The organism is Arachnia sp., from assembly GCF_057238465.1.
On record NZ_DBHHFZ010000015.1, the window covers coordinates 1 to 57671 of the forward strand.

Sequence of the window (57671 nt, forward strand, 5' to 3'; positions counted from 1 at the left end):
CGACTTTTCCCCACTCCGTGACGGCCCCGCCCTGAAACTGAGTCACGGGCCCAGGATATCGCCCTTCAAGTCGGAGAGCAGATCCTCGAGGAGTTCTTCCTCGCGGGCGGTGCAGCCCTCCGGCATCCGCCAGGTGAGCGCACCGGGCGGGGACCCACCCTACCCAGCCGACAGGTCGGGAAAAGGGCGTGGCCCCCGGGATCTCCCGGGGGCCACGGCGTGTTGGGGCGGGATCGGTCAGAGACCTTCACCCGTCCTGGGAAGACCGGGCCTGACCGGCGTCTTGCTGGTGGGCCGGCCCGGCGTGCCCGGATCCGTGCTCGTCGGTGTCGCGGTTCCGGTCGGGGACGCGGTTCCGGTCGGTGTCACGGTGCTGGTCGGTGCGGTGGTTGGGGAGGCCGTGGGCTCGGCGCCCTTGTTCAGCTCCCCCGTGATGGCCTCCGTGACGCCCTGGGCGTTGTCGAAGGCCACCGCCATGTATCCGAGCGTCTTCTGGTCGGTGTAGGCGGCGTCGTTGCGTTCGAGGTTGAAGGTCTTCGACTCGCCCTGGTTGACCTTGAAGAACTGGCCGTCGTTGAAGGGCTTGTTCGTCGGGTCGTACTGCGCCCACTGTCCGATGGTGTCGACGGCCGCCTCGTTCCTGAGATCGGTGGCGTAGGCGGTGTAGCTGAACTTGCCCTTGATGCCGACCTGACTGGCGACCACCTGCAGCACCACGGTGCTGGAGTCCGTCGGGGCGAGGGTCATCGAACCGGATGCGTAGACCTTTCCATCGGAGAGATCCGCCACGAACACCTCGGCGATGCCGTTGATGTCCTTCGCACGCACCAGCCCGGAGTCCATGCTGATGATCCGGTAGTCGGCCTTGCCGTCGTTGTCGTTGTCGATGTCGACGTTGTACATGAGCTGGGCCGGGTTGGAGAACCGCGAGCTGGAGTTCAACGCGAAGTTCACGGTCCTGAGCATCTCGTCGCCGTAGCTCGCCACTCCGACGCTGGCCAGGTCCTGGCCGCTGTCGACCCCGTCCGGGATGTCGGCCGGATCGCTCAAACCCCACGTGTAGATCGCGGTGTAGGCAGCGACCGCGCCGCCCTCATTGGTGAAGGTGACATCGGTTCCCTTGGGCGTGGGCGTGTTTGCCGCCTTCACGTTGGACAGGGAACGCGGAACCAGCAGGTAGGGCATGGTCAGGGTCTTGCCGTCGGACCCGGTGAACTTCAGGTTGCCGGAGGCCTCGTAGAACCACGGCGATTTCGGGCTGTTGACTCCGCTGGGCACGTCGGAGGCCGACACGGTGATCTTGACGTCGACATCCACGCTGCCGCCCGCTGGAACCGTGATCTTCTCCTGGCTGAAGGAGATGGTGGCCTTCTTCGACTTCTCGGCCGGTTGCGAGCTGACGGTGAACTGAGCCGCCTCGGTTCCCTTGTTGACGAGAGTGACCTTGCGGGTGGCCTCGAAGGTGGTGGACGACTCCGCGTACCCGAAGCTGAGCCCAGCCTCACGCACCACGGTGCCGTTGACCTCCGTGGAGTCACCGTAGGCGACGACGGAGGCGCCGACCGCATCAACGGGGTCGATCAGACCTCCCCCGAGAGTGGGGTCGTATCCGCCGACCTTCTCGGGATCGGCGGTGTTGACCAGAGAGGCCGCGATCTCCTGGGCGTTCCAGTCCGGGTGGGCCTGGACTGCGAGAGCGGCCACGCCGGTGACGTTCGGGGTGGCCATGGAGGTACCCGAGTCGGCGCGACCGAGGTTTCCGGTACCGACTGCCGCCGACAGGATCGAGACGCCGGGGGCGGTCACGTTCGGGCGCACGGCCGAGTCACCGCTGCGCGGACCCGCGGAGCTGAAATCCGCGAGTTTGCCGTAGTCCCTGTTGGGGATTTCGTTGGCGGTCAGGGTGACCTCCTTGTCGTGGGCGGCGACGATGGCCTCGGTGTCGGAGGACTTCACCCCGAGCAGCGGAACGTTGACCCGCCACTGCTCACCGGTCTCGGGGTTGCCGGTGATCAGGCCCTCGTAGGGAGGAAACTCATCGTTGTCGTTGATCATGATGGCTCCCGCCAGACCCCAGCGCTGGGCGTTCATGGCGCGCAGCACACGGGCGCAGTCGCCGCGCCTGGTGACCACGATGGCCCCGCGCGGAACACTGGCGTACTCGTCACGATCGCAGCCGGCCGAGATCTTGTTGTCCTCGGTTCTGAGGACGTGGAGCTTCGCGCTCTGGGGGAGTTTGGCGCCGTTGACGTTGATGGTCTGGATCGTCTTGCCGTCGATGGTGAGCTGCGCGGCCGGGTAGTTCTCCATGGGATCGTTGGCGGCGACGGAGATCACCCCTGCGCCGGTGCCCGGCGAGGACGTCAGGTAGGGCTGCGAACCGGCGTTGCCCGCGGCGGAGACCACCACGACACCTGCTGCCACCGCATTGGAGACGGCGACGGCATCGGGGTCGGTGGCCCTGCCGAACGGCGAGCCGAGCGACAGGTTGATCACGTCCATGTGGTTCTTGACGGCCCAGTCGACGGCATCTGCGGTGAGGCTGCTCTGCCCCTCGCAACCAAAGATCTTCAACGCGTACAGATCGGCCTCGGGAGCCACGCCGGGACCAACCCGGAACTCGTTGTTGTGGGTGGTGGAGTCGTAGGGACCCTTGTAGGTCTCGCCGTCAGTGGTCACCCCTGACCCGGCGGCGGTGGCCGCCACGTGGGTTCCGTGCCCGAACTTCTCGCAGTCGATGGGGTTGGCGTCCGGCTGCGGGGTGTTCTGCCCGGTGTAGGAGTCGCCCGCGAAGTCGTGTCCACCCTTGACGCGGGAGCCGTAGTGGGAACTCGGATCAGAGGCCGCGGTGGCCGCGACGAACGCGTCCGGGGTGCCTTCCCCACCGAAGGTGGCGTGGGTGTAGTCGACTCCACTGTCGATGATGGCGATCTTGACGCCCTTGCCGGTGTAGCCGGTGCCGCCCGCACCCTGCCAGACCTTCGGGGCGCCGATGTAGGGCACGCCATTGGTGTTGCTTCGCTCGTGCTCGGGAATGGCCTGCACGCTCTTGACCCCGTCGATTGCCTCGACCTTGGACAGCTGGCCACTGTCGATCGTCACCCGCAGGCCGTTGTAGGCGGACTGCAGGCGGTTCTCGACGGTTCCTCCCAGGACGACCACCTGCGCGGCCACCTTCTTCTGGGCCTCGTCGAGATCGTCCTGTATCTGCTTTTCCTCGCTCTCGCTCAGGGAACCCCCTTTGCGCGCCTTGACGACCGCAACGGGATCCTCCTTGAGCTCCACCATCACCGTGACCGGACCCTGCTCCTTGAGGATCTCCTTGGCGGTTTCAGCGGGAATCTCGGCCTTCGGGGCCGGCTTGATCAGATCGGATATGTTCTGCGGATCAGCTGTCTCGTCGGCCGAGGCCATTGCCACCGGGGTGATGAGAGCCAACACCCCGATCATGGCCAATAGTCTGCTACGTCGCACAGTTCTGCCTTTCATAGTCCGGAGTGCGACCCCGGACGGCACCACAAAGTGGCGACACATCGTCCAGGTACTTGAGGCAAACCTTAGTTAGCGAGGGGTGTTTTGTGAACCCCGGCGGTCGAAATTGGTCACGCCGCGACCCGTTCGGAAACTCCTGCTAACCTTCCAGAACGCCGGGGTGCCCCACCGCAAGGGGCTGAGATCAAACTCGTCGAACCTGATGCAGTTCGCACTGACGAAGGGAGCGCCATGAACATCGCGTCCGTCCTCACCCACCTCCGTGCCACGACCCCGCTGGTCCACTGCCTGACCAACACCGTGGTGCCGCAGATCACCGCCAACGTCCTGCTGGCCGCCGGAGCCGCGCCCGCGATGATCGACCTCCCGGAGGAGGCGGGGATCTTCGCCGGGATCGCCTCGGCGGTGCTGATCAACGTCGGCAACGGCTCCTCGGAGCAGCACACGGCCCAGCGGACCGCCGCCAGGTCAGCCCACGAGGCGGGCACCCCGTGGGTGCTCGACCCGGTCGCGGTCGGTGCGCTGCCGGCGCGGACCGCCCTGGCCCGCGAGCTGCTGGACCTCTCCCCCGCCGCGATCCGGGGCAACGCGTCCGAGATCCTGGGTCTGGCGGGCGCCAGCGCCGGGGGTCGGGGAGTGGACTCCACCGACCCCGTCGAGGCCGCGGTGGGGGTGGCGCGGGAACTGGCCGACGGGCACGGGACCGTCGTGGCGATCTCCGGGGAGGTCGACGTGGTGGTCAGTACATCGCGGACCACGCGCGTCCACGGCGGTGACCCGTTGATGCCGCTGGTGATCGGCACGGGCTGTTCGCTCGGCGCGTTGGTCGCGGCGGCGCTCGGCGCCACCCGGGAGCATCCCTGCCCGCACGACGCGGTCGTCGCCGCCCACGCCCTGTTCGCGGCCGCGGGCACCGTGGCGGGCCGCGAAGCGAAGGGCCCGGCCAGTTTCGAGATCGCCTGGCGCGACGCCCTGTACGCGCTGACCCCCGATGAGGTCGCCTCCCTGGTCACCGTCGAGGAGGCCTGATGCGGGTCGACTGGCGGCTCTACTACGTCACCGACCCCGACCTGTCCGGTGGTCGCGACCGCGTGGCCCACACCGTGGAGCAGGCCGTGCTGGGCGGGGCGACGGTGGTCCAGTTCCGTGACAAGCAGGCCGACGACGACACCTTCCGAAAGGGCGTGTTCGCCTGCCGGGAAGCCATCGAATCCGCCGTGGCCAAGGGTGCGGCCGGGGCGGAGCTGTTCGTCAACGACCGTCTTAGGATCGCGGTCGAGCTGGGAACCCACCTGCACATCGGGCAGTCCGACGGCGACCCCGCGGTGGTCCGCGAGGCGCTCGGACCAGACCGGCTGCTGGGGATCTCCGTCAGTTCCCGGGCCGAGCTGGATGCCGTGGCAGCGGGCGGATGTGCCGACGTGATCGGCCTGTCCCCGGTCTGGAACACCAGCACCAAGACCGACACCGCCCCGGCGCTGGGGCTCGAAGGGGTCCGGGAGTTGCTCGCCGCCCGACCCGCGGGCCTGCCCGCGGTGGCCATCGGGGGGATCAACACCACCAACGCCGCCGAGGTCATCGCAACCGGGGTGGACGGCATCTGCGTGGTGTCCGCGATCGCGGCGGCCGCCCGTCCCCGCGAGGCCGCGGCCCGGCTGAGAGAAATCTGGGAGAAACCATGACACCGAGAACCGCACTTTCCGTGGCGGGCTCCGACCCGAGTGGCGGCGCCGGAATCCAGGCCGACCTGAAAACCTTCGCCGCCCTCGGGGTGCACGGCATGGCCGCGCTGGCCGGCCTGACGGTTCAAAACACCCAGGGGGTGCGGGCCGCTTCCCCCGTCGACCCGGGATTCGTCGTCGCGCAGGTGGAGGCGGTCCTCGACGACATCGAGGTGCACGCCACCAAGCTCGGGATGCTCACGAACGCGGGGATCGCGGAGGCGGTGGCGGACCTGATTACCGCACGCCGGGCGGACTTCGGTTTCCTGGTCCTCGATCCCGTGATGGTGGCGACCTCGGGAGACAGACTCCTGGCGGACGAAGCGGTGGAGGTGGTTCGCACCCGGCTGCTGCCGCTGGCCGACCTGGTCACCCCGAACGTCCCGGAGACGGCGGTGCTGGCGGGTTCCTCACCCGCGGGCGACATCACGGAACTCCAGGCGCAGGCGGAGGACCTCGTCGCGGCGGGCGCCCACGCGGTCCTGGCCAAGGGCGGTCACCTGGCCGGTGAGGAGCTGACCGATCTCCTGGTCACGTTGAACGGGACCGCCCGGTTCACCAGTGCCCGCGTGGACACCCGTAACACCCACGGTACCGGCTGCACCCTCAGTTCCGCGATTGCCGCCGGCGCGGCGCGCGCCGGAATCGCGCCGGGCGACATCGTCCCGGAGCGGGTGGTGGAGGAGGCCCGCGATTTCCTGCACCGCGCCATCCTCGCGGGGGCCGGTTGGCGGCTCAGCCGCTCCCCCGGGACCGGGCACGGTCCGGTCAACCACCTGATCAACCTCGAAGGAGTGCAGGCATGACCTGGCAGACACGGGAGTTCAGCGCCCTGGCCTGGGAACGCATCACCGAGATCCGCGGTCGCATCGACCGGCTGCCGCTGCTCACCCAGCTGGCTGACGGCACCCTGGAGCCGCGTCGTTTCGTCGAGTACATCGTGCAGGACGACTTCTACCTGCGCGGCTACTCCCGGGCCCTGGCGCTGCTGGCCGCCCGGGCCCCACACGCGAGGGCCCGGTCCTTCTGGGCGCGGAGCGCCGGGGAGGCCGTCGCGGCCGAGACGCTGATGCACGACGCCCTGTTGAACGACCCGCTGCTGCGCTCCGCCCCGCACGCGACGGCCCCCTCCCCCACCACCCGCGGCTATGTGAATTTCATCCAGACCGCGGTCGCCTACGACCCCTACCCGGTCGGGGTGGCGGCGGTGCTGCCCTGCTACTGGGTCTACGCGCAGGTGGGCCTGGACCTGGCCAGGCGGGCCGAGGCGGTGGAGAACCATCCCTACGGAACCTGGGTGGCGACCTACGCCGACCCGGCCTTCCAGGAAACCACCGCGGTGGCCATCGAGTTGCTCGACGAGGCGGCCGAGGCCACCGACGACGCGACGAGAACGGTCATGCTCGACACCTTCGCAGACGCCACCCGCTACGAGGAGCTGTTCTGGGAACGCAGCCACTCCCTGGAGGCCTGGACCCTGTAGCCGCTCCTACACGGAACCCACGGCAGGTGCGGGGCATGACCCCGACGATCATGCTGGTGCTTTCCGGGGTGGTGGTCAGCTCGATCTTCAACGCCGGGGTCTCGACCATGAAATACCTGGCGGATCCCGAGAGCGACCTGCCGGCCATCACCTTCTGGCTGACGGGTTCCCTGTCCGGGATGCGCTGGGACAACCTGGCCTTCGCGGCCCCCGTCATCCTGGCGGGGCTGGTGGTGGTCATGATCGTCTCGTGGCGGCTGAACCTGCTGACCATGGGCGACGCACCGAGGTGGTGATGATGGACGAACCGACCAGCCACCTCGACTACCGAAACGCCACCACCGTGATCTCAACCGCCCACACCCTTGCCCACGAGCAGGGCAAGGCGGTGGTGATGATCACCCACATGCCCGATCAGGCGTTCCACTACCCGTCACGCACCGCATTGATGAAGGACGGCCGTTTCTTCGCCTCCGGTCCGAGCGAGGCCGTGCTGACGAGGGAGAACCTCAGCGAGGTCTACGACATGGACCTGCTGGTGCTGACCGCCTCGGATGACGACGGCCACGAATATCTCACCTGCCGTCTCACCCTCGAAGAAAGAGAGTCCCGCGGGTAGGGATCCCTCGAACCGGTTGAAACCGAGCCGCGTCGGAGAGACCCGGGGAACCTCTTCAGATTCCGCACCTCGTGAAAACGATGTGTCCCGGCCCTTTCCGGAACCGGGACACACCTTCCGAGGAGGTCAGCCCTCGCGCTGTTTCAGCACCGCCTTGGCGGCCTGGATGATGGCTCGGGTCTGCATAGCCGGGATCTCCGGGTAGAGCATCGCCAAACAGCAGCCGCGGGCGCCGAGCATCGGGTTGAGCTCGTGGAGGCGCTTGACCTGGGCGAGGGTGGCGCGGGCGACCTCCAGCTCGGAGGCGTCGCCGCCGGTCAGTTCGAGGCGCTGCACCAGCAGCGACCGTCATCAGCACTTCCTGCCACATGCCACGCAGACCACTGGCACCAATCCACACGACCCGATCCTGTGATCCACCGAAACAAGTATCTTTTCTTCCAGCTCCTTTGCAATAACCGCTCGGTCCCGCAATCGTGCGACATACGCCACACCAACAACCCCCTCCCTGATAAACACTATTGCTACGCCCCTATGACGCCGTCTTCACTCTTCACCAAGAATCAGCATTGCTGCTCGCGAGCGCGCCCTGCTCAAACGCTTCCGGAAGGCAGCAGACGAAAGCCCCATCAGCTTCGCGGCAGTTGCGCTGTCCAAGTTTTTCCAGTATGTGATTTGCAGAATCTCGCGATCCACTGAGCTTAATTTCCGCAAAGCCTCAGCAACCACACGCCTTCTCACCACCAACTTCTGGAAATCTGCACAAGACACTCCATGAACAGACTCATCAAATGCAACGCTAGAGCAACTACGGCGAATTCTATCACCTATCTTGTTTCTGAGAACAACATATACCCAAGAAAGCCTTGGCGAGAATCCTTCTTCCTTAACCTCCATCCGCTCCCACAGAACGATAAAAACCTCAGCAACAACATCTTCCACTTCCGAGCGAGGAACCCACCGTGAAGCCCATCTACAAACGCACGGTTTCCAGCGTTCGTATAAGATATTAAACGACTCCTCGACACATGTCTCCTGGCAAATCTCGGCTTCCATTGCCCCTCCTAGAAGTCCCAAGTTTATTGCGCCACGTCTGCCCTTACCCCAAACGGATCACCTGGTCGCAGGTTTCCCAGACGGCCCGGTCGTGGGTGGCGACGAGGACCGTCGCCCCGCCCTTCGCCAGTCGTCGCAGATGCCCGACCACCGCCTCCGAGTTCTCGGAGTCGAGGGCCCCGGTTGGTTCATCCGCTAGGATCAACTTCGCTGTTTTCCCGATCACCCGCGCCAACGCGACTCGCTGCTGCTCACCGCCCGACAAAGTGGAGACCCGGCTGTTCTCGCGGCCTTCCAATCCCACTTGGCCCATCAGGTCACTCAATGATTCGCGCGCTCTACGTCGTCCTAGCGCCATCTCAAGGTTCTCTAGCACCGTCGAATCCTCCACCAAAGCGTAGTTCTGGAACAAATATCCCAAAATCTCCCTACGGAATCGCCGAACCTCCCCACCGGACAAACGAAGAATATCCCGCCCTTCGAACAGGATGGAACCCAAGTCCGGGGTTTCCAAGAGCCCAATGCAGTTGAGGAGAGTACTCTTACCTGCCCCGCTGATCCCGGTAAGCGCGGTCATCGTCCCGGAACCCACGGCCACGTCCAAATCGCTCCACAACACACGAGCTCCGAAAGACTTGCTCAGCCCGCTGATATTCAACATCACGCCTCACTGATTCCCATCTTGATGATCCGCCGGTGAACCCAGCACAGGGTTCCACACATCCCACCCGAGACGACCAGAACCACGAGCAGCCCCGGCAGCAGGTCGACCGCCCGCAGCCCGGGCGCCGCCCCGAGCCCGCCGCCCATGGCCAGCATGGCGTCGTGTTCGGACCGCAGCTGCAGGATCTGCCACGGGATCCACACGAGCACCCCCAGGGCGAGAACCACCTCCAGGGCCAGCAGCAGCCGGTAGGAGGCGAGGGGGTTTCCGCCGTGCAGGTGGCGCACGAAAATGCGTTGCCCGCGCAGCTTGCCGTGGGACACCACGAGGGACAGCCCCGCCACCAGCGCGATCACGAATGCCACGGCCGCCTCGAACACCGCGATCCGCAGCTGGGTCAGTGCATCCGCTGCATGGTGCGCGGCCCGCGTCTCAACCGGGGTGATGCTCGTGACGTAACCTGCGAGCCGGGGATCCGCCTCGACCTGTTGGACGAGCGCATCGGCGTCGAAGAGCAGGGCCCTGCCCCGGGATGCGGCGGACACGTGGTCGGTGAACAGCTCGGGAGGTGTCACCAGCACGATGGCGTCCTGTATTCGCGTGGTCTCCGGTTCACCGGAGCCACCTCCGGCAACCTCACTCGGAATACCGAACAGGGGGAGTTCCACACCGCTCGGCATCATGAAGGAGCCCATCGGGAACCCGCGTTGGTCTCCCGCTTTGAACTCCGCCTGTTCGCGGGCCTCCGGCAGGATGGTCTCCCGCTCCTCCCATCGATTTTCGGGAATGAGCACCGTCACTCCTTGGGGGTCCACCACGTCGCGCGCATCGCGGCCGTCGCTCAGGCGGATGGGGTTCGCATCCAGGTAGCGCTGGTTGATGAACAGGAAACTCCCGGAGTCACCATCCACGGGGTCGGCCAGCAGCAATCGCCCGGCCCGCGCCTGCTGTTGCAGCCATGGACCCATCACCTTTCCCATGGCGTTCTGTGCCTCATTTGAATAGGCCCCACCCATGAGGAGCAGGTGCGCCCCGGGAACGGCCCGCATGGTTTCCAAGGACTGGTTTCTGTTGGCCGATGCGGTGGCCAGCGACAGGCACTGGTTCAAGGCACCGAGAGCCAACACCACCGCCCCGGCTCGCATCAGCCAGGATGCGACGATGATGCCCCGCGCCGGCAACTCGCCCTTGAGGGCCCGGACCAGCTCGACGCTCCACACGGCTCCCAGCGTCAGCAGAGCCCCAGACGCGGTGAACCCCAGGAAAATCATTCCCAGGGCCCCGGCGTGGGCCAGCCACTCCCACAGCCCCACCCCCTCCTGGGTGAGGACCGCCCAGAGCCCGCCGGCAGCCAGGGTGAGCACACCCGATGCGAACCAGACAGCCCCCAGGGGAACGACTTCCTTGAGCGCGGCACCGAGGACCGAGCCGCCGTGGAGCCGGGAGATGGCGTGGCGTCTGGTCCGCGAGATCACGAGAGCGGCCGCAACCGAGGCCAGCATGAGCCCCGTGACCATCTCGGATGGCTCCGGTCTCCTGGGTGAGGGCCAGCGGGGCAGCGTTTCCGATTCCACCTCGGCCCCCATCGAACGCAACACGTCCGCCAAGGCGGGCGCGGCCTCCTGCCGCCCCAGGACGAGCCAGTCCCCGACGGGACTGTGATGCTCGATACCGTTCATGGCCGCGAAACCGGTGCGCATCGAATCCCCGAAATCCACCCTGGGCTGGCGGGCGATGATCTCGTCCGCCCCCGGCCCGGTGATGTGGATGACCCGCGCCCCGCGATTGTCCTGCACCGCCGGCTCGATCTGCCCTACCACGACGTTGCGCGTGACGGCGAAGGCGCTGATGTCGCGCCGCAGATCGACGGTGCTCCGATCCCCCGGCCACTCCCTGACGGCAATCGTCTCGTCACTGGTGAGGGGCAACGCACTGCTGCGCGACTCCACCGTGAGAGCGGTGAGAACCAAGGCCACGATCCACGACGCGACCAGCAGACACCTCGCCAAGAAGTTCAGCAAGGCGTGAGCCCTTCACCCGCGGTCATCAATAGCACCGTTCATTCTTCGACCAGTAGGCGTGATCAGCCTTCTCCGGATGCGCACGCTGCGCAGTCCTCGCCCATCCCCCTTTACCAGCAGTGCGACAACTGTATTCCTGATAGCCGTTGATCGTGCTAGCCCGATGGAAAACCGATCCGTGATAGTAATGAGAATAGACAGTAGCCTGCTTCCCATTGTAGTAGGTGATCCCGTAGCTCCACGTGCCTCCGCCCGCCGAGATGGTGATGGCAGCAGCCGCGGGTGCCACAAGACCCACTGCCATGAGACTGCTCGCAAAAGCCGAGACCAGCTTGTACTTCGTCTTCATCGACGCCTCCTTGGAGATTTCCTGCCTCCGCCGCCCCAGTTTCGAAACGGTTTCATCAGGTAGTGATGCCTCATGTATTGCAGGATAGAACCGAAGTGTGACACCCTTTCCCGTCATTTGCGCCCAGTTTTGGAAACGACGGGAGGGCCGGGCCCGGTGCGGGCCCGGCCCTCCTTTGGTCCGGTTCAGTCCTCGCGCTGTTTCAGCACCGCCTTGGCGGCTGCGAAACGGGCGATGGGCACCCGGTACGGGGAGCAGGAGACGTAGTCCAGGCCGACGGACTGGAAGAACTCCACCGAATCCGGATCACCGCCGTGCTCGCCGCAGACGCCGGTCTTCAGGTTCGGTTTGACGGAGTGTCCCTTCGCGACACCGATCTCGACCAGCTGACCAACGCCGGCCACGTCGATGGATTCGAACGGGTTGCGTTCCAGCACCTGGCTCGTGACGTACTGGGTGAGGAAACCGTTCTCGGCGTCGTCGCGGCTGATGCCGATGCCGGTCTGGGTGAGGTCGTTGGTGCCGAAGCTGAAGAAGTCGGCGTGCTCGGCGATCTGGTCCGCCACCAGGGCGGCGCGCGGCAGCTCGATCATGGTGCCGATCGCCACCTCCAGTTCCTTGCCGGCGGCCTTCAACTCCTCGGCGACCGTCCTCTCCACGATCTCGCGCTGGATCTCCAGCTCCTTCGACAGGGCCACCAGGGGAACCATGATCTCCACACCGACCGTCTCGCCCTCACGTTCCAGCACCGCCAGGGCGGCACGGATGATGGCGCGGGTCTGCATGGCCGGGATCTCCGGGTAGAGCATCGCCAGACGGCAGCCCCGGGTGCCGAGCATCGGGTTGAGCTCATGGAGGCGCTTGACCTGGGCGAGGGTGGCACGCGCGGCCTCCAGCTCGGAGGCGTCGCCGCCGGTCAGTTCGAGGCGCTGCACCAGCAGCGACTGCTCCACCAGGTTCGGCAGGAACTCGTGCAGCGGCGGGTCGAGGAGCCGGACGGTGACGGGAAGCCCCTTCATCGCGGTGAAGATGCCCTCGAAGTCGGCCTGCTGCATCGGCAGGATCTCGTCGAGCGCATCCGCGCGGGCCTCGTGGGTTTCCGCCAGGATCATGCGACGCACCGCGGGCAGCCGGTCGGCGGCCATGAACATGTGTTCGGTGCGGCACAGCCCGATGCCCTCGGCGCCCAGTTCGCGGGCCTTGGATGCGTCCTCGAAGTTGTCGGCGTTCGCGCGCACCCCGAGTTCACGGACCTCATCGGCCCACGAGACCACGCGCTGGAAGTCCTCGTTGATGCGCGGCGGGATCAGTTTGATCTCCTGCCCGAACACGTCGCCCGTGGAACCATCGAGGGTGATGACCTCACCCTCCTTGATGACCCGGTCGCCGACGGTGAGGGTGCGGCCCTTCACGTCGATGTGGATGCCGGAGGCACCCGCGACGCAGGGTTTACCCATGCCACGCGCCACCACGGCCGCGTGGGAGGTCATGCCGCCGTGGGCCGTGAGCACGCCCTGGGCGACGATCACGCCGTGAATGTCGTCGGGGGTGGTTTCGTAGCGAACCAGCACCACCGCTTCGCCACGTTCGCCGCGCTCGGCGGCGGTGTCGGCGTCGAAGACCACCTCGCCGACCGCGGCCCCCGGGGATGCGGGAAGGCCCTTGGCGATGGGTTGCTCACCGTGTGACGGGTCAATGGCGGGGTGCAGCAGCTGATCCAGCTGGTCCGGTGCGATGCGCAGCAGCGCTTCCTCCTTGGTGATGACGCCCTCGTCCACCAGGTCGGAGGCCATCTTCAGCGCGGCAGCCGCGGTGCGTTTGCCGTTGCGGGTCTGCAGCAGGAACAGCTTGCCGTTCTCGATGGTGAATTCCATGTCCTGCATGTCGCGGTAGTGGTCCTCCATACGGCGCATCGTTTCGATGAGCTCGTCGTAGGCCTCGGGCAGCACCTCGCGCATCTCCTCGAGCGGCCGCGGGGTGCGGATTCCGGCCACCACGTCCTCGCCCTGGGCGTTGACGAGGAACTCACCGTAGAGTTCTTTGGCGCCCGTCGAGGGGTTGCGGGTGAAACACACGCCGGTGGCGGAGTCGTCGCCGCGGTTGCCGAAGACCATCTGCATGATGTTGACGGCGGTGCCGAGGTCGGAGGGAATGTTGTTGGCGCGGCGGTACACCTCGGCGCGGGGATTCTGCCAGGAACGGAACACTGCGTTCACGGCCCGGTGCAGCTGTTCGACGGGGTCGGAGGTCCATTCGCCGCCCAGGTGCTCGTTGCTGATCTCCTTGAAGGTGGCGACCAGTTCCTTCAGGTCCGCGGGCCCCAGGTCGGTGTCGAGTTCAACACCGCGCTTGCGTTTCAGTTCGGTCAGTGCGTCCTCGTAGGCGTAGGCCGGGACACCCTCGACCACTTCGCCATACATCTGGATGAAGCGGCGGTAGCAGTCCCACGCGAAACGTTCGTTGCCGGATTCCTCGGCGATGGCCACCACGGACTCATCCGAGATACCGAGGTTGAGGATGGTGTCCATCATGCCGGGCATCGAGAACACCGCACCGGAACGCACCGAGATCAGCAGCGGATTCTCGGAGCCGCCGAGTTTGCGTCCCGTGCGTTCCTCCAACCGGGCCAGACCCGCGTTGATCTCGTCCGCCAGGCCGTCGGGCCACTCGCCGCCCCGGTCCATGGTTTCCACGCAGGCCGTCGTGGTGACGGTGAAGGCGTCGGGGACAGGGACCCCGACCCGGGCCATCTCAGCGACGCCCGCCCCCTTTCCCCCGAGCAGGTTACGCATGGTCGCGTCACCCTCCGAGAGGTCGTAGATGTAGCGTTTCTCGCTCATTCGCGTTTATCTCCCTTGATCGTTGCGACGGGTCTACCTCGTCCGCACCCAACCTTAGCGGTTTCCCGTGAGGACCCACCAAAGTTTGCGCAGGATTTGAGCTCTCAGGCCCGCACACCGGGCATTCGATGCCATCACGTCCCCGGGTAAACTTGCTACATGTTGAAGCCATTGGTCGGAATCGCCGGCATACTACTCACCGTGTCCTTGGCCGCTTGCGCCGCGGACACTCCTGCCGAGCCCGGGGATCCGGGAACTGAAAAGTCTCCCACCGGTTTCCCCATAGCCACCGCCCCCACTGAGATGCCCAGCACCACGGACACGGTGGCTCCGCCCGAAACCCACATGGAGGCCATCCGGGCCGACCTGGACGGGCGTGGCGTGGGCGGTTCCGATGCGACGCTGGTGGAGGCCCACCGGAAGACCTGGAACACCGGCGCGCTGGGCTGCCCGCTTCCCGGTGCCAACTACACCCAGGCCCAGGTGGAGGGCTGGCAGGTTGTGGTCAAGGTCGGGGACAAAACCTACGATTACCGCTTCGGGACGGATTCCTCCCCGACGCTGTGCGAGAACAGCATGAACTTCACTGGTGATCCCACTGCGTCTCCCACGGACATCTGAGACCGGCGATCCCACCGATCGGGTTGTTTGGAAAAACAAAAAGGGATGGCCCCCGCATCGGCGGGGGCCATCCCTTTTGTTTCAGGTCCGGTTCAGATCAGAACCGTCACACCAGGTCGCCCGTCCTGGGCAGGCCCGGCTTGAGCGGAGTCCTAGGCGTGCTGCTGGTCGGGATGGGTGAAACCGGAGCGCTCGGGTCACCCGGGGAGGCCGAGCCCGTGGGGGCCGGATTCGTGGGGGTCACCGTCGGGGCCGGATTCGTGGGAGGCACAGTCGGGGTGGTTCCACCACCGGTCAACGCACCCGTGACCGCCTCAGGGGTTCCCTGATCGTTGTCGAGGACCACTGCCATCCAGCCCAGCGACTTCTGGTCATCGGCCGCGGCCTTGTTGTACGAGACGGCAACTTCCTTCGCCCCGCTGGCCGGCACCTGGAAGGCCTGGCCGTCGTTGAAGGGACGGTTTTCCGGATCGTAGGTGAGCTTGCCCTCGATGCTGTCCTTCAGGTTGTCATCCCTGATGCTGAGGGAGGTGAGCTCGTAGTGGAACTTGCCGGTCACGCCGACACCGGACGCCTTGACCGCGAGGAGCACGGTGCTGGAGTCGCTGGGCGCCACGGCGTAGGTCCCTGCCCCAACGGTGTTCTTCGAGACCGTGTCGTAGATGAACACTTCGGAAACGCCGTCGTAGTAGTCCGAACGCGTCTTCCCGGAGTCCGCGCTGAACACGATGTAATCCGGCTTGCCGTCGTTGTTGTTGTCGATCGGGATCTGGTAGCTGTTGGCGGCCGCGTTCGAGTGGCGCGTGTGGCTGTTGACCGCGAAGACCAGCGCCTTCTCGCCGTTGATCGTGGTGGTCGCGACACCGACGTTGGCGATGTCAACGCCGTCGCTCGCTTCGGGATCGACTCCGGCCGGGAGGTCGCCCTTCGGGTCGGTGGCGCTCCAGTCGAACAGGAAACCGTTGGCCGCGTAGGCGCCATCCTGGTTCTGGAAGGTGATCTTGGAGGAATCGGAGCTGATCTCGCCGGTCACCTTGGTGGTGGCACGGGGAACCATCAGGTAAGGAACGTTCAGCGTCTTGTCACCCGAGGTGAACTGCACGTTGCCCGAGGCTTCGTAGAAGTTCTGGGAGTCCTTGGTCTTGATGCTGCTCGGAACATCCGAGGCCTTCAGGCTGAGGGTCACCTTGACATCGGCCGTGCCGCCCGCGGGGACGGTGACCTTGGTGTTGCTGAGTTTCACCTGGGCGGGCAGGCTCTGGCTCGAGGCTTTGATCTCCCCGTTGAAGGTGACCTCCGAGTTCCCTTTGTTCACGAGGGTGATCGTCTTGGTCCCCTCGAAGGAGCTGTTGGATTCCTGGTAGCCGAAGCTGAGCAGGGAGTCACGGACGCTCTTGTCCTTCAGTTCGGTGGAGTCACCGTAAGCGAAGACCTGGGTGGAGGTGGAGTCCACCGGATCCACCAGGCTGCCGCCACGAGTGGGTCCATAGTCACCCACCTTGGAGGCATCGGCCGTCGAGACGATCGCCGCCGAGATTTCCTGGGAGTCCCAGGAGGGGTGGGCCTGTTTGGTGAGGGCCGCGACACCCGCCGCGTGCGGAGTGGCCATGGAGGTGCCGGACAGGACGCTGGCTTCGGTCCCGGAACCCACATGGGCCGAGGAAATGGACACACCGGGGGCCACCAGGCTGGGGCGCAGGGCGGAATCGCCGCTGAGAGGACCGGCGGAAGTGAAGTCACCGTACTTGGTGAAATTCGCGTTGGGGATCGTGTTCGGGGCGAAGGTCACCTGCTTGCCCTCGGCAGCCACCAGGGTTGCGCCGTCAGATTGTTTTACGCTGAGGAATGGGATCGTCACATCCAGCTGCTCCCCGGTGGTCGGGTTGCTGGTGATCTTCCCCTCGAAACCGGAGTAGTCATCGGTGGAGTTGATCATGACCACGGCCGCCGCCTTGTGTTTCTGCCCAAGAACGGCGCGGGCCACGCGGGCACACTGACCCCGCGCGGTGATCACGATGGAGCCCTCCGGCACATTGGCGTAGTCGGAGTCGACGCAGCCGAGGGAAACCTTGCCCGTGGCGTCCTTCAGCACGTGCACGGGAACGCCGGCGGGAAGTTTCGCGTCATTGGTGTTCATGGCCTGAATGGTCTTGCCATCAACGGTGAGCTGGGCACCCGGGTAGTTCTCCGTGGGGTCGCTGGCGGCGACGGAGATGACCCCGGCACCGGAGGCGGGCGAACCCGTCATGTAGGGCTGCGAACCGTAGTTGCCGGCCGCGGCCAGCACGACGACACCCGCAGCGACGGCGTTGGAGGCGGCGACCGCATCGGCGTTGGTGCGCTTGCCGTAGGGCGAACCAAGCGACATGTTGATCACGTCCATCTTGTTCTTCACGGCCCAGTCAATGGCTTCCGTGGTGAGGTTCGTGGCCCCCTTGCAACCGAAGACGCGAACCGCGTAGAGCTCGGCCTTGGGTGCGACGCCGGGCCCCACCTTGAACTCGTTCTCGTGGGTCTTCTGGTCGTAGGCACCGGTGTAGGTCTTGCCGTCGGCGAGAACCCCGGCGCCGCCGACGGTGCCGGCGACATGGGTGCCGTGCCCGGCCTGGGCGCAGTCGATGGGGTTGTCGTCCTTCACGGGGGTGTTGGTGCCGTCGTAGTCGTCACCGACGAGGTCCACCCCGCCCTTGACGCTCGGGGCGTTGGGGCCGAACCAAGCCGGGTTGGGGGTTTTGGCGGCGGACTGTTCGTTGAACGCCTCGGTGGTTCCCGGGCCACCGAAAGTTGCGTGGGTGTAGTCGATACCGGTGTCGATGACGGCAACCTTGACGCCCTCACCGGTGTATCCGGTGGCGCCACCGGCCCCCTCCCACACCTTCGGCGCTCCGATCACCGGGACCCCGTGAACGTTGCTGCGCTCGTAGGTGGGGACGGAATGAATGGCCTTGACCTCAGGGAGGGATTCGAGGTTCTTCAGTTCGCTGCTGTCGATGGTCACGCGCATACCGTTGATGGCGGACTGCATCTTGCTCTCGACAACACCCCCCTTGGCCTCGATGGTTGTGGCGACCTTGTCCTGGACACCCGACAGCTCGCTCTCGATCTTCTCCTCCTGGGAGGAGCTGAGCTCGCCCTTCTCCGCCTTGACCACGGCAACGGGATCGTCCTTGAGTTCCACCATGACGGTGACTTTGCCGCCGACACCGAGGAGTTCCTCGACCGCACCGGACTGGATCTCCCCACCCTGGGCCTTGGCGATCAGGTTTGCCAGGCCACCCTCGTTGCTCGTTTCATCCGCGGTGGCCGTGGACACCGGGAGAACGAGCGCCAGGGCACCCACAGCGGCTAGTAGCTTTCTACTTCGCAAGGTTCTGCCTTTCCTTGTACGAAGGACCCACCCGGGTCCACAAAAGCCTTCGTTTCCCTTCCCCTCCTCAGATCTTCACTCCGAGTGGAAACGATGACCGAAAGGCAGACTAGCCTGCCGAGGGATCACCGCCAAACCCCCGCCGGTATCGCCAGGACGCCCGGGGAACCGATCCCCGGAACAGCACGAGGCCCCCGGGGCTTTCCGGGGGCCTCGCAGGAAGGAGGAGTCAGCTCACGGCGGCAGCCACCCGCCGGCGCATTCCCTCCGCGTACTGGGCCGCTTCCAGGCCGGCCACGAGGTGCCAGACCCCGTCGCCGACCTTGACCGCGGCGGCCAGCCCGGCCCGTTTCAGGGCGTCGACATCGACCTTGGAGTCATCGGCGATCTCGACCCGCACCCGGGTCTCGGCGATGGCCTCGACGGAACGCACGTTGTCCTCCCCGCCAAGTGCGGCGACCCACTGCTTGGCCTGGTTGGTCTCGACATCACCGACGACGATCACGCGCGGTTCGACCGCGGCCTCCGCGGGCTCGGCGGCGCGACGCGCTGCGGCCTTCTCCTCGGGGGTGCGGTAGTCGGAGATCAGGACCGCGAGCATGGCAACGGTGAAGGAAACCACCACGGAGATGGCGTAGATCCACATCGGGTTGAACACCGGGATGGTCAGCAGCGATGTGAACGCGAAGGCGCCGGTGGTGACACCCCTGATGTCTCCCTCCGTGAAGAAGGTGCTCAGCAGACCGATCGTGACGCCACCCACGAAACAACCGATCAGCATGCGCGGATAGATGCGCTTGAAGCGCAGGTGGATGCCGTAGAGGCTGGGTTCGGAGATACCGCCGAACAGGCCCGCGATGAGAGCACCGGATGCGGTCTGCTTCATCGTGGCGTCCTTGTCGCGGAAGGCAAGCACCAGCACGGCGGCGGTCGCGCCGAAGCAGGCGAAGTTCCACACACCCATGGGGCCCTGGATGAAGTCGTAGCCAAGACCGCCTCGATCGGGGGGCGTGAGGTTGAGCAGCATCAGGGCGTTCAGCGGCCAGTGGAGCCCGAGCGGCACGAGGAACGGGTAGATCATCGGGATCAGGATGGCGAAGACGATGGGAGCGTTTCCGTTCAGCCAGGACAGGCCGCTACCGATGCCGGAGCCGGCCCAGATACCGATGGGGCCGAGCAGGAAGGCGGTGAGCGGGATCATGATGATCATGGAGAAGAACGGGACGAAAACCATCTGGACGTTCTCCGGGAAGACCCGTTTCCAGAAGCGGTACACCAAGGCCAGCACGGCGGCCATGATCAACGGCACGAAGACCTGGCCACCGTAGTCGTTGAGCTGCAACGGCAGCCCGAAGATGTTCACGGTGCAGGACTCGGTTCCCAGGACCGGGTGCTTCACGCAGGTGGTCTCGGCGAACTTCAGTGCCTCCGCGAAGAGGCCGCTGCCCTGCGAGGTCTCGGTGTAGGCCTTGCTGCCGAGGCTGATGAAGTTGGGGGTCATCAAAGCACCCATGATGACCCCGCCGAGCCACGGGTCCACATCGAGCTTCTTCGATGCGTTGTAGGCCACCGCGATGGGCAGGAAGTAGAACACGCCACGCCACATCGCGTCGAGGAAAACCCACGGGGCGGCCTTGGTCTCGGACTGGAAGTCGAAAACCCCGAAGGCGTCCAGCACGGCCGCGAAGGCGAGGATCAGCGACGCCCCGAGCAGCACACCGAGCAGCGGACGGAAGCTGTCCGACAGGTACTCGAAGAAGTTGTCGAGCCAGGCCACCTTGCCCCGCGCCTTGGACCGGGCCGCCGCCTTGACGTCCGCATCGCTCATGGGTTTGCGGGAGCTCATCTCGGGAAGAGCGTTGATCTCGTTGAACACGGTGGCAACGGCGCCGCCGATGATGACCTGGTAGCGATCTCCCGACTGGGGAACCGCCCCCATGACGCCCTTGATGGATTCGACCGTCCCCGTTTCGATCCCGGAGGCGTCGACCAGTTCAAAACGCAGCCGTGTGGCGCAGTGGGTCAGGGACTGGATGTTCTCGGGTCCGCCGAGGGCGGCCACGATCTCGGATGCAGTACTCATGTTGGCCTCTCAGAATTCGTCGACGGGAACCAGGGCCCGGACCTCGGCGGGGGTGGCGCAGTTGACGGCCTTCTCCGCCAACGCGCGACAGGTGGACAGGTCGTAGGCGCGCACGGCCGCCTTGACCGAGGGGATCGCGGGGATGGAGCAACTCAGCTCGTCGACCCCGAGGCCGACGAGGACCGGCACCGCCTGCGGATCGGAGGCGATACCGCCGCACACCCCCAGCCATTTCCCGCGTTCGTGGAGGGCCTTGGCGGCCTGCCCGATGAGGGCCAGCACGGCCGGGTTGCAGGGGTCGACCTGGCTGGCAAGTTTGGGATGTCCCCGGTCCATGGCGAGGGTGTAGCTGGTCAGGTCGTTGGTGCCGACGCTGAAGAAGTCACAGCCGTCCTCGGCCGCGAACTGCCTGGCCATGACCGCCACGGAGGGAACCTCCATCATGATCCCGAGGCTCACCCGGTCCCACGCGGCCACCTTGGAGCGTTCCTCGTCGAAGATCTGCTTGGCCCTGCGCCAGTCGTCGATGGTGGCGATCATGGGGAACATCACGTGCAGCTTGGCGCCGGCGTCCGCGGACGCCAGGATGGCGCGGATCTGGGTGCGGAGCACCTCGGGCCGTTCCAGGCCGACCCTGATGCCGCGCACACCGAGGAAGGGGTTCTCCTCAGCGGGGATGGGCAAGTACGCCAGTGGTTTGTCGCCGCCGACATCGAGGGTCCGGATCACCAGGGGTTGCCCCGGTTTCAGGGCCTTCGCACAGTCGGTGTAGATCTGGGTCTGCTCCGCCTCGGTGGGGGCGGTGGAACGTCCCATGAAAACGAACTCGCTGCGCAGCAGGCCGACACCCTCCGCTCCCTTGTCCATGGACGCGACGGCATCGTCGACACCACCGATGTTGGCAACCACGGTGACCCGGTGGCCGTCGGTGGTGACGGCGGGTTCGTCCTTGGCGGCCTCCTCGACGGCCTTGCGTTCGGCCATCCGGGCCTGCCGTTCCCGCAGCCGGGCCACCTCCTCGTCGGTGACCCCCATGCGCAGGGTGCCCTTCGAGCCGTCGAGCACCACGAGGGTGTCGTCGGCGATGTCGAGGGCCCTGGCCTCGATGCCCGCGACGGCGGGGATGTCGAGGGAGCGGGCGATGATCGCCACGTGGGAGGATGCGCCGCCCCCGGTGGTCGCGAAACCTACCACACGGCTGCGGTCCAGCTGCGCGGTGTCGGAGGGGGTGAGTTCCTCGGCGACGAGGATGGTGTTCTCGGGCAGCTCACCCTTCTCGGAACGCTGACCGGTGAGTTCCTCGAGCACCCGCTGCCCGACGTCGCGCACGTCGTTGGCGCGGCCCGCGAGGATCTCGTTCTTCAACGCGGCGAGCTGGTCCGCGAAGGCGTTGAAGGCGCCGCGCCAGGCGAATGCCGCCGATTTGCCCTTGTCGATGGCGGAGGCCGCCAGGTCGAGCAGCTCGGGGTCGCCCAGGATCTCCTGGTGGGCCGCGAAGATCGCGGCCTTCTCCTCGGAGGCCTCCTCGGACATCCGTTTCTGCAGGGCGGACAGGTCCAGCAGGGCACGGTCGATGGCGGAGTTCAGCTTGCGCCGCTCCTTGTGCCGGTCCTCGGCAAATTCCTCCACCACGATGTCCTCGTGGCGGAGCTGCACCACGCGACCGATGCCGAGCCCCGGGGACGCGGAGGCACCGAGCAGCAGGTTCCAGTCGCCCGACCGCGGCCCGGCGGTCTCGGCCACCGGCTCCGAGATGGTGGGCATCGGGGTGGTGTCCTCCGTGCCGACGACGCCACCGCTGGGCAGGGTCGGGCAGTCCTCCCCGAGGCCATCCCGAATGCCCTGGGAGATCGCGGCGACGGCTTCCTTCGCGTCGGTTCCGTGCGCGGTGACAACGACCTTCTCACCGCAGGCGACGGCGAGGCTCATGATCGCGACGATGGACTTGGCGTTGGCGGAGTCGTCGCCGCGGCGCAACTGGATGTCGGAGCGGTACTGCTTCGCGAGGGCCACGAGCGTGGCGGTGGGGCGGGCGTGGAGTCCGGTCGGGTTCGGCACCACGAGGGCGTCCGATGCGGCATCGACGGCGGCTCCCGATTCCTGGGTGGCTTCCTCCTGCGGTTTGAGTTCGACCACGGCGGCCTCGTCGATTCCGGCGCTGAGCAGGCCCGTGACCGGGGTGATGGTGGAGAGCAGTTCGGTGTTGGTGACCACCACCTGGGTCAGCAGCGACTTGGCCTTGCGGCCGACGTCGTCAAGGTCGAAATCGATCAGCAGGTCACCGGCGCTCACCCGCTGCCCCTCGGAGACGTGGGTGCGGAAACCGTCGCCCCCCAACCTGACGGTGTCAAGACCTATGTGCATCAGGATCTCGAGTCCCTCGGCGCTGCGCACGGTTACGGCATGGCGGGAAGGTTGGAGATCCACCACTTCCCCGGGGACCGGCGATGTCAGCCGCCCCTCCAGGGGATCCATGGAGAACCCGTCCCCGACCATTTTCCTTGCGAAGACCGGATCCGGCACGTCCTCGATGGGAACCATGACGCCGGTCAACGGCGCCCTGAGGCTCACCCGCGCGGTCGACTCTGAACTCACAACGGCACTTCCTTTCCGGAGGGGAGGTGTCACTCGGATTCGCACCTGCTCCCAGTGTCTCCAGCAGCCTAGTTGGGTTCAGCCCCGAGTGGAACACCAATTCCTCGATTCGCCGGGATTTGGCGATTCGGCGGATAACCCCCGCCCACAGGAGATGGAGGTTAATTTTTGGTTAACTCAACACGCCCGCCTCCCGAGGCCAGTTAACTTCAGGCAACGCGAAGGCGTGGAGAAATTTGCCGTTCCCCGGGAGCTCCTGTATTGGGACCGGCTGTCCCTACGTCTTCCGGCACAACGAAAGGGACAACGACGTGACCGAACCCTCCGCCACCCGACCCGAGGGAGTCCAGTTGCGCGCGCGACGAAGCCCGCGCCTGATCGCCCTGGGTGTGCTCCTCATCGTGCTGGGAGCGCTGGGAGCCACCGCCTTGTACACGAGCGCGACCGGCCACCGGCAGGCCGTGGCGATGGCGAACGACGTGACCCGCGGCCAGGAGATCCGCTCCTCCGATCTGACCGTGCGTGAGCTTCCGGGAAACCAGTGGGAGGGCATCGAACCGCGAGAGATGGAAGACCTGATCGGGAAACGGGCCCTGTTCGACCTGCCGGCGGGCAGTTTCCCCGCCAAGCGGCACGTGGCGGCCAGGTCGTTTCCCGAGGGAAACGTCACGATGGGGCTGAAACTCGGTCCCGGGAAGATGCCCAACGCCCCGCTGGCACCGGGTCAGAGGATCCAGCTGGTCGATCTCAAGGATGGAGTCCCGATGACCGAGGCCGTGGTCGCGGCCCTACCCGAGAAACTGCCCGACGGGGCAACCTGGCTGCTGGACATCAGCCTTCCGGCGGACAAGGCCCCTCTCATGGCCACCCGCGCCGCAGCGGATCAGGTGGCCCTGTTCGTCCTTCAGGAGTCCTGATGTCGGTGACAGTACTGACGGGCGGGCCGGGAGCCCCCGGCATCACCACGACCGCCCTGGGTCTCACCCTATGCTGGCCCGGCGACGTGATGCTCTCCGACTGCGACCGCGACCCGGCGCAAGCCATCCCCGCCGGTTACCTCCGCGGCCTCGACCTCGGAGGCAGGGGGCTGGCCACCCTGGCCCGCCTGCACCGCGAGACCCGGGACATCGGACCGGAACTGGCCCGGCAGACCATTGCCCTGACCGAGGGGGAAACCATCAGCCGGCGTTTCCTCCCCGGTTTCGCCCAGCCGGGGGCGGTACGGCTGTTCGATCACATCTGGCCGGAACTCGCGGAGGCTTTCGCGGATCTGGGATCCCGGGGAATCGACGTCATCGTGGACGCCGGAAGGCTGGGCCGCGACGGCCTGCCCATCGCGCTGCTGGAAATCGCGGACGCCATCGGTTTCGTGCTTCAGAGCAACCTGAAATCCTTGGCCGCGTCGCGTCTGTACCTGCCCCTGCTGGTGGAACAGGTCAGCTCCCTCCCGGCGGATCGCCCGCTGGGATTGATGCTCGTGGGCCCGGATCGTCCCTACTCGGCGCACGAGATCACCGCCCAGTTCGGGATCGACTGCTGGGCCCGGATTCCTTGGGACCCGCGGCCCGCCGGGGTGCTGAGCCACGGCCTGACACCGCCCAGGAGGTTCAACAACTCGCCGCTCCTCGGCTCGTACCGGGTGGCGGCACTGCACCTCACACAAAGACTCGCACGCGCCAGGGCCCTCAGACGTGAACTACTCCAAGGGGGCGCCTTGTGACCAGCGACGCATCGAAACCTCCCAGCCTGTCTGGGGCCTTCGCCGCCCTCGCCACCTCCGACTGGCATCCCCGTGCAGCACCTCGTCACCGGTTCCTCGAGGAGGAGGAGTGCCAACCGAGCTCCGATGTCGACTGGCAGCTCGTGGTGTCGCTTCGCAGGCAGGCCGCCGAACAGATCGGCCAGGCCAGCGAACGCTGGCTGACCGAACACGGCACGGTGATGCCCGAGGAGGACCGGAGGGCCCAGGGCAGGGCGATCATCCGCGCCGTGGTGCACGCCCACGCCGAACGCCTCAGCAACGAGGGTGCGGCGCTGTGGCCCATGGAACTGGAAACCGGTTACGCGGAGGCCGTGGCGCAGGCCATCTTCGGCTACGGACGGCTGAGTCCGGTCCTGAGCATCCCGGAGGCCGAGAACATCGAGATCACCGGCTGGGACTCGGTGATGATCCAGTACGGCGACGGGCACCGGGAACCCCATCCCCCCGTGGCGGACTCCGATGAGGAACTGATCGAGGCCGTCCGGTTCCTCGGGGAGACCGCCAATCCCCCACGCCCCTTCGACGACGCCCACCCGACGATGACCCTGGCGCTCGGCAGCCGTTTCCGGCTGCACGCCATCGGGTTCGGTCTGAGCCACCGGCCTTCCGTCATCATCCGCCAGCACACACTGACCTCGGTGACGTTGAAGGAACTGGTCGACGACGGCATGCTGCCCCTTCCCGTGGCCCGGCTCCTCTCCCAGGCCGTGCTGGCCCGCAAGTCGATAGTGATCTCCGGGGACCAGGGGGCGGGGAAGACCACCCTGCTGCGTGCCCTGATAGCGGAGATCCCGCCGAATGAACGGTTCGGGACCCTGGAGACCGACTACGAGTTGCTGACCCATCTGCAACCCGGGCGGCGCAACGTGCTGGCCCTCCAGGCGAAGGTGGGTCTCGGGGAGCAGCAGGGTGACCGGCACGTCGGGGAGTGGACCGTGGCGGATCTCATTCCCGAGGCGCTGCGGCAGAACCTGTCCCGGCTGGTGGTCGGGGAGGTCCGGGGCGCCGAGGCGGGGGCGATGTTCGAGGCGATGCAGGCGGGCGCCGGCACCCTGTCGACCACCCACTCGCATTCCGCCGCATCCACCATCGACCGCCTGGCGGCCCGCGTCGCGCTGGGCGGGGTGCTGAGCATCGAGGAGGCGATGCGGCAGATCGCCCACAACATCAATTTCATCGTCCATGTGACCCTGCGCGACGACACCTGGCGCGGCGGTCTCAGGCGGCGTTTCGTCAGCGAGGTGCGGCAGCTGACCGGGGCCGTCGAGAACAACCGCCCCAGCACCCACCTCGTCTACCGCTCCGACCCGGATCCGCTGTTCCAGCCGGAGGCCACGATGTCGGCCGAGCTCTCGGCTTTCCGGGGGGCGTCATGGGACCGCTGATCGCCGCAGGAAGCGGGGCCATGCTGGTCGCGGGGGTGATTCTGATGGCGGCGGGGCTGATGCGCCAGGTACCGGATGCCCCGACTTCCAAACCGTGGTCGGCGAGGGTGGTGACCCGCTGGCGGGCCATGGGTGCGCGACGCCGGCTCTGGGTGGTTCTCTGCGTGAGTGCCGGTCTCGTGGCCGGGGTCTGGACCGGCTGGCTGGCGGCGGTGGTCCTGGTTCCGCTGGTGCTGCTCGGGATCCCCCATCTGCTTGGCGAACCACCGAACCCGGAGGTCGAGATCCTCGCCGCCCTGGACCGCTGGTTGCGTTTCCTCGGGCCCTCGATAGCGACCGGGAAATCGATCCGGGACGCGATCATCGCCACCCGGGGACAGGTTCCCCCGGTACTGACCACCCCCGTGGCCCGGGTCGTCGCGCGACTCGACCTGGGTTGGAGCACCCGGGACGCCCTGATCGCGATGGCCGACGAGCTCGACTCCTCCGACGCCGACGGGGTGCTGGCGGCCCTGGCGATCGCTTCCTCGCGGGGCGGGATCGGCGCCCGGGCCATGCTCGCCGCACTGGCGGAGAACACCCAGCTGCGGTTGCGCGCCCTGCGTGAGATCGCGGCGGAACGGGCCAAACCCCGGGCCGTCGTGCGGCAGGTCGTGGGCATCACGTTCGCGATCCTCGTCGTGGTCGGGTGGCTGTCCCCGGACTATTTCGCCCCCTACGGGACATCCACCGGGCAGTTCCTGGCACTGGTGTTGGTCGTCCTCTACATGGGGTCGCTGCTGATACTGCGTCGCAGGACCCTCCCGAAACCGGCCGCCCGTTTCCTGAGGGGGAACTGAGATGGGAATCCTGGGGCCTCTCATGGTGGCGGGGATGGTGACCGGAGCCGGTGTCCTCCTGGTCGTCATCGGCGCCCTGCGAGCCCCCATCCGCCTGGCCGATGCCCTCGCCGCCCTGGACGGGGTCGTTCCCGAGGTGCGGGAGACGCGTCCGGAGCGGCGAGGCCTGGATGCGGCCGGCGAGTGGCTGCACGGCACCCTCCGGTTGCCGATCACACACAACCAGCAACGGCTTCTCATGTTGTCGGGAAGGAGCGTCGCCGACTTCTTCGCGGAGAAGCTGGTGCTTTCCGTGACGGGATTGCTCGCCCCCGCGATCTGGCTCGTCATGCAGCTGATCCTGGGGAACCCCACGACTCCGACACCCCTGCTCCTGGGCCCGGTCCTGGGAGTCTGCGGCTATTTCCTGGCGGACCTGAAGCTGTCCAGGGCATCCCGGCAGGTGCGCAGGAGCACCTCCGAGGCGGTTCACACTTTCTTCGACCTCGTCGCCCTGGAGCGTCTGGCCAATGCCTCCGCCACCCAGGCCGTCACCCAGGCGGCAACCATTTCCGACGCGCCGCTGTTCCGCCGCATGGCGGCCGGTCTTGAACGGTGCCGGCTGGAGCAGACCACCCCGTGGCGGGAACTGCACCGGATCGCGGATGACTGGGACATACCGGAGCTGGGTGATTTCGCCGACATCATGCGCCTCGAGGAGCAGGGGGCGGCACTTGCCGAGACCCTGCTGGCCAGGGTCCGGGAACTCCGGGAGGGGCATCTGGCGAAGCAACGCTCACGGGCCCAGGCCGACACCGAGGCCCTGACGATCTGGATGACCCTGCCCGCGTTGATTCTCGGCCTGGGTTTCATCATCCCGCCGCTGTTCATCCTCGTCGGCCTTTGAGAACCGGCATGAGAAAACCTGTGGAAAACGGAGTTCACGATGCTCCACCGCCCAAAGTGAAACCAGAAAGGGAAGAAGGAACCATGTCCCCCCTGTTGATCCTCCTCCAGCAGCAACTGAACCTGTTGTTCCCGCCCCGACGGGACGAACGCGGGCTGTCACAGTCCACGGAGAACGCCATTCTCCTGGCGGGGGCCGTGGCCATCGCACTGCTCGTGGTCAGCGTGATCAGGAAATTCGTGGAGGCGAACCTTCCCCAGTGAATCCAAACACCGAACCCTCAGGAAGGAATCCCAGCGTGAGACGAGTCGCAACGGCCATCGCCGCCGCCCTACTGCTCGTCGCCCTGCTGCTGGGCGTACCCTGGCTGCTGCTCTGCTGGGGCCGGCCGGCCGACCTGATGGCGGTCGACTGGAGAAACGTGCTCCTGCGTCCCGATGATGGCCGGGTCACGCTGGGAGTGCTTTCGCTGGCGGGCTGGCTGGCCTGGGCGATGCTCGCCCTGACCACCGCAGGTGAGCTGTTGCACACCGTCTCGCGGGGCCGGATCCGGTTCCGTGTGCCGGGCACGGGCTGGCTCCGTCCCGCCGTAGCACTGCTGGTGGCGGCCGCCATGTCCCCGCTGTTGACCGCGAACGCCTCCCCGTCCCCATCCAGTGCGCCGGCGGCGATCACGGCCCCGGCCGAGATCCGACCCGAGGACCCCGTGACGCCCCCCGGCACCACCCAGCAGGAACTCTCCGGGTGGCGGGAGTACGAGGTGCAGCCGGGCGACGAGCTGTGGGACATCGCGGCGCGCGAGCTCGGTGCCGGGGAGAGATGGCGCCAGCTGGTGGCCGCGAACCCGGGGATCGACATCGACCATCCACCTCCCCCGGGAACGATCCTCCGGTTGCCCATGACGGTGAGGGTCGAGCGGGGGGATTCCCTCTGGCGCCTGGCGGAGCAGCATCTCGGGGATCCCGAACGCTGGCCCGAGCTTCACGAGGCCAACCGGGACCGGATCTCCGATCCCGATGAGATCGACACCGGTTGGGTGCTCACCCTGCCCGGGGCGGACGTGGCCACCCCGGACGCACAGCCGCATCCCGCCCAGCCACCCGCCACCGTCGAACCAGCCCCCACCCCGGAACCAGTTCCCGTGCCCATGCCCTCACCGGATACAACATCCATCCCCTCGCTCTCCCCGTCCCCGGCCGGGAATCCCGGACCTGATGCCGGGGCCCCTTCCGTGGCGGAGCACCCCGACCTGTCCCGCTACCTCGGGCCGATCGGGGGGCTGTTGGCGGCGGGGGTCATCACAGGTCTGTCGCTGCGCCGCAGGAACGCCCTGCACGCCCGTCCCCTCGGGCGGCGTTCCCTTCCCGTCCCAGCCCCGCTGGAACGTTTCTGGACTGCCCTGGGGCGGCGCGGCACACAGCCTGGGACCGTCGGTCCCGCCGACCTGTCCCCCACCTGCGTCCTGCTGGGCTGGCGCGGGGAGGAGGAGGTCTGGATCACCCTGGAGGAGAGCCGCTGCCTGTGGCTCTCCGGGCCCCAACCGGAGGTCCTGGGAATGGCGGCCGGCGCCTGGACCAGCCTGCTGTGTGCGCCGTGGTCGTCCGAGGTCGACGTGGTCGCGGCCCATCCGCGGGAAACCTGGGCGGAGGCCGTCGACGATCCCCGTCTCACGGTTCTCCCGTCCACCGATGAGGCACTGGCGCAGCTGGAGCGGCTCTGCGCCGGTCGCCGCGTGGCGCTCGGTTCGGACCCGCTCACGGCCGCGCGTTCGGATCCGGACCGGGCCACCGGGTTCGCCCCCACAGTGTTCATCTTCTGCGATTCCCTCAACACCCAGCAGGTGGTCCGCGTCACCCGGGCTCTCGAACTCGGCCGGGTCGGGGTCAGCGTGATGGCCCCGACCCGGCAACATCCCCCCGCTCCGGGAAGTCGCCTGGAGTTGCGGGACACGCGGGCCGCGTCACTGGACTCCGGGGAGGAGTTCGAGCCGCAGCTCATCCCGGGACCGGCCCGCCATGCGCTGGTCGAATTGTTCGCCTCCTCGATCGCACCGGACTCGGAGCCCGCCCCCTGGTGGCGCGACGATCCCCTTCCCCCCGATGAAAACCCGCTGCCCGGCAGCGGCCCCGTCAAGGATCCACCCATGGCCGCCGAACCTCATTCCCCGACGCTGCTTCTCCTGGGGGAGGTGGACCTGGTGGCCTGCGACGGGCCGCGACCTGCCCGGGCCGCCGGGCGCTGCCTCGAATGCTGCGCATGGCTGCTCTCCAATCCCGGAGCGACCCCCACCCAGATGCGGGAGTCGCTGATGGTCGCCGAGAGCACCAGGCGCTCCAACATGTCCAGGCTGCGCGGCTGGCTGGGCCGTGGCCCGGAGGGGGAACACCTGCCCGACGCCTACTCCGGGCACATCCGGCTCGCCGCCTCCGTCTCGAGTGACTGGGAGAAGTTCCAGTCGCTGCTCGCGGGTGGGGTCAACCGGGCCAGCGAATCGCTGCTGGCGGAGGCGCTGGCGTTGGTCCGGGGAACCCCGCTGGGGAGTTTCGAGTTCCAGTGGAGCTGGGCGGAGCAGATGCGCAGCGACATGGTGAGCATGATCGTCGATGCCGCTGCGGTGCTGGCGGATCGTTGCACGGCCCGCTGGGAACACGGGCTGGCCGACTGGGCCATCTCCCAGGGAATCCGCGCCGCAGGGGAAGTGGAACCCCTGGTGGTGAGGCGGATCCGATCGCTCGCCCAGCGCGGCGACCGGGCCGAGGTGGACCGGCAGGTGTTGCAGCTCACGCGGTCGGCACGCGCCTCGGGGCGGGACCTCGAACCGGATTCGGTGCGCATGATCCAAGGGGCCCTCCAGGCCTGCCGTCAGGGACCCCGCCGGGAACGATCCAGCGTCGGATGACCGCCCCGGGAGGGGTCAGATCAGTGCTCCGAGCAGGTGGGGCATGACGGCCAGCGATGCGGCGATCACCACCAGCCCGGTGTCCCTGCGGCCCCACACGGCCTCCCCGAGCCAGGTTCTGGGGCCCGGGGCCGAGTAGCCTCGCGAGTCCATGGCGATCGTCAACCTCCCGGCCTGCCTGACCGACTCCACCAGCAGCGCGAGACACAGCGCCCCCCACTCGCGCGCCTTGCTGACCGGGGAACGGCCCGGACCGACACCACGGACCCGCCGTGCCCGCGAGATCTCCTGCCACAGTTCCGCGAACCCGTCGAGCCGGCGGAGAGCCGCGACCACCGCCAGGACGGGACGAGACGGCATCCGCAGCAGCCTCCCGAGGTGATCCCCGAGGGCCGTGGGTTCCAGGAACGATGCGGCCACCACACCGGGCAGCACGATGAACGCCACCCGCAGGGCGGCCACCAGCGCGGGTTCGACGGCGCGGGGATCGGAGAGCAACCAGTTGGACCAGGCGATGGATGCGATGGCGATGCCGGGGGCCACCAGCCGCCCGGGCGGGAACCGGAACCGCAGCAGCACCATTCCCGTGACCACCAGGACGGCCACCCCGATCGTCAGGGGCAGCAACCCCCCGGCCATGACCCCTGATGCGGTGAGGATGACCGCCCCGAGCAGCAGGGACAGCGGCCCGGTCCTTTCCAGCGGCCTCCCGGGTTCTGGTCCTTCCCGGGTCCCAGGGGAGCGTTCCTCCCCGTCCCTGGGCGGCGAGGGCAGGTGAATCCGTCGGTTCGCGAGGCGCGTCAACGCGGCGTCGTGGGTGGCGACCAGCACCCCGGTGCCGGCTTCCCGGGCCGAGAGCAGGACACCCGTCACCGCGGCCCAGGTCACCCGGTCCAGCCCCACGGTGGGTTCGTCAGCCAGGAGGACCCCGGGTGCGTGGAGCACCGAGGAGACGACGGCCAGGCGTCGCTGTTCCCCGCCCGACAGGCTCAACGGATGGCGATCCTCCATGCCGTCGAGTCCCACCGCCGCCAGGAGCCGCCGGGCCCGGTCCTCCGCGTCATCTCGTGGCTGTCCCAGGGCCAGGGCGGTGGCGGTCAGGGAGGACAGCACGGTGTCCCCCACCGCCAGGCCCTCCGCGAACTGCGGGACCCAGCCCGCTCTCGACGCGAGCTGCCGCGAGGTGAGGCACGCCGGATCGTCACCGCCGATCCTCACCTCTCCCGAGGCCACGGGCAGCGTTCCCAGGAGCGCGGCCAGCAGGGTGGACTTACCCGCTCCGCTGTCGCCGTTGAGAACCACCAGTTCTCCTTGCCGCAGCTCCGCATCGACGTCGTGCAGCACCCGCCGCGGCTCGTCCTCCCGGGTGCTCCTCAGAGTCAGCGGTGGCCTCCGGTCAACCGTGATTCCCCGGGCCCGGGCCATGGCATCCCCCGTTTCCCGGGACGTGTTCCCTCCGAGGTCGACGGCGACGGGTTCCGGGTCGGGTGCCCCCGGAACCCAGAGCCCCAGTTCGAGGAGGCGGGCGCCCATGGTCCCCAGAACCTCCCCGAAGGGACCGTCGGCGAGAACGCGTCCCGAGTCGATCACCACCAGCCGTTCCACGATCCCTTCCCAGCCTGCGATGTCGTGATCGGCGACGACCAGGGTGGCGCCGGTGCGGGTGACCACGTCGTTGACCGCCTCCCGCAGCCGGGCGGCCGAGGGGGCGTCGAGCATCGCCCCCGGTTCATCGAGGAGGAGCACACCGGGTTTCATGGCCAGTGCCCCCGCCAGCGCCAGTCGCTGGGCCTGCCCACCCGACAGCGCCGCCGTCGGATGTCCGGGGCGAAAGGGAAAATCAACCAGTTCCAGTGTTTCGGCGACCCGTCCGTGGATCTCCGCGACCGGCAGGCCGAGGTTCTCCGGCCCGAAGGCGACGTCACGCCCCACGGTCTCGGCGACGACCGAATCGAAGGGCTGCTGTCCCACCAGGCCGATGTCGCCGCGACCCGCGGCCGCCGGAAGCCCCCCAACAGTCACCTCACCCGTGAGCTCCCCCGGGGTGTGATCCTCCAACACCCCGGCGAAGGCCCGCAGCAGGGTGGATTTCCCCGCCCCGCTGACCCCGGCCAGCAGAACCCTCTCCCCCGCCCCGATCTCGAGATCCACACCGTTCAGGAGCGGGTGATCGGCCCCCAGGGGCTGCCAGGTCAGCGCGACCGCCCGCAGCTGGCCCCGCTCAGCCACGCCGGATCAGGTGTTCCCGGCCCGCGGGGAAGGCGTTCAACGCCCCGGTCGCGGCCATCGCCCTGACCAGGAGCCAGCCCCCGAGACCGGAGATCGCGATGCAGGAACCGACGGCACATCCGAGGGCCACCAGCTTCATGCCGAAGGTGTATTCGCCCTGGTAGACCCACCATTCCCAGCAGCACAGTTCAAGAACGGCGGAGAGCGTACCGGCCAGCATCGCCACCCAGACGCGGAATCCCCGCCACAGGAAAACCGCGAGGATGATCTCGACCCCCAGTGCCTGCAGCGCTCCTGAGATCATCACGTTCAGCCCCCACTGGTTTCCCAGCAACGCCTCGACGGTGGCGGCCACGATCTCGCAGAGCAGGGCCGCTCCGGGGCGGCGCGCCACGAGCCCGCCCACGACCGCCGGCAGCACCCACACCCCGAGGGTCAGGCTCGACAGGGGCGGGAAGACCGTGTTGAGCGCCGCGGACACCGCGGGATACAGCAGCAGGTCCCAGCCCCAGAACGCGACACCCAACGCCACGCCGAGAATGGCAACGGTCACGAGATCCACGGAACGCCAAGCGGCGGGTCCTCCCGCCGCCAGCTGTGTCCTCATCGTCCTGGCGGTTCCAGTCATGTCAACTCCTGTGGTTTTCCGGGTTGTTCCGGTTTCCTCAGGGAGGTCGCGGCGGGCACGCCAGCCGCGACCGGAGATTCCCGACTCCCTACGCCGGTGCTAGCCGGTTCAGGTTCGAGGGTCTGCGGTTGCCCGCACTCTCAGCGCAGCTGCGCTCCCCTGTCGTGTTCGATGAACATTACCGACTGCGGTTCGTCGATGCATCTCGGCCACAACCTCCCGATTGGGCGGGACCTCCTATTACGATGGCCCGGTGATGAGAAGGCTGGTGACCTGGATGCTGCTGCTGGCAGCCGTGGCCGTCGGCTTCGTCGCGACCCCCTCCCGGGCGGATGGAAACCTCGATGTGAACATCGAGTCGCTCTCCCCGCAGCTGCTGGACCAGTCACAGCCGGATCAGCGCATCACCATGACCGGCACGGTACGCAACAACACCGATCAGGCCGTGGAAAACGCCAGCGTCCACTTCTGGCGCTCGACCAGAGCGATCACGGAACACGACGAACTCGTGCAGGCGCTCACATCCGAACCCTCACAGCCTCCGGGGAAACGGGTCACGAACTCCAAGGAGAACTATCAGGAACTGGGTGATCTGACCCCCGGCGCATCGGTGAAATTCACGGTGACCGCGACCATCGGGGAACTCGCCCTGGCATCGAAGACGGACTCCGTCCACATGCTCGGCGTCCAGGTCCGCTCCAACTCCACCAGGCGGGATCCCGTGACGGTGGGCCGCGGCAGGGTGTTCGCCGTCGCCGCCAAGAAACCGCTGCAGGTCTCAACCGTCGTGAAACTCGCCACCCGGCCGACCCTGCTCGACGGCACCGACTTCCAGGACAACTCCCTCGAATCCAGGCTCGTGGGGGAATTGTCCGATTTGTTGGCGGCCGCCGAGAAACCGGGGGTCTACACCCTACTGGATCCATCCCTGCTGGTCGAGGCCCAGGCGCTGGCCGGGGAACACACCGTCGCCGGTCAGGCGGCCCCCCCGAGCGAGGCCGCGAGCAACTTCGTGAAACGAATCAACGACCTGATCAGCACGGGCCGGGTGATGCGGTTGCCGTTCGGGAACCCCGACCTGGCGCGGCTGCACGCCGCCGGGGACCTGAAAAGTTTCGAGGCCGCCCTGGGGTGGTCCGAAACCGCCTTGAAGGCCGCGGATCTGGGCGCCATAGCCGACGCCCCCCTGGCCGCGGATCTGGGCGGGAACGACTCCCAGGACCTGACGTTGACGCTGGCCCTCCACGGTTTCCGGAAGGTTTTCGGGAACAACTTCACCTCCAGCGGGGAGATAACCACCACGAACCACAGCGTCAGGGCCCACGCCCTGCGGGTGTCCTCCACTGACCTGCCCGGTATCGGCCCCGGAAGCACCCTCACAGATGCGCAGATCTCCGGGCGCCGGTTGGCCGAGGAACTGCTGGGCGGTTCGCCGCCGATCCACATGGTCCGCGAGGTCGCGAACATCAGCCGCGCGGACCTCCTGGCAGGCGCCGAAACCATCGCTCCCCTCCCCGAACCCAGCGACCAGGCGCGCTACGGAACCCCGACGGAGCAGATCACCCCGTGGCCCGGGCTGCGTTCCCAGGTGCAGGGCATATTCGACTCCACCCAGCTCCTGGAGGAACTGACGGGAACCGACCGCACCGCGCTGAATGCGGCCACCGCCACGCGCGCCTTCAACAGTGCCTTCCGTTCCGAACAGGAAGCCATGGAATTCGTCGGCGCCACCCCGAGCGAGAAACTGGCCCCGTCCATGATCCGGTTGAGCGCCGCCAGCCAGTTCGTGATGGGCTCCGACACCAACAACTTCCCCGTGACGATCAACAATCCGCTTCCCATCACCGTGAAGGTGCGGGTGCAGTTCGTCAGCGACTCCCCCAACCGGATCCGGGTCGCGCCCTCCGAGCTGGTCACCCTCGGCCCCGGCGAGCACCGGACGGTCAGCGTCTCCCCGTCAACCACATCCAACGGGGTCGTGATCGTGCGTGCCCAGCTGACGACGGAACAGGGAACCGCGTTCGGTTCGGTGGTGCCGGTGGAGATCACGGCAACCGGCCTCGGGCGAGTCGGCTGGATCATCATCGTCATCTCGGGTGCAGTAGTGGTCGGAGGCACATTCCTGCGTATCAGGGCGGTGCAGAGGGAACGAGCCAGGGAGAGTCGTGAGCAGTAGTGCCGATGGCGGTGTGAGCAGCAGCCGCAAATTGCTTTCCGCGAGCGCCCTGATGGCGGCGGGAACGCTGGTTTCCCGGGGCCTCGGGATCCTGCGGACGATGCTGGTGGCCTTCATCCTGGGCAACGGCACCAGGCAGGCCGACATCCTGTCGCTGGCCAGCACGATCTCCAACGGCATGTACATCCTGTTCGTGGGCGGTGCCGTCAACACCGTTCTGGTACCGCAGATCGTGCGCGCCATTCGTCACGACGAGGACGGCGGCGAGGCGTTCACGAACCGGATCATGACCGCGTTCATGCTGGCCATCAGCGTGGTGACCGTGCTCCTGACCCTGGCCGCCCCGCTGATCACGTTCCTCTACTCGTCGGATTCCTGGCGTGCCCCGGACCTGGAGAGCCAGTACGCCTCCATGGTGGCGTTGACCTACTGCACCCTCCCCCAGATCTTCTTCTACGGTGTCTACACGATGCTGGGGCAGGTGCTCAACGCCCGGGACCAGTTCGGCCCCATGATGTGGGCGCCGATCGCCAACAACATCATCTCCATCATCGTGCTGGGTTTCTACCTGGTGATCTGGGGCGCCGGCGGCGACCATTCAGGCGCGTTCACCACCGAGCAGATACTGCTGCTGGGAATCGGCTCCACGATCGGGATCGCCGCCCAGGCATTGGTGTTGGTCCCGTTCGTGAAGAAGGTGGGGTTCCGGTTCAGGCCGCGTTTCGACCTTCGGGGAGTGGGGCTGGGCAAGACCTTCCAGCTGGCGAAGTGGACCCTGGGTTTCGTGCTCATCAACCAGGCCGTGCTGATGCTGGTGAACCGCCTGGCCACCTCGGCGACGGCCGCCGGAACCGGCGGCGGCTCCAACGTCTACGGCAACGCCAGCCTGATCTGGATGATGCCGCACTCCCTGATCACGGTCTCGCTGGCCACCGCCATGCTGCCCAACGCCTCCCGGCTGGCCGCGGCGGGGGACCTCGAAGGTGTCGCGGCCGAGGCGCGCAAGACCACACGACTGTCGTTGATGGCTCTGGTACCGGCCTCGATGGTGTTCCTGGCGCTCTCCGAGCCGATGGCGATCCTGTTGTTCGGCCATGGCCAGGGCAGCCGCGACGCCAACCTGATCGCCTGGGCGCTGGGGGCCTTCGCCCTGGGCACGGTGCCGTTCACCGTGCAGTTCATCTGCCTGCGCACCTTCTACGCGCTGGAGGACACCCGCACCCCGTTCCGGCTGCAGCTCGTGATAGGTGGCGTGAACGCCGGGGGCGCGTTGCTGCTGGTGTACCTGGTGAACAACCCCGACCTGACCGCAACGGCGCTCGCCGTGTCCTATTCCCTCGCCTACCTGGTGGGGGTCCAGCTCAGCTGGCGCCAGCTCAAACGGAAGATACCCCACCTGAACGGCCGGGATCTCCTGATGCACGTCGCCCGCCTGGGCATCGGAGCGGGCATCGGTGCCCTGGTGGCGTGGTTCCTGTCCAGCCTGATCCTGGATGCGCTCCCCGGTGGGATTGTCGGCCCGCTGCTGGCCCTGTGTCTGGGGGGCTGCATCATCGGGGCCAGTTTCCTGGCGGTGGGAAAGGTGCTGAAGGTCCGGGAGCTCGCCAGTCTCGGCGACATGATCCGTTCCCGTCTCGGGCGTGGCAAGGCATCCGGGCCCGCGGGGGACGAGGAGCCCGGGAAGGAGCCGTCGCTCCCGCAGATCCCCACCATCGGCGCGGAACCCGCCACCGCGGCCGCCCTGGTGGACGACCTCATGCCAACTGGCCTGCACACGATCATCGCCGACGGCACCTTCAACGGTTGGAACGCCGCCCGCATTCCGGAGGAATCCATGGCGGCGGCCCTCGAACTACCGAGCCTGGTGGGCAACCTCGCCCCGGAATCCACCGACGACATGCTGGAGACCCGGGTCAGCCCTGCCGTGCGGGACACCCCGCCATCCACCTCCCCCACATCTCCGGACACCGCGAGCATGCAGGCCCAGATCGTGGGCCCGGATGAACCCTCGATGTTCTCGGGGGCCGATGAGCTGACCGCGGGGCGGCGGCTGATGAGCACCGGCGACCTGCTCTCCACGCGGTTCCGCATCGATGAGTTGATCATGGTCCGGGACGGCATCGAAACCTGGCGCGCCCATGACCTGGTGCTCTCCCGCGACGTCATAGCGCATGTCATCCCCGAGGACAGCCCGTGCACCACGGATCTGCTGCAGGCGGCCCGGAAGGGTGCGATAGCCACCGATTCCCGTTTCCTGCGGGTGCTGGACGCGGTCAACCTGGAAAACGACCCGCGCGGGCTGGGTGGCTACATCGTCTGCGAGTACGCGCACGGCAGCTCCCTGACCAATCTGCTGAAACACGGCCCGCTCAGCGCCCTGGAGGCCGCGTGGGTGGTCCGGGAGTTGGCGGATGCCCTCACCTCGCTGCACGGCCAAGGACTGTTCCATGAACAGCTGACCCCCGACAACGTGGTGATCACGACCCTCGGGGCCGTGAAGCTGGTCGGTTTCGGGGTCGAGGCCGGTTTCCACCCGAACTCGTCGGTGAAGTGGAGCGACCGCGAGGCCGCCGACGTGCGGGGACTCGCCAGTCTGCTGTACGCGATGCTGGTGCTGCGCTGGCCGGGTGGGGAGACCCGGGATCTTCCCGCAGCCCCGGTCGTCGGCGGCGAGATCGCCCCGATGAGTTCCGTGACCCCCGGGGTCTCCCCGGCCCTGGACCGCATCTGCGCGGCGGCCCTGGCCCGGCAGACGGCGGCATCGGAGAGCCGGATCACGACCGCCTCCCAACTGGCCTCGGCGCTCGCATCGGTGCTGGGGACGGCGGACGCCTCCCCCGACCTGGAGGCCCGGGTCAGGCAGCCGCAGAACCCCATCCCGGTCCACCTGCGACCCACCCCGCTGGAATCGATGCCGCCCCCCATGGTCCTCGACTCCACCGCGACGCAGGTACAGCCGGCGGTGGTCCGGCAACCCAGCCAACGGGTCGTGGAGACCAGCGCCGTGGAGGACGTCAAGTCTGCCAAGAGCACCTACGAGGGCAGGCCCCTGCTCTGGGTCGTGCTGGTGGCGGCGGTCGCCACTTTGGTGATCTCCCTGATCGTGGTCGCGATCAACAGCATCGGCCCGAGACCCGAGGCCCCCGGTTCCAGCTCATCCACCCCAACGACCAGCGAGTCGCAGGAGGCCCCGGAGGCCGGCACCGTCATTCCCGTGGCCATCATCACCGATTTCGATCCACGGGCCGACAACGGCAGCGGCGATGAGCACCCGGACCAGGTGAAAAACGCCATTGACGGCGACCCCGGCACGGGCTGGTCAACCATGCAGTACCGGGGCAATCCCAAGATGGGTGGGGAGAAACCGGGCGTCGGCCTGGTGCTCGACCTCGGAAAACCCGTCAAGCTCGGGAAGGTCGAGGTGACCTTCGCCGCGGCCGGTGAGACCGTCGAGCTGCGGGTCCCGGAGAAGGAGGCCACCGACAGGGCCCCCATGGACCGCCAGGCCCAGTGGAGGACGGTGGCCACGGCCGAGGACACCTCGGAGCAGGCCGTCCTGGAACCCTCCGAGGAGGTCACCAGCCGTTACGTGCTGGTCTACCTCACCAAGCTGCCGGAGGTCTCCTCGGGCCGTTACATGGGGACCGTGAACGAGATCGTCGTCAAACAGGGGTGAGGGGCGTCGCGGGCGCGACCCCTGGCCGGTCCGCTACGGTTTGCCCATGACCGACGGCAACCTGGAGATCCACGTGCTGGCCGACTCGACCGGGGAGACCGCGGTGCGGCTGGCCCGGGCCGCCCGCGCCCAGTTCCCGGATGCGCACTTCGAGATCATCAGGCACCCCCGGCTGGGAAAACTGGATGCCATGATGAAGGCGCTGGGCACCCTGAGGGAGCGGGCCAACCAGCGGATCGCCGTGTTCTTCACCCTGGTGAACGCCGAGCGGCGGAGCCTGGTCATCAACGCCTGCAAGGATCTCGCGATCCCCTACACCGACCTGATGGGCGACGCCCTGGTCGCTCTGGAGCAGATCTCCGGTCACGCCGCCGACGAGGTTCCCATGCGTCCCGTGGGTGTGGAGGCCGACTATTTCGTGAGGATCTCCGCGATGGAGTTCGCTATCCGCAACGATGACGGGGCCATACCTGCTGCGCTCCGGGAGTGCGACATCTGCCTGATCGGGGCGTCGCGTTCCGGCAAGACCCCCCTGTCGATCTACCTGGGATATCTGGGCTACAAAACGGTCAACGTTCCCCTGGTGCCCGGTATCCGGCCACCCGAGGAGCTGTTCGGGATCGAGCGCTGGCGCATCGTCGGGTTGACGATAGACCCCGAGCGGTTGCTGCAGATCCGGTCGCGCCGCGTACAGGGGTTGGGTGGTTTCGGCACCCGGGACGGCTACGCGGATCTGGGACGGATCCTCGACGAACTGGACGAGGTGGGTGCCGTTCAGAAGCGGCTGGGGGCGCCGATCATCGACACCACGGGGCTCGCCCTGGAGGAGGCCGCGGCTCGGATCATCGACATCGTCGACGAACGTGCCCGGAGGGCGGGTTCCTGTCTCCGCCAGCCGGCGGGACAGCTGCGCATCACCCCCTGATAGAAACGCAGAACCAACCGCCCCGATCCAAGGCCCCGGCCCGATCATCGCGCCGGGGTGCCTGCCCTCGGCCGGTGCACGGAGTGGTGTGGGATGGTTCGCTCAGATGCCCTCGTGGGCGTAGCTGCGGGGATCGTTGATGGGTTCGATGTGTCCGGTGACGTTCATCCGCGGGAACTCGGCGACGATCTCCTCGGAGAGGTCCTCCAGGAAATCGTGGCCCTGTTTGACGCTCCAGTCGTCCGGGACGAGCAGGTGGAAGTCCATGAACTGCCGGGCCCCGGAGACCCGGGTGCGCATCTGGTGGAAGGCAACCCCGGCCCCGGCCCTGCTGGTCAGGATTGCCCGCAGTCGTTCGTTGTCCTCTTCCGGTAGGGACACATCCATCAGCCCCTCGGTCGATTCCTTCAGCAGGCCGTAGCCGGTGAACAGGATGTTGACGCCCACCGCGATGGCGATCACGGGGTCGAGCCATCCCCAGCCGCTCACCCAGACCAGCGCGATCCCCACCAGCACACCGACCGAGGTCCACACATCGGTCATCAGGTGTTTGCCGTCGGCCCTGAGTGTGATGGAGCGGTGGCGTTTCCCGGCCCTGATCATCACCGACGCAACGACACCGTTGAGGATGGATGCGGCCACGGAGATCACCAGGCCGATCCCCAGCGATTCGAGGGGCTGCGGGACGAACAGCCGTTGGATCGCGAGGACGACGATGGAGATCGCGGCGACGAAGATCATCACGCCCTCCACGGCCGCCGAGAAGTACTCGGCCTTGGTGTGACCGAAATTGTGGTTGGCGTCGGCAGGTCTGGCCGCCACCTTCAGCACGATCAGCGCCACGATGGCGGCGGCCAGGTTGACCAGGGATTCGGCGGCATCGGCCAGCAGCCCCACGGATCCGGTGACCAACCAGGCCCCCGCTTTCAGCAGGATGGTGGCGAGGGCCGTCGCCACGGCCAGCCAGCCGTAGCGGCTCAGGTCAGGAACCCCGGAGGAATGTTGAGCATTTGGCGACACACCCCCATGTTCAATGCCCGTGGGAGTGGAATCAACCCCTGGAAGGATCCACTTGCCTACGTCGTCCCGACCAGGGGTGGGTGGGGTTCGATCCAGGTGCGGGTGCCGTCGGTGACCCAGCGGGTGGCGTGCCCGAGATGCCCGGCCGGCAGATATCCGGCCCTGAGATCCGCCACGGACACCGGCGAGGCACCGGTCAGGTCCGCGACCTCCGGAATCAGATCGGTGATCACGGCCGCCAGCGGCATGGCCAGGCTCTTCCGGTTGGCGACCAGCGTCGCCAGCACCTCCTCGTCGATCCCCCGCGCCACCAGCACGAGCGGTTGGTGCCGGGCTATGGGGAGCATCAGCTCCCGCATGCTCACCCCCGTCCCGTCGATGACCAGCACGTTGGCGCCCTCGAGGTCGATACGGCCGTTCACGTCGGCGAAACCGGGATCGGCGAGTCCGATCTCCAGTCTTTCGCCCCTGGGTTCGGCCCGGGGAACCGACCGTCCGGCGCCAGGGGCAGGCAGGTCGTCAATCTCCGACTGGGTCAGGTACCCGGGGCTCCCCCCACCCGGGTCTCGCGTGGGCTTGCCTTCCACCCGACGTCTACGCCGCACATCCAACCAGACGGCCAGAACCAGCAACAGCAGCCCGATTGCCAAAACCCACAGCAATCCGCCCAGTTCACCCATGTCTCCAAGACTGCCATGTGGACCGAGCGGAGGCCGTGTGGCTAGACTGTGCTCGCCCCTATAGCTCAGCTGGCAGAGCAGTGGACTTTTAATCCATGGGTCGCGGGTTCGATCCCCGCTGGGGGCACCAGAGGGTCACCGCAGCAGCAGACCCCGGGCGGATACCCAACAGACCCTGCCTGGGTGACTCATCGCACTCCAGGCTTGGATTGCCATGAGTCCCGGGACGAGAAGCCGCGGCAGAACCCACTGTCCGGTGGGGTTTGAGATCGTCCGGTCACGTCCCCAGTACCTGCGCCCCGCCATTGCCTGAACCCCCTGCGACCACCCCGGCCCCGGGGCCGGGCGGGGTTGCCCCGGGAGGCGGGGGTTTGAGGGCGCGGGCTACGGTGGTTTTGCCCACCCCCAGCACGGCCGCGATCCTGCCGAGGCTGGCTCCCCGGGCGCGCATCCGCTTGGCGGCATCGAGACGCTCCGGGGTCATGACGGTGGGACGGCCGCCGGCTCGTCCACGGGCCCGCGCCTGCCCCAAACCCCTCCGGGTGTTCTCGCGGACCGTGGAAACCCGCAGCTGCCCGAGGACGGTCAGGATCCCCACGATCGCCTCCCCCAGCGGGGTGGTCGTGCCTATGTCCAGGAAGGGTTCGGTGAGGCTGCGAAATCGCATCGCCCTGGTGGCGAGGTCACGGATGATTTCGATGGCCATCGCCTCGGTGCCCGCCACACGGTCCAAGGAACACACCACGAGCGTGTCCCCCTCGCGGAGGTGATCCAGGCAGACGGTCCGCTTGTACGGCTGACAGCCCCGTGATCCACGAAGACCCGCGTCGCCCCCGCTGCTTCCAGTTCCGCCTACTGCCCGGTGGGGCTCTGCTCGCCGGTGCTCACACGGGCATAGCCGACGATGTTCACCGTTCCATGTCCCGGCTTCGGCCCGGTTTGCCGCGGTGCGGGTGCCGTTCGGGGACGGCGGGGTTCCTGCTTAGGGCTTGTTGAGGGTCCGGCAGGGCCGCGGCACGGATGAAACTCCCGTGCCGGCTCTTGAGCTCCTTCCGCGCCTGCTGCTGTTCCACGGCATCGCGTGGCCACGCCCGGGCGGCGAGGGCTTGGGCGTCAGGGCCGGTGATTCGCGCCGCGACCTTGTGCAGGTCCTGGTCGGTTTCACGGACGGCACCGAGACCTTCCATCATGACCGCAGCGGCACGGAAACAGGCCTGGGCCTGCCCGGAGGTCATGGAAGTGACGTCCCGGGCCCGGTCGACAACCTCCCGGACCTTCGCGGCAAGCTCCGGGTCGCCCCGGGAAACCTCGGCGTCGAGGAAGACACGACCGTCGCGGTCCTGAACCACGACCCTGTCCACGAGCCCGGACGCCACGAGGGTCTCCACGGTGCCCGGAACCGCAGCGGTGGGGATGTCGTGGCCTTCGGCCGTGACCGTGCGTCCTACGCCGAACTCTTGAGCTTGCCCGACGTAGCGGGCGAGAGTGCTGAGCCGGGACACCTCGGGCGGGACGGCCACGACCCGCAATTCCGTGCCGTACCCGGCCTGTTTGAAGGCCTCGAACTCCCGCAGCAGCACAGCGGGTTGACGCAGCGTGGTCTCCACCACCGCGGTGATCCCGTTGTCCCGCAGCCATTGATTCGACATTCCTATCCACGCTCCGGAGGCCTGCGCGGTGACCTCTGGCATCGACAGGGGGTTGTGTTCCATGGTGTGGTCGTAGTCGGGGTGGAAACGCCTCAGGTCGTCACCGTTGACGATCACCGATCCCGGATGGATTTGGCCGCTGGCATCAACCACGCCGGTCTTGCCGGAACCCGGCTGCCCACCCACCGATATGAACCACGGCTGTTGTCCCGGGACGGGGCGCTCCGGGTTTCGGATTTCCTCGAGGTAAGGGATGACCTGCGTTTTGAAGATTTCGTGCAACTGCTGCGGCGTGAGATCGTTCATGCCACGACAGCAGGTGCCTCGGCCGGCAGGGAGTGGAACAGTTCCCTCAGCTCGGCCCGTTTCGCTGCGATCGCTTCTGCGTCGTGGGCCCTGACCTGTTGGACTCCCTTGGTGACCTGGCTGGCCTGGTTCATCCAGTGTTGCTTGACTGCTGGATCCGTGGCCTGATTCGCCCACGCGATGTAGCGGCCGCAGACCCGGGTCGCCATCTCCTTCATGATGTCGAAGGACATCAAGTAATCCGTCATCGTGACTCTCCTCATGCGGGGATCACTCCCGCAACCTACCAGATCGTTCCGAAAACAAACCTCCATTGGTTTCGAAACATTTTGGCCTCGGCAGCGGTTCCCGGGCCGTCAACGAGACCTGTTCTAACAGCGTTGCCTGTTGCACCCCGGGCGGTTCACCGCGACGATGTCCCCGGGAATCCCGGGATCGGCTCGAACCTCCTGGTGCGCAGCCTGAGGACGCTGAACCCCCAAGCCACCAAGGAACACAGCACCATGGTGACGGCGAAGTGACCGAGCCCGTCGGACAGGCTGTTGGCGATGGGTGTGTCGAGGGCGTAACCGGTCAACTCGCGGGTGGACCACAAAGGCATGAACCCGGCGTAGGAGCTGTCGGGGTCGATGAGCAGCTGGACGGCCATCAGGGCCAGCAGCGCGAGGGCCCCTTCGAGTTCCCTGACGATGACCAGACTCACCACCGCCCCCAACGGCGCCCCGATGAGCACGGTCACGACCAGCAGCAGCAACACCGACCACACCCGGGGTAGGTCATCCAGGGTGAGGGCGACGACCCCGAAGTAGATCACGGCCAGGCCCAGCCCGACGGTGAGCACGGCCGCCAGCCGTCCGGTGAAGAGCGACGAGGGCGAGGCACCCACCACCACCACCAGTCGCCTGTCCAGGTCGCGCGCGGCGATGAAGGTGAACAGCGACAGGGTCGCCACGGCCCAGCCGATCCCGATCGACAGGAACCGGATCGCCTGCCAGCGCACATCGATGCGCACCAGGTAGAAGGCCAGCGGGAGCAGCAGGATGAACACCAGGGCGGTGAGGCGCCGGCCCATTTCCTGCAGGCTGGTGACGAACACGGCCCGGATCATCACAGGCCCTCCTTCGGGTGGAGCTCGATGACGTGGTCGATGTCGTCGAGGTCGTGCAGCATGTGCGTGATCATGAGGATCCCGGCCCCGCGGTCACGCCAGCGCAGCAGTTGGCTGCGGAAGATCAGGTAGGAGTCCTCGTCGAATCCCTGGTAGGGCTCGTCGAGCAGGATGAGGTCGGGGCCGTCCAGCTCGGCCAGCACCACGTTGAGTTTCTGCCGGGTGCCGCCAGAGAGCCGCGAGGCCACGATGTCGCGGCGCGGCCGCCAGCCGAGCAGGGATGCGAGCCTGCGTCCCGTCCCCCGGGCCCTCCGGGCCCCCATGCGACTGGCGGCCCCGAAGAGACGGAAGTGTTCGTCCGGGGTCAGCAGCGGGGCGACGCCGCCCAGTTGAGGGGCGTAACCGATGCGCGGGACCCGCTGGACGACACCCGCCGAGGGGCGGATCACGCCGGCGCAGATCCCGAGCAGCGTGGACTTCCCGGAGCCGTTGGCACCGACCACGGCGGTGATCTCGCCGGCCCGCAGCTCCAGGTCGATACCGCGGAGAATCTCGCGTCTCCCGTAGCTCTTCGAGACGGATCGCAGCCGCAGCACCACCTCTCCCCCGCCGCGATTCACGCCGAGCGCCCGGGTCTCGGCCACGTGAAGGGTCCTGACCAGGGTGGAGGCGTAGGCGACGGCCGGCCCGTACAGTTCCTGCGGGTCGCGGCCCGCATCCCGGGCCTCCTCCACCGCGTCACGGGCCAGTCCGTCCGCCTCGGCACGATCCAGACCGGCCTCGACGAGCTGCCCGGCCAGCGTCCGTCCCCATTTCCCGGTCATCGGTTTGGCTCCTCACTGCCGGCATCCGCCGTCGCCCCGGAGACGACCCGTTCGACGGCGTCGCGGAAACTCCGCCACTCGTCCCGGCGTCGCGACGCCTCCTCAGCCCCGAGGGGCGTCAGCTCGTAGTACTTGCGCACCGGACCCAGCGTGCTCGGCACCCGGGTCGCCCGAACGAGTCCTTGTTTCTCCAGACGCAGCAGGGCCGGATAGAGCGTCCCGCCGGGAATCTCCCCGAATCCCGCCTCGGCGAGGCCTGCGGCCAACCCGCGCCCGTACTCGCTCCCTCCTGCGAGGATGCCGAGCAGGCAGAGGTCGAGGAAACCGTGGATCCACTGTTGCCGGAAACCGTCAAACATGCTTGATAGCCTAGCTATCTACTGGTAGCAAGTCCAGCTATCCACCTGGCGTGCGAGAGCTCTCCCCTGCTTACTGGCGCGGAGTCCCGGCGCGCCCCACGGCGACGACCGCCACCGGCGGCACCGGTCTCCACGCCGTCCGGAGGACCATCGCCCGCGACGAGGTCACCCGCGTTCTCATCGACGCCATGGCGATCCCCGAAACCGCCTGCACCACCCTGGAGCTCGTCTCCGAACACGGCCCCGAACAGCCCGGCCTCGGCCCCCTCTTCGTGCCCCTGCCCCGCAGGTGATCGAGGAGCCCGCCCGCCGCCGCGACGGTTTCCGCCGCGCCGAACCTCAACCGTGGGCGCCCGGGATTTTCCAGTTGTACCGGGTGAGGTGGTTGGTCAGGCGCTGGTCCACGACCTCGAGATCGAGCTCCGCTCCGTGTTTTTCCAGGACGATCATGCAGCCCGGGTCGAGGATTCCTTGCGTGTTGAACTCCAGTTCCCGCACCTTCACCGATTCCGTTATGCCGTTGCTGGCCAGTCCGCGCGCATGGGGTTCACCGGTGTGCCCGTAGAAGTGGTAGCGGAAGAGGACGCGGTCCAGGAGTTCCCTGAGCTCCGGCATCCCATATCCCCTGATGCTCTCGGATTCCTTGTCGTGGGAGATCAACAGATCGAAGTCCTCACGGGTTGCGTGCAGTTTCCGAAGAGCCTTTCTCTCGTATTCCTGGATGAATCGTTGATGGGTTCGCCCCTTGGAATCCGCTATGCGACCCACACCGATGAACGTGAGCACGTCCTTGCCCACCCGGAACACCTGTTTGACCCCCGTCCGGCACACGAAAACCCGGCGATAGGCGTCGATGGGAAACCGGGGTTCGTCGGTTTCCCTTTCCAGACCGTCAAGGAAGTCATGATCCTCGTGGTTTCCGCGGACGCAGGTCATTTCCACGTCCAGTTCGTCGAGGAAGCGGGCGATCCCGGGGTTCACCCGGACGAAGTCGTCGTGGAATCCCAGTTCGTCACGGTCACGCCGTGCGTGGCGAAGCGTCGCCCTGTCCATGGCCGCAAGATCCGGGAAAGCACCCATGTCCCCGCACTGCAGGATGTGATCGATTCTGTTTCCCGTTTCCTGTTGGTACAGGTGGACCAGTTTGAAGGGCAACAGGAATTTGCCGTGGATGTCGGCGAACACAGCGACCCGCATGAGTCTCGGGCTCCTTTCCGTCTGACGGCGGGGCAACGGTAGCAGCCGGGGAAGGCCTGCCGGATGGCGCCCTCCCCGCCGATACGTTCTTCCTCGGCGCCGGTGGATCCCTGCTCGCCGCCGTAATGGATCAAGGGAATCCCCGCGGATGAGCAGAATCGCCAGGGTCATGCCCATGCGCCGGCCCGGAGGAGGACCGGCAGGCCTTCATCGACGCCACTCCCGGCGACTGGGCCGCGATCCCGGTCCTAGTCCTCCAGCAGGTCGTGGACCACGACCGAGAACTCTCCCCTGCCGATCGCCTCCGTCAACGCGTCGACCTCCGGGGTCAGGACCCGGTCCTGATCCAGCGGCGTGACCCGCGCCCGGAGCTGCTCGTGGATACGCGCCGATCCCGTTCCCAGCGGCAGTCCCCGCATTCGCTCCTCCAGCAGGTGAATGCCCTGCCCGCTGATGACGAACAGGACCGCCAGGAGCTGGTCGAAGCGACGGCTGTTGGCCCGCAGACCGTTGACCGCGGCCATCGCCATGGTGTGGAAGTCCTCCTGGCCGCCCTTGAGGGGGAAGGACAGGGCCCCGACGGGGTTCGCGAGCAGCTGGATCTCGGGGATCAGGGCGGCCGCGCTGGTGTGCAGCAGGAGCATGCCGGAATTGATCCCGACCTCCCCTCCGCTCAGTCCGGCGGGAAGTCCGTGGCTCCAGCCGTCGTGCAGCAGCCGGGCCGCCAGGTCCTTGGTCAACACCGCCAACCGCGCCAGGCAGCTGTTCACCGACTGCGCCGCGTGCCCCAGCACCGTCGCATCCCAGTTGCCGCCGGAGAGGAACTCGTGGCCCTCACCCGTGTAGTCGGGGATCAGCAGCGGATTGCAGGTCGACGAGTTGGCCTCGCGGGTGACGTCCTCCCGGGCCCGTTCCAGTTCCCGCAGGATGATGCCGATCTGGTGCGGCACAGACCGGACCGAGGTTGGGTCCTGGATGCGCGGAGCGGTCTCGCCCGCGCGGCGTCTGCCCTCGTTCGTCGTCCACTGGCTGTCGCCGATGAGTCGCAGGATCAGGTCGTTGGCCTGCATCTCCCAGGGCATGTGCCGTTCGGCGTGGATCCTCGGGTCGAAGGCGTTTCGTTCCACCCGCACCGCCTCGCAGAACAACGCGAACGCACCCAGGAAGGTCTCGACCTGCCGGTAGACCTCCTCGACGGCCAGCGCCAGGTGGGCCGTCAGCACCGCCGACCCCGAGATCAGCGCGATCGCCTCCCCCGGGGCCAGTTGGAACTCGACGTCTCGTCCCATGGCCGCCCACGCCTGCGGTGCGCAGCGTTCCTCGCCGTCGTCGCCCCGCACCCTTCCCGCGACGTCCCCGGTCAGCGCGAGCCCGGCGGCCGCCATGGGTTGGAGGTCTCCGGTGCCCATCGAACCGGTGCCGGGCAGCACCGGGATGAGCCCCAGGTTGACGGCGTCGTTCATTCGCTCGACCAGTTCGGGACGGGCCCCGGAGGTGCCCCTGGCGAGGCAGTTCGCGCGGATGATCAGGGCCAGTCGCGACACCCTGCGCGGCAGCTCCTCGCCCAGACCGGTGCTGTGCGAACGCAGCACATTGACCTGGAACCGGAGCTGTTCCTCGGGTTCCAGCCGCCGGTCCTTGAACGGCCCGAGCGCCTGGTTCCAGCCGTAGACCCTCATCCCGGGGTCCGATTCCAGGATCTCCAGCCCCACCTCCCGGGCGCGCCGCATCTGGCCGCGGGAGACGGGATCCAGCGCGACCTCCACGCGTTCGGCCTTCAGCGCCGAGGCCAGGTCACGCCAGGTCAGGGAGGCGCCGTTGAGGGTGAGCCGGAGCGCTCCGTTCCCGGTCCGGGGCCGCTCCTTGGAGTTCTCATACCTGTGCACGGGTTCCGCCATCCGGGGTTTCCCGGCGTTCCGGGAGGTATTTCAGGAATTCGATGCCCATGATGTCCTCGCACTCCCCGACTGCGACGCGGTCCACCGCCGACGACGACAGCGGCAGTTTCGTGGCGTCCACCTTCACCAGGACCACATCACGCCCCGCGACGGCGTCCTTCACCGCCAGCGGCAGCCCGTTGGCCTTCCGGAGGATGAAGATGGTGTCCGGGTAGGTGGAAACACGTCCGGAAGGGCCGTCGATGGCCATGTACTCGTTGAGATAGGGGACGGTATGTTCGCCGATCCGGAAGGTGCCGTGGTCCCAGCCTCCCCTGGTGACCAGGTCGACCTCGTGGGTGAGCGGCCCCTCGTCGACGATCTCGCCGCCGAGGAAATCCACCACCGTCCCGGTGACGCGTTTCCCTGCCCGGGACCTGCCCGCCCCGGCCTCCTCCATGGCCCTGCCCAGGTCGAGGGCCAGGGAGATCACACCCAGCGCGGCGTGTTCCCTCACCCAGCCCAGTTCGACGGGGTTGCGGGCCGAGGCGATGAATCCCCCGGAGCGCACCGAGATGTCGCGCAGCACGTCATCACAGGTGTCGACGCGACCGATGTTGATGCTCAGGAGGTGCCCGTGGCGGGCCCGGTTGCCGCCGGAGACCACCTGGATGGTTTCGTACCCCTCTCGGGTGGTGAGCCCGAGGGAGCCGAGTTTCCCGGTGGGGTGGGCACGCACATCTCCGGCCGCGTCCAGGACCTTCACGCCGAGCGCCGACGACTGGATCCAGCCGTTGAGGGTGGTGGAGTAGCCGTTCTGCCCGGTGATGACTGCGGCGATGGGGTGGGGGGACAGTTCGATCAATTTCCGCAGCGCGTCGACGTAGTCGATGGGCCGGATCTCCCAGTCGGGGGCGGCCGGGGCGCCGATCGCGGCGACGGTGGCCACCCAGGAGTCCTCCGGCAACTCGTCGACGCCGGCCAGCACGGGACGGTTGAGGGTGGTGGCCATCCGTCCCATCAGCTCACCGTGGTCCTGCCAGCCCCCGCCTCCGCAGGCGAAGACACCCCCGCCGAGAACGGCCCAGCGGGCGTCATCAATGGTCAGTTCACGCATTTCGATTTCCTTCCGGGTCGGTCCGGGTCAGTTCCGGATCAGGTTGAGGGGTGCGCCGTGCGCGCCGGGTTCGTGGGATCGTTGCACCGCGTCGAGGGCGTCCTCGTAGCCCGCGGTGGCGTGGCGGATGACCCCGATTCCGGAGTCGAGGTCGAGGGCCTGGCGAAGCCTGGTGGCCGCCGCCCCGGTGCCGTCGGCGACGACGGTGACCCCCGCCGACTGCATCCACCCGGAGTAGCCGCCGCCCCCGGAGTGAACCGCCACCAGGTCGGCCCCGCCTGCGGCCAGCAGCATGGCGTCGAGGATGGGCCAGTCCGTCACACCGTCGGAGTCGTCGCGCATGCCCTCGGTGCCGATCCTGGGGTGGGTCATGCCGGCCGAATCCAGGTGGTCGCGGCTGAAGGCGACCGGCGCGCTGATCCGTCCGTCGGCGACGGCCTCGTTGACTGCGAGGGCCAGGGCCGAGCGTTCCCCGTACCCGAGCCAGCAGGACCGGGCGGGCAGGCCCTGGGCGGGGATGTGGCGGCGCGCCAGGCCGATCCACCGGGCGATCTCGGGGCGTTCGGGAAACATCCTCGCCGCCAGGTCGTCGACCACCGCGAGGTCGTTGTCGTCGCCGGAGAGGATCATCCACCGGAAGGGACCGATGCCGCGGCTGAACAGCGGCCGCAGATAGCCCTCCATGAAACCGGGGATCTCCGCGAAAACCCGCTGCCTCTCGGTCTCGCCGAGGACGTGGGAGGCCTGCACCCTGAGGTTGTTTCCGTTCTCGAACACCACCGATCCGCGCTGCCCCAGGGCGAGCATGGCCCGCACCTGGGCGGCCATGGATGCGCGGGCGTCGCGTTCCACCTGTTCCGGGTCGGTTTCACGGGCCTCGGCCCACGACCCGAGGGTGTAGCCGGATGGCAGGTAGCCGTAGCGGGCGTCGTGGGCGGCGGTCTGGTCGGTCACGATGTCGGGACGCGCTCCGCTGGCCACCACGGCGGGGAACACGTCGGCGGCGTTGCCCAGCAGCCCGACGGCGACGGGCCGTCGTTCAGTGATCGCCGCGGAGATCGTCGCCAAGGCACCGTCGAGGTCGTCAAGCACCAGGTCGATGCCGCCGGCGGCCTCAAGCTTCGCGAGTTTCGCGGGATCGGCCTCCACCACCAGAGTGGACAACCCCAGCATCCGCGCCGAGATCGGCTGGGAGGAGCCCATGCCTCCCAGCCCCGCGGTGAGCACCCAGCGGTGCGGGGCGGCCGACTCCCGGAAGTGTTTTTCCAGGGCGGCACGCAGCAGCTCGTAGGTGCCTCCCAGCACACCCTGCCTGCCGATGTACTGCCAGGCGGCGGCCGTCAGCCCACCCCAGATCGTCTTGTGTTCCGCAAGCCGGGAGTAAAACCTCTCCTCGGTGGCCCAGTTCCCCACGGTGTTGTTCACCGCCGAGACCACCATCGGGGCTGCGGCGTGGGTGTTCAGCACCGCCACGGGCCTTCCGGTCTGGAGCACCAGGGTCTGGTCCTCCCCGAGGTGTTGCAGGGCATCGACGATCCGCCGGTGGGCTTCCCAGTCCTTGGCGGCCTTCCCGATGGATGCGTAGACCACCAGCTCCTCGGGTCTTTCCCCCACCTCGAGGACGTTCTCCAGCAGCCGGAGCAGCGCCTCGGCCCGCCAGTTCCGACAGCGCAGCTCGGTTCCCCTACGGGCCGTGACGGTCATTGCTGTTCCTTTCGTTCAGTACGTGAGGGCGATGTCCACACCCCTCCTGAGACCGACGAGGGTCAGGGGGTTGATGTCGGAGTGGAGGGTGCAGTTGGGTGCCACTATCAGGCGGTCGCCCGCGGCGCGACGCGCCTGGACGACGTGTGCGGCCGCCTCGCTGGGGGTCCAGTAGAGGCTGGTGAGCTCGTCGATCCCGACCATCGGCACCCAGCCGTAGCGACTCGTGGCCTCGGGAATGGTCGGGGCCGATGCCTTGTCGGACCAGCTCAGTACCTCGACAGGGTAGTCGGCGATCAGCTCCGGGTCGGCGTCCTCGCCGTGCAGGTGCGCGATCCGCACCAGCGACGGGGCGGCGGCCAACACCTGGATGTCGTAGGGGGCAACCCAGTCGCGGAACTGTTCGGGGGTCAGTCCGAAGCTGGTGGCGTCCCTGCTGGCCCCGTTGACTGCGACGAACAATGCATCGACGCCGAACCCGTCCAGCCCGGCCGCGTAGCGCGCCAGGGCGTCGGCGACCCGGGAGATGGTGCGGTGCGCGAGAGCCGGATCCGCCTTGAAGTACTCGATGACGCTGCCGCCCAGGGCCCTGACGAGAGCCTGGGTGGGTGAGAACACCGTCTCGATGACGGCGGCCTCGGGCGCGGCGGCGCGGATCAGTTCCAGCACCTCGTGCTGCCTGGCCTGGCTGTCGAGCAGCACCCCGGGATCGGCCAGGACGTCGTCGAGCTGCGCGGGGTCGGTGATCTCCTCGAGCCCCTCGGGCAGGTCGATGCGGTAGTCGTGCATGACCTTGATGAAGTCCCAGTCGTAGTCGCGGTAGAAATTCAGGTGGGCCTCGGCCACCTGCTGCGGGCTCCATCTCGCCGATCCGTAGTGCACCCAGGCCCCGACCGGGGGCCGGTCGGTGGTTCCGCCCCGGGCGGCGGTCAGGAATCGGTCACGTTTGGTCGTCATCGTCGTCTCCGTTTCGTGTGGTGCGCCCCAGGTAGGCCTCCTGGACGCGTGGGTTGTCCAACAGTTCTCCGGCCGGTCCTTCGAGCACGAGGTTCCCGGTGGCCAGCACGTAGCCGTGGTGGGCGATGCTGAGGGCCAGCTCCGCCTGCTGTTCGACCATGAGCACGGCCAGCCCCAGGTCGGTGTTCAACGCGGCAATGGTTTCGAGTACCTCGTCCACGAGACGAGGCGACAGGCCCATGGTCGGTTCGTCCATGCAGATCAGCCGGGGGCGGCTCATGAGGGCCCGGGCGAAGGCGAGCATCTGCTGTTCCCCGCCCGACATGGTCCCGGCCGCCTGGCGCCGCCGCTGCCCCAGGCGGGGGAAACGGTCGTACTGGGCGATGAGATCCTCACGAACACCCGCTTTGTCGCGCCGCGTGTAGGCGCCCATCAGGAGGTTCTCCTCCACGCTCATGGGCGCGAAGATGCGGCGCGCCTCCGGCACCGAGGCGATGCCCGAGGCCACCCTGCGTGAGGTCGGCCAGGTGGTGATGTCCTTCCCGTCCAGCAGCACCCTGCCCGCATCGGGGCGCACGAGCCCCAGGATGGTTTTCATGGTGGTGGACTTGCCCGATGCGTTGCCGCCGAGCAGCGAGACGATCCGCCCCGCCGGGACCGTCAGGTTCACGCCGTTCAGGGCCCTGGCCTGCCCGTAACTGACCTCCACTGCCTGCAGTTCCAGAAGCGCCTCAGTCATCTTCCTCTCCTTCCCGGTCCTTCCGGGCCCGTTCCTCGCGGGCGCGGCGGCGGGCGTCCTCCGACCTGCCGAGGTAGGCCTCGATGACGGCCGGATCGTTCCTGACCTGTTCGGGTGGCCCCGAGGCGATCACGTGGCCGTCGTCCATCACCAGCACGTGGTCGGACAGCGTCATGACCAGGTCGAGTTTGTGTTCCACCAGCAGGATCGACTGCCCCGCAGCCTTCAGGCGGAGGAGCTGCTCCAGCATCTCGGCGGTCTCCGACTGGTTCATTCCCGCGGTCGGTTCATCGAGGACCAGCAGGGTTGGTTCTCCCGCGAGGGCGCGGGCGATCTCGGTGCGCCGCCGGTTCGCGTAGCTGAGGGTGTGGGCCAGGTCGTCGGCGCGGTTGCCGAGGCGTTCCGGGAACCTGTCGATCCCTGCCTCCACTCGCCGCCTGATCGTTTCGCGTTCCTTCCCCACCCCGGGCAGGGGCAGCAGCGCCGCCAGCACCTCCCCGAGCAGCGGCAACCAGCCCAGCAACCACCGCAGGACGGGGATCTCCGTCAGGCGTTTCAGGGGACGGTGGGCCCTCAACTCGCGGTGCAGCCCAACGGAGATGTTCTCCGCGACGGTCAGGTTCCCGAAGACGCGGCCGTTCTGGAAGGTCCGCAGCACCCCGGCCGTTGCGACCTGCTCGGGATGGCGGGCCGCCACCACGTGGCCACGGATCACGATCCTCCCGGAGTTCGGCCGCAGCACCCCCGTCACCAGGTTGAGGGTGGTGGTCTTGCCGGAGCCGTTGGGGCCGATGATCGCCACCGTCTGTCCCGGGGCCACCTCCAGGTCGACACCGGCGACGGCGTGCACCCCCTCGAAGTGGCGGTGCAGACCGGTTGCCCTCAGCACGGGCGTGGTTGGTGTGGTCATCATGCTCTCCTCGTCCACAGGCCCTGGGGCAGGAAACGGATGATCGCGATCACGACGATCCCGTACAGCAGGATGCGCACGTCGGGGGCCAGGCGCAGCGCCTCGGGCAACCCGACCAGGGCCAGGGAACCGAGCACCGCCCCGAAGGGGGAGTTGATCCCGCCCAGCACGACGATCGTCAGCACCAGCACGGACATCTGGACGGTGAACACCGTCGGATCGAGGTAGTTGTACTGGTGCGCCAGCAACGCCCCCGCCATCCCGGCGAAGAAAGCGGCCAGCGCGTAGGCGAGCGCCTTGTAGCCGCGGGTGCGCAACCCCAGGGAACGCGACGCGATCTCGTCGGAGCCGACGGCCGCCAGGACATTGCCCAGGTGCGAGGAGCGGATCCTGAACACCACGAACAACGTGATCGCCAGCACCACCAGGTCGAGCTGGTAGTGGTCCTCGGCAACCAGCAGCCGCAACCCGAGGATTTCCGGGGCGGGGATGCCGGAGAGCCCGTAGGCGCCCTTGGTGACCGCGTCCCAGCCGCGGATCACCGACAGCACGATGTAGCCGAGGGCCAGGGTCGCCATGGAGACGTAGTGGCCGTCGAGTCTCCAGATCGGCAGGGTCACCAGGGTGGCCAGCACCGCCGCGATCACCCCGGCCAGTAGCAGGGCCACCAGGAAGGGCAGGTTCAGGCGCATCACCAGCAGCGCCGAGGCGTAGGCGCCGATGGCCACGGGAGCGGCCTGTCCCAGGGAGACCTGCCCGGTCGACCCGGCCAGCAGCGTCATGGGGACCGCGATGATGGCGTAGATCGCCACCTGGGTGCCGACGGAGCTGAGCACCGGACCGCCCAGCAGTGGCACCGCCAGGCCCGCGACCAGGGCGAGCAGCACCCAGTGCCACCACGCCAGCCTGGGTGGGCGGCCGGCCCCGAGGAAGGTGCCGGTCATGGGTTCGGAGGAGACGGTGTGCCGGGAACCGAACAGCCCGTGGGGTCGCAGCAGCAGCACCAGCAGGAAGGCACCGAAGATGAACAGGTCCCGGAAGCTGCCGCCGAACTGGTAAATACCGAGCGCCTCCAGCAGTCCGATCACGAAGCCACCGGCCACGGCGCCGACGATGGATCCCAGGCCACCGACCGCTGCTGCGATGAACCCGACGGTTCCGGTGAAGGAGGCCGAATAGGGCGAGATGACGCCGGCGTACATGCCGAAGAAGATTCCCCCCACCCCACCGAGGCAGGAGGCAAGCAGGAAGGACAGGTTCTGGACCCTCGTCACGGGAATCCCCATCTGGCGGGCGGCGTCCGGGTCCGCCGCGGTGGCCCGCACGGCCAGGCCGTCACGCCCGAACCGCAGCCATGCCCACAGCGCGAGCATCGCAGCGATGGTGAAACCGAGGGCGACGGCGTCGGAGGTGCCGAGCCTGACCCCACCGACGGGCAGGTCGTCGGTCGGCAGCGGGGCCGGGTATTCGCGGGTGTCGGCCCTGAACAGGATCTGGCTCAGGTTGTCGAGCACCATGGAGGCCGCGAAGGTGGCGAGCAGAGCGGCGATCGGGGGTGCCTTGATCAGCGGGCGCACCGTCGTGAGGTTGATGATCCAGCCGATCAGGGCACTGGAGGCGGCCACGGCCAGCAGCGCCAGCCACCACGGCCACCCGCACACGCCGATGAACCACCAGCCGAGCATCGCACCGAAACCGACGATTGATCCCTGGGCGAAGTTGACCACGCCCGTGACACCGAAGATCAGGGAGATGCCGACGGCCACCAGCGCGTAGACGTTGCCGTGGACGAGCCCCGAGACGATCGTGTCGATCATGAGGCCTCCGCCGGCACGTAGGCGCCGTTCCTGACGGTGACGGGCAGGAGGGTGACGTCACCGGGGCGGCGGTCCGCGGAGAACTCGAACTCCCCGAATTGCACGGTCTTCCACCTGCCGCCGTCGGAGAGGGCCTTGAAGACCCCCTCACGGGTGGCGCCGCCGCGGCGGACCGCCTCGATCAGCACGTTGAGGGCGTCGTAGGCGTAGGCGGAGAAGGTGCTCGGGTCGTGCCCGAACCTGTCCTTGAACCGTTTGTTGAAGTCGACCACCGCCGGTGAGTCGTTGCCGATCAGGAAGTTCTCGATGATGATCGCTCCCTCGGCCGCGGATCCTGCGGCCTCCAGGAACTGCGGGGTGTTCTGGCCACCGAAGAACTGGCCGGTGAACCCGATCTCCCGCAGCTGCCGCACGATGCGCGCCCCGTCGGGTCCGTAGCCGAGGTGGACCACGGCCTGCGGTCCGGCGTCGCGGGCCTTGATCAGGACGGGCCGGTAGTCCTCGGAGTCGGGTTGGATGGGTGATTCGTATGCGATCTCCAGTCCGGCTGCCGCTGCGGATGCCTTGAAGATGTCGAAGGAGTTCTTGCCCCAGTCGCTCTCGAGGTAGACCACGGAGATCCTCTGGTAGCTGCCCGCGATCCACTGGGCGGCGCGGGTCTGGTAGAACTCCTGGGTCAGGGAGGTGGACCACATGTGGTCGCCTCCCTTGGTGAAGTCGGGGTTGGAGTTGGTGAAACCGAACTGGACGAGCCCGGCCTGCTGGTAGGTGGCCGAAGCGGCCATTGAGGCGCCGGAGGAGAAATCCCCCAGCTCCGCGATGACGGTGGCGTCTGCGACGAACTTCTGAGCGATCGGCACCGACTGTTTCGGATCGGACTGGGAGTCCTCCCATTTCAGTTCCACCTTGCGGCCGTCCACTCCCCCGGCGGCGTTGAGTTCCTCGAGGGCCAGGTCGAAACCCTCCTGCCAGTACTGGCCGTACTCGGCGCTGGTCCCGGTCCTCGGCCCCGAGACCCCGAAGACGATGGATCCACCCTGATCGGCGGAACCGCTCCCGGAGGCGCCGGCCCGGGAAAGAGCGCTGCAAGC

General features: G+C 67.5%; 46 protein-coding genes, 1 tRNA gene, 1 pseudogene and 2 riboswitches (1 of these 50 running past the window's edge). Of the genes and pseudogenes, 19 read left to right on the forward strand and 29 right to left on the reverse strand.

Features of this window, described 5'->3' with window-relative positions; all coding sequences use genetic code 11:
* Positions 1 to 237: 237 nt before the first annotated feature.
* Entirely contained in the window at positions 238 to 3489 is a 3252-nt protein-coding gene (locus ACO6D6_RS13495) for a S8 family serine peptidase (protein WP_484785766.1), read from the reverse strand.
* Positions 3490 to 3638: 149 nt separating this feature from the next.
* A riboswitch (TPP riboswitch) is annotated at positions 3639 to 3735 on the forward strand.
* Here ACO6D6_RS13495 and thiM point away from each other — a divergent pair.
* The 6 genes from thiM to ACO6D6_RS13525 all read left to right on the forward strand — a co-directional run bounded on the left by thiM (position 3724) and on the right by ACO6D6_RS13525 (position 7315).
* A complete protein-coding gene (gene thiM, locus ACO6D6_RS13500) occupies positions 3724 to 4521 on the forward strand; it encodes a hydroxyethylthiazole kinase (protein ID WP_484785767.1) in 798 nt (265 codons plus the stop codon). (Overlaps the previous riboswitch by 12 nt.)
* Positions 4521 to 5174, forward strand: a complete 654-nt coding sequence (gene thiE / locus ACO6D6_RS13505; RefSeq protein ID WP_484785768.1) for a thiamine phosphate synthase — start codon at positions 4521 to 4523, stop codon at positions 5172 to 5174. The genes thiM and thiE overlap by 1 nt, the downstream gene beginning before the upstream one ends.
* A complete protein-coding gene (gene thiD, locus ACO6D6_RS13510) occupies positions 5171 to 6019 on the forward strand; it encodes a bifunctional hydroxymethylpyrimidine kinase/phosphomethylpyrimidine kinase (protein ID WP_484785769.1) in 849 nt (282 codons plus the stop codon). The genes thiE and thiD overlap by 4 nt, the downstream gene beginning before the upstream one ends.
* Entirely contained in the window at positions 6016 to 6696 is a 681-nt protein-coding gene (locus ACO6D6_RS13515; protein WP_484785770.1) for a TenA family protein, read from the forward strand. Before thiD ends, ACO6D6_RS13515 begins: the two co-directional genes overlap by 4 nt.
* Before the next feature lie 35 nt (positions 6697 to 6731).
* Positions 6732 to 6992, forward strand: coding sequence for an iron chelate uptake ABC transporter family permease subunit (locus ACO6D6_RS13520; protein WP_484785771.1), 261 nt, complete (start codon positions 6732 to 6734; stop codon positions 6990 to 6992).
* Positions 6993 to 6994: 2 nt separating this feature from the next.
* Positions 6995 to 7315, forward strand: a complete 321-nt coding sequence (locus ACO6D6_RS13525) for a hypothetical protein (protein WP_484785772.1) — start codon at positions 6995 to 6997, stop codon at positions 7313 to 7315.
* 138 nt (positions 7316 to 7453) lie between these two features.
* On the opposite strand, the pseudogene ACO6D6_RS13530 reads toward ACO6D6_RS13525, so the two are convergent.
* The 6 genes and pseudogenes from ACO6D6_RS13530 to ppdK all read right to left on the reverse strand — a co-directional run.
* Positions 7454 to 7663 (reverse strand): annotated as a pseudogene (locus tag ACO6D6_RS13530) (putative PEP-binding protein); the annotation flags it as partial.
* Positions 7664 to 7861: 198 nt separating this feature from the next.
* Positions 7862 to 8371 (reverse strand): RNA polymerase sigma factor, encoded by a 510-nt coding sequence (locus ACO6D6_RS13535; protein ID WP_484785773.1) that lies wholly within the window; start codon positions 8369 to 8371, stop codon positions 7862 to 7864.
* 43 nt (positions 8372 to 8414) lie between these two features.
* A complete protein-coding gene (locus ACO6D6_RS13540) occupies positions 8415 to 9032 on the reverse strand; it encodes an ATP-binding cassette domain-containing protein (protein ID WP_484785774.1) in 618 nt (205 codons plus the stop codon).
* Positions 9032 to 11056: a hypothetical protein gene (locus ACO6D6_RS13545; RefSeq protein ID WP_484785775.1), complete on the reverse strand. Its 2025-nt coding sequence runs from the start codon at positions 11054 to 11056 to the stop codon at positions 9032 to 9034. Before ACO6D6_RS13545 ends, ACO6D6_RS13540 begins: the two co-directional genes overlap by 1 nt.
* A gap of 25 nt (positions 11057 to 11081) precedes the next feature.
* On the reverse strand, positions 11082 to 11405 hold the full coding sequence (locus ACO6D6_RS13550; protein ID WP_484785776.1) for a lactococcin 972 family bacteriocin: 324 nt from the start codon (positions 11403 to 11405) through the stop codon (positions 11082 to 11084).
* 185 nt (positions 11406 to 11590) lie between these two features.
* Complete coding sequence (ppdK, locus tag ACO6D6_RS13555) at positions 11591 to 14245, reverse strand: pyruvate, phosphate dikinase (RefSeq protein WP_484785777.1); 2655 nt, start codon at positions 14243 to 14245, stop codon at positions 11591 to 11593.
* Positions 14246 to 14404: 159 nt separating this feature from the next.
* On the opposite strand from ppdK, the gene ACO6D6_RS13560 reads away from it, so the two are divergent.
* Positions 14405 to 14866 (forward strand): hypothetical protein, encoded by a 462-nt coding sequence (locus ACO6D6_RS13560; protein ID WP_484785778.1) that lies wholly within the window; start codon positions 14405 to 14407, stop codon positions 14864 to 14866.
* Between the two features lie 106 nt (positions 14867 to 14972).
* Here the strand turns inward: ACO6D6_RS13560 and ACO6D6_RS13565 are convergent, their stop codons facing one another.
* The 3 genes from ACO6D6_RS13565 to ptsP form a co-directional block, all read right to left on the reverse strand.
* Positions 14973 to 18233 carry a S8 family serine peptidase gene (locus ACO6D6_RS13565; RefSeq protein WP_484785779.1) on the reverse strand — a complete coding sequence of 1087 codons (3261 nt, stop codon included), beginning with the start codon at positions 18231 to 18233 and terminating at the stop codon, positions 14973 to 14975.
* Between the two features lie 229 nt (positions 18234 to 18462).
* Positions 18463 to 20316, reverse strand: coding sequence for a PTS transporter subunit EIIC (locus ACO6D6_RS13570; protein ID WP_484785780.1), 1854 nt, complete (start codon positions 20314 to 20316; stop codon positions 18463 to 18465).
* 9 nt (positions 20317 to 20325) lie between these two features.
* On the reverse strand, positions 20326 to 22911 hold the full coding sequence (gene ptsP / locus ACO6D6_RS13575) for a phosphoenolpyruvate--protein phosphotransferase (RefSeq protein ID WP_484785781.1): 2586 nt from the start codon (positions 22909 to 22911) through the stop codon (positions 20326 to 20328).
* 311 nt (positions 22912 to 23222) lie between these two features.
* On the opposite strand from ptsP, the gene ACO6D6_RS13580 reads away from it, so the two are divergent.
* The 7 genes from ACO6D6_RS13580 (at position 23223) to ACO6D6_RS13610 (ending at position 30682) form a co-directional block, all read left to right on the forward strand.
* Positions 23223 to 23828 carry an SAF domain-containing protein gene (locus tag ACO6D6_RS13580; RefSeq protein ID WP_484785782.1) on the forward strand — a complete coding sequence of 202 codons (606 nt, stop codon included), beginning with the start codon at positions 23223 to 23225 and terminating at the stop codon, positions 23826 to 23828.
* Positions 23828 to 24631, forward strand: a complete 804-nt coding sequence (locus ACO6D6_RS13585; protein WP_484785783.1) for a hypothetical protein — start codon at positions 23828 to 23830, stop codon at positions 24629 to 24631. Before ACO6D6_RS13580 ends, ACO6D6_RS13585 begins: the two co-directional genes overlap by 1 nt.
* A 26-nt stretch (positions 24632 to 24657) precedes the next feature.
* On the forward strand, positions 24658 to 26058 hold the full coding sequence (locus ACO6D6_RS13590; RefSeq protein ID WP_484785819.1) for a TadA family conjugal transfer-associated ATPase: 1401 nt from the start codon (positions 24658 to 24660) through the stop codon (positions 26056 to 26058).
* Positions 26046 to 26897: a type II secretion system F family protein gene (locus ACO6D6_RS13595; RefSeq protein ID WP_484785784.1), complete on the forward strand. Its 852-nt coding sequence runs from the start codon at positions 26046 to 26048 to the stop codon at positions 26895 to 26897. Before ACO6D6_RS13590 ends, ACO6D6_RS13595 begins: the two co-directional genes overlap by 13 nt.
* Position 26898: 1 nt before the next feature.
* The gene (locus tag ACO6D6_RS13600) at positions 26899 to 27783 is read left to right on the forward strand and encodes a type II secretion system F family protein (protein ID WP_484785785.1); all 885 of its coding nucleotides are present in this window, start codon (positions 26899 to 26901) and stop codon (positions 27781 to 27783) included.
* A gap of 83 nt (positions 27784 to 27866) precedes the next feature.
* The gene (locus tag ACO6D6_RS13605) at positions 27867 to 28046 is read left to right on the forward strand and encodes a hypothetical protein (RefSeq protein WP_484785786.1); all 180 of its coding nucleotides are present in this window, start codon (positions 27867 to 27869) and stop codon (positions 28044 to 28046) included.
* A 35-nt stretch (positions 28047 to 28081) separates the two neighbouring features.
* Positions 28082 to 30682: a LysM peptidoglycan-binding domain-containing protein gene (locus ACO6D6_RS13610; protein ID WP_484785787.1), complete on the forward strand. Its 2601-nt coding sequence runs from the start codon at positions 28082 to 28084 to the stop codon at positions 30680 to 30682.
* A gap of 15 nt (positions 30683 to 30697) precedes the next feature.
* On the opposite strand, the gene ACO6D6_RS13615 is transcribed toward ACO6D6_RS13610, so the two are convergent.
* Both ACO6D6_RS13615 and ACO6D6_RS13620 read right to left on the reverse strand, forming a co-directional pair.
* Positions 30698 to 32911, reverse strand: a complete 2214-nt coding sequence (locus tag ACO6D6_RS13615) for an ATP-binding cassette domain-containing protein (protein WP_484785788.1) — start codon at positions 32909 to 32911, stop codon at positions 30698 to 30700.
* The gene (locus ACO6D6_RS13620; protein ID WP_484785789.1) at positions 32904 to 33539 is read right to left on the reverse strand and encodes an ECF transporter S component; all 636 of its coding nucleotides are present in this window, start codon (positions 33537 to 33539) and stop codon (positions 32904 to 32906) included. The genes ACO6D6_RS13615 and ACO6D6_RS13620 overlap by 8 nt, the downstream gene beginning before the upstream one ends.
* Positions 33540 to 33607: 68 nt before the next feature.
* A riboswitch (TPP riboswitch) is annotated at positions 33608 to 33710 on the reverse strand.
* A gap of 85 nt (positions 33711 to 33795) precedes the next feature.
* Here ACO6D6_RS13620 and ACO6D6_RS13625 point away from each other — a divergent pair.
* From ACO6D6_RS13625 to ACO6D6_RS13635, 3 genes are read left to right on the forward strand one after another with little or no spacing between them, the layout of a single operon-like run.
* Positions 33796 to 35715 carry a DUF6049 family protein gene (locus tag ACO6D6_RS13625; RefSeq protein ID WP_484785820.1) on the forward strand — a complete coding sequence of 640 codons (1920 nt, stop codon included), beginning with the start codon at positions 33796 to 33798 and terminating at the stop codon, positions 35713 to 35715.
* Positions 35705 to 39391, forward strand: coding sequence for a murein biosynthesis integral membrane protein MurJ (gene murJ / locus ACO6D6_RS13630; RefSeq protein ID WP_484785790.1), 3687 nt, complete (start codon positions 35705 to 35707; stop codon positions 39389 to 39391). The genes ACO6D6_RS13625 and murJ overlap by 11 nt, the downstream gene beginning before the upstream one ends.
* A 46-nt stretch (positions 39392 to 39437) precedes the next feature.
* Positions 39438 to 40316, forward strand: coding sequence for a pyruvate, water dikinase regulatory protein (locus tag ACO6D6_RS13635; RefSeq protein WP_484785791.1), 879 nt, complete (start codon positions 39438 to 39440; stop codon positions 40314 to 40316).
* A 102-nt stretch (positions 40317 to 40418) separates the two neighbouring features.
* On the opposite strand, the gene ACO6D6_RS13640 is transcribed toward ACO6D6_RS13635, so the two are convergent.
* Both ACO6D6_RS13640 and ACO6D6_RS13645 read right to left on the reverse strand, forming a co-directional pair.
* Complete coding sequence (locus tag ACO6D6_RS13640; RefSeq protein ID WP_484785792.1) at positions 40419 to 41336, reverse strand: cation diffusion facilitator family transporter; 918 nt, start codon at positions 41334 to 41336, stop codon at positions 40419 to 40421.
* A gap of 56 nt (positions 41337 to 41392) precedes the next feature.
* The gene (locus ACO6D6_RS13645; RefSeq protein ID WP_484785793.1) at positions 41393 to 42016 is read right to left on the reverse strand and encodes a hypothetical protein; all 624 of its coding nucleotides are present in this window, start codon (positions 42014 to 42016) and stop codon (positions 41393 to 41395) included.
* 54 nt (positions 42017 to 42070) lie between these two features.
* On the opposite strand from ACO6D6_RS13645, the gene ACO6D6_RS13650 reads away from it, so the two are divergent.
* Positions 42071 to 42146 (forward strand) — tRNA-Lys (locus ACO6D6_RS13650).
* Between the two features lie 147 nt (positions 42147 to 42293).
* Here the strand turns inward: ACO6D6_RS13650 and ACO6D6_RS13655 are convergent.
* The 6 genes from ACO6D6_RS13655 to ACO6D6_RS13680 form a co-directional block, all read right to left on the reverse strand.
* Positions 42294 to 42761 (reverse strand): recombinase family protein, encoded by a 468-nt coding sequence (locus ACO6D6_RS13655; RefSeq protein ID WP_484785794.1) that lies wholly within the window; start codon positions 42759 to 42761, stop codon positions 42294 to 42296.
* Between the two features lie 163 nt (positions 42762 to 42924).
* The gene (locus tag ACO6D6_RS13660) at positions 42925 to 43971 is read right to left on the reverse strand and encodes a zeta toxin family protein (protein ID WP_484785795.1); all 1047 of its coding nucleotides are present in this window, start codon (positions 43969 to 43971) and stop codon (positions 42925 to 42927) included.
* Complete coding sequence (locus ACO6D6_RS13665; RefSeq protein ID WP_484785796.1) at positions 43968 to 44219, reverse strand: hypothetical protein; 252 nt, start codon at positions 44217 to 44219, stop codon at positions 43968 to 43970. The genes ACO6D6_RS13660 and ACO6D6_RS13665 overlap by 4 nt, the downstream gene beginning before the upstream one ends.
* A 155-nt stretch (positions 44220 to 44374) precedes the next feature.
* Positions 44375 to 45079 carry a hypothetical protein gene (locus tag ACO6D6_RS13670; protein WP_484785797.1) on the reverse strand — a complete coding sequence of 235 codons (705 nt, stop codon included), beginning with the start codon at positions 45077 to 45079 and terminating at the stop codon, positions 44375 to 44377.
* A complete protein-coding gene (locus ACO6D6_RS13675) occupies positions 45079 to 45903 on the reverse strand; it encodes an ATP-binding cassette domain-containing protein (RefSeq protein WP_484785798.1) in 825 nt (274 codons plus the stop codon). Before ACO6D6_RS13675 ends, ACO6D6_RS13670 begins: the two co-directional genes overlap by 1 nt.
* Positions 45900 to 46262, reverse strand: coding sequence for a PadR family transcriptional regulator (locus ACO6D6_RS13680; protein ID WP_484785799.1), 363 nt, complete (start codon positions 46260 to 46262; stop codon positions 45900 to 45902). The genes ACO6D6_RS13675 and ACO6D6_RS13680 overlap by 4 nt, the downstream gene beginning before the upstream one ends.
* 50 nt (positions 46263 to 46312) lie before the next feature.
* On the opposite strand from ACO6D6_RS13680, the gene ACO6D6_RS13685 reads away from it, so the two are divergent.
* Positions 46313 to 46555 (forward strand): hypothetical protein, encoded by a 243-nt coding sequence (locus tag ACO6D6_RS13685; RefSeq protein WP_484785800.1) that lies wholly within the window; start codon positions 46313 to 46315, stop codon positions 46553 to 46555.
* A gap of 46 nt (positions 46556 to 46601) precedes the next feature.
* On the opposite strand, the gene ACO6D6_RS13690 is transcribed toward ACO6D6_RS13685, so the two are convergent.
* The 9 genes from ACO6D6_RS13690 to ACO6D6_RS13730 all read right to left on the reverse strand — a co-directional run.
* Positions 46602 to 47459 (reverse strand): metallophosphoesterase family protein, encoded by an 858-nt coding sequence (locus ACO6D6_RS13690; protein ID WP_484785801.1) that lies wholly within the window; start codon positions 47457 to 47459, stop codon positions 46602 to 46604.
* Positions 47460 to 47707: 248 nt separating this feature from the next.
* Complete coding sequence (locus ACO6D6_RS13695) at positions 47708 to 49357, reverse strand: HAL/PAL/TAL family ammonia-lyase (protein WP_484785802.1); 1650 nt, start codon at positions 49355 to 49357, stop codon at positions 47708 to 47710.
* A complete protein-coding gene (locus ACO6D6_RS13700; RefSeq protein ID WP_484785803.1) occupies positions 49332 to 50453 on the reverse strand; it encodes an S-methyl thiohydantoin desulfurase domain-containing protein in 1122 nt (373 codons plus the stop codon). Before ACO6D6_RS13700 ends, ACO6D6_RS13695 begins: the two co-directional genes overlap by 26 nt.
* A gap of 27 nt (positions 50454 to 50480) precedes the next feature.
* A complete protein-coding gene (locus ACO6D6_RS13705) occupies positions 50481 to 52157 on the reverse strand; it encodes a urocanate hydratase (protein ID WP_484785804.1) in 1677 nt (558 codons plus the stop codon).
* Between the two features lie 15 nt (positions 52158 to 52172).
* Entirely contained in the window at positions 52173 to 53114 is a 942-nt protein-coding gene (locus ACO6D6_RS13710; RefSeq protein WP_484785805.1) for a uroporphyrinogen decarboxylase family protein, read from the reverse strand.
* Entirely contained in the window at positions 53098 to 53853 is a 756-nt protein-coding gene (locus ACO6D6_RS13715) for an ABC transporter ATP-binding protein (RefSeq protein WP_484785806.1), read from the reverse strand. The genes ACO6D6_RS13710 and ACO6D6_RS13715 overlap by 17 nt, the downstream gene beginning before the upstream one ends.
* The gene (locus ACO6D6_RS13720) at positions 53846 to 54763 is read right to left on the reverse strand and encodes an ABC transporter ATP-binding protein (protein ID WP_484785807.1); all 918 of its coding nucleotides are present in this window, start codon (positions 54761 to 54763) and stop codon (positions 53846 to 53848) included. Before ACO6D6_RS13720 ends, ACO6D6_RS13715 begins: the two co-directional genes overlap by 8 nt.
* Positions 54763 to 56580: an ABC transporter permease gene (locus ACO6D6_RS13725; protein ID WP_484785808.1), complete on the reverse strand. Its 1818-nt coding sequence runs from the start codon at positions 56578 to 56580 to the stop codon at positions 54763 to 54765. The genes ACO6D6_RS13720 and ACO6D6_RS13725 overlap by 1 nt, the downstream gene beginning before the upstream one ends.
* Positions 56577 to 57671: the 3' portion of an ABC transporter substrate-binding protein gene (locus ACO6D6_RS13730; RefSeq protein ID WP_484785809.1), read on the reverse strand. Its footprint extends 63 nt past the window's final position; 1095 of the gene's 1158 nt are visible here — the last part of the coding sequence; the start codon falls outside the window, past its right edge — the gene reads right to left on this strand; it ends in the stop codon at positions 56577 to 56579. The genes ACO6D6_RS13725 and ACO6D6_RS13730 overlap by 4 nt, the downstream gene beginning before the upstream one ends.

Excerpts from the sequence above, each read along its gene's own strand:
- ACO6D6_RS13495 (WP_484785766.1), bottom strand. The coding sequence starts at position 3,489 with ATGAAAGGCAGAACTGTGCGACGTAGCAGACTATTGGCCATGATCGGG.
- thiM (WP_484785767.1), top strand. The coding sequence starts at position 3,724 with ATGAACATCGCGTCCGTCCTCACCCACCTCCGTGCCACGACCCCGCTG.
- thiE (WP_484785768.1), top strand. The coding sequence starts at position 4,521 with ATGCGGGTCGACTGGCGGCTCTACTACGTCACCGACCCCGACCTGTCC.
- thiD (WP_484785769.1), top strand. The coding sequence starts at position 5,171 with ATGACACCGAGAACCGCACTTTCCGTGGCGGGCTCCGACCCGAGTGGC.
- ACO6D6_RS13515 (WP_484785770.1), top strand. The coding sequence starts at position 6,016 with ATGACCTGGCAGACACGGGAGTTCAGCGCCCTGGCCTGGGAACGCATC.
- ACO6D6_RS13520 (WP_484785771.1), top strand. The coding sequence starts at position 6,732 with ATGACCCCGACGATCATGCTGGTGCTTTCCGGGGTGGTGGTCAGCTCG.
- ACO6D6_RS13525 (WP_484785772.1), top strand. The coding sequence starts at position 6,995 with ATGGACGAACCGACCAGCCACCTCGACTACCGAAACGCCACCACCGTG.
- ACO6D6_RS13535 (WP_484785773.1), bottom strand. The coding sequence starts at position 8,371 with ATGGAAGCCGAGATTTGCCAGGAGACATGTGTCGAGGAGTCGTTTAAT.
- ACO6D6_RS13540 (WP_484785774.1), bottom strand. The coding sequence starts at position 9,032 with ATGTTGAATATCAGCGGGCTGAGCAAGTCTTTCGGAGCTCGTGTGTTG.
- ACO6D6_RS13550 (WP_484785776.1), bottom strand. The coding sequence starts at position 11,405 with ATGAAGACGAAGTACAAGCTGGTCTCGGCTTTTGCGAGCAGTCTCATG.
- ppdK (WP_484785777.1), bottom strand. The coding sequence starts at position 14,245 with ATGAGCGAGAAACGCTACATCTACGACCTCTCGGAGGGTGACGCGACC.
- ACO6D6_RS13560 (WP_484785778.1), top strand. The coding sequence starts at position 14,405 with ATGTTGAAGCCATTGGTCGGAATCGCCGGCATACTACTCACCGTGTCC.
- ACO6D6_RS13570 (WP_484785780.1), bottom strand. The coding sequence starts at position 20,316 with ATGAGTACTGCATCCGAGATCGTGGCCGCCCTCGGCGGACCCGAGAAC.
- ACO6D6_RS13585 (WP_484785783.1), top strand. The coding sequence starts at position 23,828 with ATGTCGGTGACAGTACTGACGGGCGGGCCGGGAGCCCCCGGCATCACC.
- ACO6D6_RS13595 (WP_484785784.1), top strand. The coding sequence starts at position 26,046 with ATGGGACCGCTGATCGCCGCAGGAAGCGGGGCCATGCTGGTCGCGGGG.
- ACO6D6_RS13600 (WP_484785785.1), top strand. The coding sequence starts at position 26,899 with ATGGGAATCCTGGGGCCTCTCATGGTGGCGGGGATGGTGACCGGAGCC.
- ACO6D6_RS13605 (WP_484785786.1), top strand. The coding sequence starts at position 27,867 with ATGTCCCCCCTGTTGATCCTCCTCCAGCAGCAACTGAACCTGTTGTTC.
- ACO6D6_RS13620 (WP_484785789.1), bottom strand. The coding sequence starts at position 33,539 with ATGACTGGAACCGCCAGGACGATGAGGACACAGCTGGCGGCGGGAGGA.
- ACO6D6_RS13625 (WP_484785820.1), top strand. The coding sequence starts at position 33,796 with ATGAGAAGGCTGGTGACCTGGATGCTGCTGCTGGCAGCCGTGGCCGTC.
- ACO6D6_RS13635 (WP_484785791.1), top strand. The coding sequence starts at position 39,438 with ATGACCGACGGCAACCTGGAGATCCACGTGCTGGCCGACTCGACCGGG.
- ACO6D6_RS13645 (WP_484785793.1), bottom strand. The coding sequence starts at position 42,016 with ATGGGTGAACTGGGCGGATTGCTGTGGGTTTTGGCAATCGGGCTGCTG.
- ACO6D6_RS13660 (WP_484785795.1), bottom strand. The coding sequence starts at position 43,971 with ATGAACGATCTCACGCCGCAGCAGTTGCACGAAATCTTCAAAACGCAG.
- ACO6D6_RS13665 (WP_484785796.1), bottom strand. The coding sequence starts at position 44,219 with ATGACGGATTACTTGATGTCCTTCGACATCATGAAGGAGATGGCGACC.
- ACO6D6_RS13670 (WP_484785797.1), bottom strand. The coding sequence starts at position 45,079 with ATGATCCGGGCCGTGTTCGTCACCAGCCTGCAGGAAATGGGCCGGCGC.
- ACO6D6_RS13675 (WP_484785798.1), bottom strand. The coding sequence starts at position 45,903 with ATGACCGGGAAATGGGGACGGACGCTGGCCGGGCAGCTCGTCGAGGCC.
- ACO6D6_RS13680 (WP_484785799.1), bottom strand. The coding sequence starts at position 46,262 with ATGTTTGACGGTTTCCGGCAACAGTGGATCCACGGTTTCCTCGACCTC.
- ACO6D6_RS13690 (WP_484785801.1), bottom strand. The coding sequence starts at position 47,459 with ATGCGGGTCGCTGTGTTCGCCGACATCCACGGCAAATTCCTGTTGCCC.
- ACO6D6_RS13695 (WP_484785802.1), bottom strand. The coding sequence starts at position 49,357 with ATGGCGGAACCCGTGCACAGGTATGAGAACTCCAAGGAGCGGCCCCGG.
- ACO6D6_RS13700 (WP_484785803.1), bottom strand. The coding sequence starts at position 50,453 with ATGCGTGAACTGACCATTGATGACGCCCGCTGGGCCGTTCTCGGCGGG.
- ACO6D6_RS13705 (WP_484785804.1), bottom strand. The coding sequence starts at position 52,157 with ATGACCGTCACGGCCCGTAGGGGAACCGAGCTGCGCTGTCGGAACTGG.
- ACO6D6_RS13710 (WP_484785805.1), bottom strand. The coding sequence starts at position 53,114 with ATGACGACCAAACGTGACCGATTCCTGACCGCCGCCCGGGGCGGAACC.
- ACO6D6_RS13715 (WP_484785806.1), bottom strand. The coding sequence starts at position 53,853 with ATGACTGAGGCGCTTCTGGAACTGCAGGCAGTGGAGGTCAGTTACGGG.
- ACO6D6_RS13720 (WP_484785807.1), bottom strand. The coding sequence starts at position 54,763 with ATGACCACACCAACCACGCCCGTGCTGAGGGCAACCGGTCTGCACCGC.
- ACO6D6_RS13725 (WP_484785808.1), bottom strand. The coding sequence starts at position 56,580 with ATGATCGACACGATCGTCTCGGGGCTCGTCCACGGCAACGTCTACGCG.